Consider the following 57,671-nt stretch of genomic DNA (forward strand, 5'->3'; position numbering starts at 1 on the left):
CCGCAGCGCGCGCTCTCTTCGGGGGGTGGACTTCTTCCGAACTCTGGGGACCTGAGGCCTCGGCGTCGACTTCGTCTGTCCCGGCGTCGATCAGGGGCTTCTTCGCGAGCGCCTGAGGCTTCGGCAGAGGCGAAGGGGACTCGGAGAAGACGGTGAGGGTCATGGTCTGGTTGTGCAGATCGGCGTGACCGGTGGCGAAGGGAGAGATCTCGCCGTAGGAGTAGAAGCCGGTGATCTTGGTGTCCTTGGGGAGGACATCGAGGACGGCTTCGACCTCTTCCTCGGTGCGCTGACCGAGGACGAGGCGTCGTCCGACGCAGCTGATGGCGACGGCGAGGTGGGCGTCGGTCTTGGTGGAGGGAGCGGGCTTGGCGGCCTTGGCGGCGGTCTCTGCGCCACCGATGAGGCGCTCGAAGTTGGCCTTCATGAGCTGGACGAGGTGTCCCTTGGGGACGTCGCCAGCGAAGGTCATGGAGTTCTTGTCGTGGTCGACGGCGAGCAGGGTGCGGACCAGGACCTTGTCGTCCTTGGCCGAGGCGCGCATGGCGAGGGGGAAGAGCAGGCCGGAGGCAGGCAGATCGGCGGCCTTGTCGCCGAGGTACTCCTTGTAGAGGGCGAGGGCAGGCTTGCCGTCGAGCTCGTACAGGACGTTGGCGTCGCTCTTGGTGATGGTGCGCTCGGGGCCGAACTTGTCCCAGCCGCCCTTGGAGCCGTGGTTGATGACGATGTGGTCGCCGTGGAAGGCGACGGCGGTGACGATGCCGCTGCGGATCTTGTCGCCAGCGCAGACCCAGGTGCGCTTGAAGCGAGGGCCATCGCCGGACAGGCCGCCGGTGACGACGACGGAGTCGGGCAGGACGCTGTTGATGCCGCGGACCAGCTCGCTGCCGTTGACGCCGAGGCCCTCGCTGAGGACGAGCACGCCGCGCAGGTCGGGTCGCTGCAGCTTGCGGGCGAGCTGCTGGCCGGCGGAGAACGAGTCACCCATCTGCGCGACCTCGACGAGGGCGCTGGAGAGGGTGGTCTTCTCGAAGCGGACGATGGCGACCGAAAGGCTGTGGTCGCGGACGGCGGTGCCAGCGATCTCGCCGGCGCTGGAGCAGCCGATGAGGTGGGCCTTGGGGTAGGCACGCCGCAGCTCGTGTAGCGGGGTGGGGTCGTCGATCAGCTCCGAGGCGCCGAACGCGAGCACCAGCGTGCGCTCGCCATCCACGCCTGGGAAATCTCCCGACCAGCGTCGTGACTTGAGGTCGAACGTGAGCTGCTCGACCCGCATCGACCCGCTCCCCGACGGACTCGGCGCCTTCGTGACCGTGGGCATCGAGGCGGGGCTCACGCTGGGGCGAGTGGTCGTGGTGCGTTGCGTCGGCTGGCCACTGGACCCTGAAGCCAGGCTCGCGAGCTGGGCGAGTCCACTCCCCTGTTTGCCAGGCCGGGCGGTGCTCGGGGGGGCGGTCGAGGGGGGGGCGATGCTGGCATGTCTGGCCGTCGCGTTCGGGAGTTCCGAAAAGACGGTGAGGGTCATGGTCTGGTTGTGCAGATCGGCGTGACCGGTGGCGAAGGGAGAGATCTCGCCGTAGGAGTAGAAGCCGGCGAGTTCCGTCCCAGGGGGGAGACTATCGAGGACGGCCTCGACCTCTTCCTCGGTGCGCTGACCGAGGACGAGGCGTCGTCCGACGCAGCTGATGGCGACGGCGAGGTGGGCGTCGGACTTGGTGGAGGGAGCGGGCTTGGCAGCCTTGGCGGCGCTCTCGGCGCCGTCGATGAGGCGCTCGAAGTTGGCCTTCATGAGCTGGACGAGGTGTCCCTTGGGGACGTCGCCAGCGAAGGTCATGGAGTTCTTGTCGTGGTCGACGGCGAGCAGGGTGCGGACCAAGACCTTGTCGTCCTTGGCCGAGGCGCGCATGGCGAGGGGGAAGAGCAGGCCGGAGGCAGGCAGATCGGCAGCCTTGTCGCCGAGGTACTCCTTGTAGAGGGCGAGGGCAGGCTTGCCGTCGAGCTCGTACAGGACGTTGGCGTCGCTCTTGGTGATGGTGCGCTCGGGGCCGAACTTGTCCCAGCCGCCCTTGGAGCCGTGGTTGATGACGATGTGGTCGCCGTGGAAGGCGACGGCGGTGACGATGCCGCTGCGGATCTTGTCGCCAGCGCAGACCCAGGTGCGCTTGAAGCGAGGGCCATCGCCGGACAGGCCGCCGGTGACGACGACGGAGTCGGGCAGGACGCTGTTGATGCCGCGGACCAGCTCGCTGCCGTTGACGCCGAGGCCCTCGCTGAGGACGAGCACGCCGCGCAGGTCGGGTCGCTGCAGCTTGCGGGCGAGCTGCTGGCCGGCGGAGAACGAGTCGCTCATCTGCGCAACCTCGACGAGGGCGCTGGAGAGGGTGGTCTTCTCGAAGCGGACGATGGCGACCGAGAGGCTGTGGTCGCGGACGGCGGTGCCAGCGATCTCGCCGGCGCTGGAGCAGCCGATGAGGTGGGCCTTGGGGTAGGCGCGCCGCAGCTCGTGCAGCGGGGTAGGATCGTCGATCAGCTCCGAGGCGCCGAACGCGAGCACCATGGTGCGCTCGCTCTCCAGGGCTGGATCGAGCGCCTTGGACCACCGCTTCGATGTGAGGTCGTACGAGAACCGGCGCACCTGCATGCCGACACCCATCGCGGCAGCGCGCACGTTGGTGTCGGAGTTGAACTCGACCTCCTCGATTTCACCCATCGCTCCTGCCAGGGAGCCATGCCGTGTCGACCCGGGCTGGGGAGACGAAGCTGGCGCTCCGCGTGAGGCAAAGGGTTTCACCGTGTCCGAGGTGGGGGAGGGGACGCGCTTGTCCTGAGGCCCCCCTGCCGGCTTCGGCAGAGGCGAAGAGGACTCGGAGAAGACGGTGAGGGTCATGGTCTGGTTGTGCAGATCGCAGTGACCGGTGGCGAAGGGAGAGATCTCGCCATAGGAGTAGAAGCCGGTGATCTTGGTGTCCTTGGGGAGGACATCGAGGACGGCTTCGACCTCTTCCTCGGTGCGCTGACCGAGGACGAGGCGTCGTCCGACGCAGCTGATGGCGACGGCGAGGTGGGCGTCGGTCTTGGTGGAGGGAGCGGGCTTTGCGGCCTTGGCGGCGCTCTCTGCGCCACCGATGAGGCGTTCGAAGTTGGCCTTCATGAGCTGGACGAGGTGGCCCTTGGGGACGTCGCCAGCGAAGGTCATGGAGTTCTTGTCGTGGTCGACGGCGAGCAGGGTGCGGACCAGGACCTTGTCGTCCTTGGCCGAGGCGCGCATGGCGAGGGGGAAGAGCAGGCCGGAGGCAGGCAGGTCGGTGGCCTTGTCGCCGAGGTACTCCTTGTAGAGGGCGAGGGCAGGCTTGCCGTCGAGCTCGTACAGGACGTTGGCGTCGCTCTTGGTGATGGTGCGCTCGGGGCCGAACTTGTCCCAGCCGCCCTTGGAGCCGTGGTTGATGACGATGTGGTCGCCGTGGAAGGCGACGGCGGTGACGATGCCGCTGCGGATCTTGTCGCCAGCGCAGACCCAGGTGCGCTTGAAGCGAGGGCCATCGCCGGACAGGCCGCCGGTGACGACGACGGAGTCGGGCAGGACGCTGTTGATGCCGCGGACCAGCTCGCTGCCGTTGACGCCGAGGCCCTCGCTGAGGACGAGCACGCCGCGCAGGTCGGGTCGCTGCAGCTTGCGGGCGAGCTGCTGGCCGGCGGAGAACGAGTCGCTCATCTTCGCCACCTCGACATACGTCGAGGCCAGCGAGGTTTTCTCGAAGCGCGCCACCGCGACGGAGAGCGTATGATCTCGGACGCTCGTCCCGATGATCTCTCCTGCACTGGAGCAGCCAGCGAAGTGCGCCCGGGGGTAGGCACGCCGCAGCTCGCGTAGCGGGGTGGGGTCGTCCATCAGCTCCGAGGCGCCGAACGCGAGCACCAGCGTGCGCTCGCCATCCAGGACGGGCAGGGCTCGGACCGACCACTTCTTGGCTTCACGATCGTACGAGAAGGTCTCGAGGATCATCGAAAATCCCTTCGGTGTGTCTACTGCACGGCTGCGACGACCAGCGTCACGTCATCGTCGAGAGCCCGTCCACCACGATAGTCCTCGATCGCAGTGACGATCGCGTCCCTGATCCGCTCGGGTCCTGCCGCTGCGAGTTCCTGGAACAGGGCGCGCAGGCGCTTGTCGGTGAAGGGCTCCTGGGCCTCGTTTTCACACTCCGTGATGCCGTCCGTGAACCACAACAGCGCATCCCCAGGCTGGAGCTGGACGGTCTGGGCTTGATAGTCCGTATTGGCCGCAGCGCCGAGCGGGGACCCCTGCGCCGCAATCTGTCTCACCGAGCCCTTGCGAGCGATGTAGGGGAAGGGATGCCCCGCATTGGCGATGCTCATCGTGCGGCTGCTCGGCTCGAAGATGGACGCAGTACACGTCATCATGAATTTCTGCTTCGCCGCCTCGTAGATCGAGCAGTTCATGATCCGGAGCAGCTGGGTCACCGTGAGCCGCTCCGAAGAGAAGGTGCGCGCCAGGTCGCAGGCCGCCTTGGCTGCGCCGGTGATGATCGCCGACGAGATCCCATGGCCCGTCACGTCGCCGATGACCGTGAGGACACGATCCCCTGGTAGATCGTGGACCGCCCACCAGTCTCCGCCGCACTCTGCGGCGGGCTGGAAGTGCCCCGCGATCCGCAGGAACGAGCGATCGTGGACGTCCTCGCTCGGGACCAGCATCTGCTGGACGGCGCGGGCCACCTCGAGCTGCTTCTTGAGCGAGGCCTTCTCCGCCGTGTCGTAGAGCAGCTGCACCAGCCTGTCGGCGAGATGCAGGAAGTTGACCCGGATGTCGTTGATCACCTCGCTGGCGTCGCCACCACCCGAGGACATCGAGGCGCTCACGGCGAGGATCTCGCCGAGCTTGGCCGCGAACTGCCGCTTCGCCACCGTGATGGTCCCGGTCAGCTCGTGGGTGCTGGCCGGCTCTGGCCGGGTGCTGGCCACATCGTGGAAGACGTTCAAGGCGTCTCCCACGGCGCTGATCACACCCTTGAGCCGGTCACGCTCCGCGGCGAGCTGCTCGTGGAGCTGGCTCATCTCGGTGGTGCTCAGCTCGAGGGAGCGGGTGAGGAGACCCCGATCTTCCGCGACGTGGCGGTAGTGATCGCTGATCCGGGCGAGGGCCTTCTGCCACGTATCGCGATCGGGGGGCTCGTCGAGCTCCGTGATGCCGAGGCGCTTGAGCTGCCGGACGAGGAGCGGGTCGATCTCGCTCATGACTTCCCCCTCATTGGCCTACCTCTCGCTCTGCTCGACGGGTTCGGCCAGCGCCGCCTGCCGTTCGAAGAAGTGAACCGATGCCGGCAAGGAGCGAAACTCCCGCGGGTTCACATCGAGATCATAGAAGGAGGTGACCAGCGTCGAGCTGCGCGGCGTGACGTCGACGAGCAGAACGGCCCCGGCGCTGTAGATCTTCAGCATCCCCAGGCCCGCACCCCCGCGCGAGGTGTCCAGCACCTGGTCGTCGGGCCCTCCGCTCACCTCGCGTGCGCTCAGCCCTCGCGTGATGCCCTCGAAGACGTCGTGCCGTCGCAGCCGCCCGAAGGGGTCATGCGCCTGAAGGGCGATCCGTTCGCCATCGGTCCCCAGGCGGAGCGTCGGGATCTCGTTCTCCTCCAGCGTGAGGCTCTGCTTGCGATCGTGGGAGTAGCGGGGCCGACCACGCCGATCGATCGGCGCGCCGTACATCGCGTTCATCAGGAGCTCATGCGCCAGCTCCCCGAGCCGCTCGGCGATGCGCGTAGGGGCGCCAGCACGTTCGGCCCAGTGGGACACCTCGCTCACGGCCCGATCCCGCTCGTCGCTGGAGCGGGGTCTCCACTTCACGATCGTGGCGCCCCAGGACAGCATGTCGGAAAGGCGGGGAGGGGCGGCCAGCGGGTTGAGCAGACGCTTCACCGAGAGCGCGATCTCCCACGGCCTCGGCATCGACTCGAACGTGGGCCAACCCATGACGTTCGAAAGGCGGGCCTCGCCCAGGGCTGCACGCAGCACCGACGCGACATTGCCCGAGGTCCAGACCATCAAGTTCAACGTCGGGTAGCGCTCTGCCGCCCACTCGAGCGCGAGATCGAGATCCGCCGCGTCACACCCCAGGAGCAAAGGACGCTTGCTGAGCACCTTGTGGAGTTCAGCGGGATCGTCCACGACGGGGACTTCCATCAGTCCGCTGGCTGCGCACATGACCCGGGCGATCCGCTGGCCGACCACCCGGTTCCGTTCCAGCACCGCGATGCTTGCCTTCCGAGTTTCGCTCAACGTGGGAGTTCGATACGAAGCTCGAACGGCGGATCTGTCAAGAGGAGGAGTGGTGATGGGCTGTCGCGCTGGCGGTGAACCAGCGCGATCATGCGCTGCGCGACGCGCATTGCAGAGGAGCGCGTTGCGCGTGGGCTACATCAAGCCGGCGTCGTGTCGCAGCCGACGATGATGCGAATGCCGCCAGAGTTGTCGCCCTGCGCCGTCTGACAGGTGGTGGGGCAGAGCGTGATCGTCGCGGGGTTCTGGGGATTGTCGTAGTACCAGCCGCCGTTGGCTCCGCAGGCGCTCTCCGAGCTGACCTGACCGATGATCTGCTCGTTGCCACCTTCCGAGGTGTAGACGACGTTGATCTGGTTCGGATTGATCATCTGACCGTCGTTGCTCTGCGGCATCTGGAAATCGCACGCGAGCTGGCTGCCCTGGATGGCCTGAAGCGCGAGCAGCAGCTCCTGCTCGGCGTTGGCGCCAGCACCGATGAAGATCCCCTGGCCCGTGCCCCCGCGATCGGCGATGAGGTTCATCAGGTTCGGCGCCGAGCCCTGGAGGCCGACGGCGTAGGTATAGATCCCGGCGCTCGTGAAGGCCTCTTCCGCAATGCCCGCGATGGCGTTGCTGTTCTGGTTGCAACCGTTCGGCTCCCCATCGGTCACCAGGATGACGACTGCCTTCTCGGTCGGGTTGGCTGCGACGTAGTTCTTGGCCCAGAGCGTGGCACCGCTGAGCGCGGCGAAGATCGGCGTGTCGCCACCGTTCGGGGTCTCGCTGGTGATCGCCGAGATGAGCAGCTGCTCCTGAGCGTCGGTGGGGGCCGACTCGGAGGTCAGCGGCGCCGCGTCCACGGCAGGCTGAGCGCAAACATTCACGTTGCAGCTGCTGCCCGTGCAACCCGTGCCCGGGAAGAAGCGAAGCGCGACGCGCAGGCCTGAGGCCTCGGGGGACTGAATGAAGGCGCGGAGCGCTGCGGTGGAGCTGTTCCACTTGTTGTTCGACTGCATCGAGCCGGACCGATCGAACATGATGATCATGTTGAGCGGGACCAGCGTTGCAGCGTCGCTCGACGTCGCGCACTCGGTGAATCCCGTGCCGCTCGAGGCGCCCGAGCCGCTGGTCGGGTCGATGATGAAGCCGCCTGCGCCACCATCACCCGTCGCACTGCTGGTGCTGTTCCCTGCTCCCTGGCCCTCGCTGCCTCCGTCAGAGGTTGCGTCTCCGCCGGAAGAACCGCACGCCACGCCAATGGCTGCAGCGGTGCTGAAGAGGAGGCCAAGGGCGAGCTGGCGCGTCGTCAAGCTACTGGCAGTCGTGATGCGCTTCATGCTTCCCATCTTACGGCAAGCCTCGTGCCGTTGGGAAAAACACTCTATGGCATCAAAAATTCATCCGAGGTGCGATGAAGATGGATGGCGAACGATCCAGTCCGGATCCTGAAACGACCAGGTCGCGTCTGGGCCGCGCGTCCCTCCGGTCTCATCGCACCTCCACCCTCCTTGGATGACGCTCAGATTACGGGGATCCCCATCGCTCGCCGGATCCCATTGAACGATGCCGTGAACCGGTGGTCGGCTCCCCGGATGACGAGGGGAGGCTTTTCCTCGAAGGCGAGTCCACTGCCGGGTCTGCGGGCGGCGTAAACCGAAAAGAGCGCAGTTTTGCCTTCGCGCGGGATGGCGTCCATCCAGGTGACCATCTCGAGACCCGCTGCCTCGGCCCCCTGGTGCACCCGGTCCCGCTGGCGTGCCGCGGAGCAGCCCACGAAGACGCCCTCCGGGGCGAGCAAGCGCGCAGCAGCCTCGAAGTACACCTCGACGCCGCCCCGGTGCTCGAAGCGACAGGGGCCGCACTGCACGCGCGAGGACTCGATCCCGGTGCCTGGCGGGAGGTAAGGCGGTGTGCCGGTCACCAGGTCGGGCGCACCGATCCCTTCGAGGTTTGCAGGGTCCCGCATGTCACCGTGCCGCACTGTGCACCGGCTCTCGAGCCCGTTCCACGCCACGGAGCGCTTCGCCAGACCGGCGCTCAGCTCCTGAGCCTCCACGCCCACGCAGCGTGCGTCGGGGAATCGCCATGCCGTGCAGAGCAGCACCGTCCCGATGCCACAGCCGAGATCCACGGTGAGGCGCGGCGGTGCGTGCGCCGTCAGCTCCGCGGCGAACCATGCGGTGACCAGGTCGTCCGCTGACCAGCGGTGCCCGTCGACGCGCTGCAGGATCCGGAAATCGCCGGCCAGATAGCAGAGGTCTTCTCCCGATGCCGGCCACAGCTCGGGGCGGTCCGGTGGCGTGACGGGGCGCGGACCCGGTGCGACCCATCCGGGAGGCCTTCTGGCGGGGCGCACGATGCCAGCACAGGGCGGCGAGGTCGGGGGCTTCTCCTGCCCGGGAGTGAGCACTGCATCCATCGAGCGGAGCCTTATCACACGGGGCGTGCGGAAGCGTCTTCGGGCCCCACCCTCCTCGGGGTCGAGGTGATGGAGCCCATGGACGTGGGTCATCCTTCTTCCTCCGTATGGCCTCCGGCGGCTTGCAAAGGACGCGCGTCGGCCACAGGCCGCGTCACCGGCGGGGGCTCAAGGAGAGGTCGGGCCGGGCGGCCGAGCGCGCAAGCTCCGCGTCTGGCGTTCGATGGCCTCGGCGAGGCGGGTGGGGTTCACGGGCTTGACCAGGTGCTCGTCGAAGCCTGCCTCGTACGCTCGGCGTCGGTCCTCGTCTCGCCCGTACCCTGTGACGGCAATGAGCGCGATGTTCCTCCCCGCTGCCTCCGCGCGCAATCTCGAGGCGACCTCGTAACCATCCATCGCCGGGAGACCGATGTCGATCAGCGCGACATCCGGCTTCATCGTGAGGGCCATCTCGAGGCCCGTGACGCCATCGCTCGCCGCCTCGACGTGGTGCCCCCAGAGCTCGAGCAGGTTCTGGACGAGCTCCAGTGCGTCCGGGTTGTCTTCGACGACCAGCACCCGCAGGCGACCCGTCGGAGACCGCTCGGGCTGGGACGCTTCTGGGAGGGGGACGTCCTTCAGCGCTGGCAAGCGGACGATGAATTCCGAGCCTCGTCCCCGACCCTCGCTCTGCGCCTGGATGCTGCCCCCGTGGAGCTGGACCAAGCCACGGACCATGGTGAGGCCAATCCCGAGACCACCGGTCGAGCGGGCCAGCGAGACGTCCTCCTGGACGAACAGATCGAAGATCGACTCGAGCTGATCCGAGGCGATGCCCATGCCGGTGTCGCGCACATGGATCACCGCGAAGGCCTTGTTTTCCTGTTGCTCTCTGGCGATCGACAGCCAGATGCGTCCCCCGGTGTCCGTGTACTTGGCTGCGTTGTTGAGCAGGTTGACGAGGATCTGCTCGATGCGGAGCGTATCGCCTTCGAGCCACAGAGGCTCCTCAGGAACCGAGACCGAGAGCTGATGGCGTCGCGAGTCGATGAGCAGCTGACAGGTGGTCACGGCGCGCTCGATCAGCTCGTTCAGATCGAACGGTTCCTTCTTCAGCAGGATCTTGCCGCGGGTGATGCGCGACACGTCGAGCAGATCGTCGACGAGCCGCGCGAGGTGGCTGGTCTGCCGGCTGATGGTGGCCCGCAAGCGCACGTTTTGCTGATCCTGGGGGCCGATGCGGTTCTGGATGTGGACCGCCGTGCTGATCGCGTTGAGAGGGTTTCGCAGCTCGTGCGCCAGCATGGCCAGGAACTCGTCCTTCCGACGATCGGCTTCGGCCAGCGTGTCGGCGCGGTGGCGTCTCTCTTCCTCCAGCCGCTTCCGCTCGGTGATGTCGCTGAAGATCAGCGCGAGGCCCTGCGCCTCGGGTGTATAGGCGACGGGATCGGCGGTGATGCGGTACCAGTGCTCCCCGACGAGCGCCTCGGTGCTCTGACGCTGTCCTGCGCTGGTCGTCACGTCCGGCCACCCCCGGGGGGCCCCAGCGGGGAGCAGTGCTCCGAGGAGTTCTTCCGGGGTTTGGCCATCGAGTTGCGTCAACAGTGCGGCCGGCCTGGGGTCGAGCGAGCGCGTGGCGGAGAGCCGGGCGAGCATCGCGGCGAAGGCACTGTTGTGACGGCGAAGTCGCCCGTCCGCTCCGAACAGGCACACGCCATCACTGATGCCGTCGAACGTCGCCTCCCAGTCGTTGGCAGCGGTGCGCGCGGCTTCCTCTGCCTTCCGCGCCCGCAAGAGGGCCCGCACCATTGCGATCAGCTCGACCGCCTCGAAGGGCTGGGTCAGGTAGCTGTCGGCTCCCCCCTCGAGCCCCTGGACGCGTCGCTCGCTGGTCACGAAGGTCGCTGACGTCTGGAGGACCGGGATCGACGAGGTGGCCGAGTTGGCCTTCAAGAGACGACAGACCTCGTAGCCGCTGATGTCGGGCAGCTTGATGTCGAGCACGATCAGGTCCGGTCGTGTCGTCGCGAGCTGGAGCGCCTCTTCCCCGTTCTGCGCCTCGCGCACGGTGAAGCCTGCGCCCCCGAGGATCTTCCGGATGAGATACCGGGTGGTCTCGTCATCGTTGACGTTGAGAACGACGGGGCGTTTCGGTTCCGGCATCCTCACGGCTCCTTCGACGCTTTTGCGGCCGGTCCGATGCCCGCATTGGTCAAGGCGTCCCGGATGCGTGCGATGGCCAGCTCCCGCGAGAGGCTGTGCTTCGAGAGGATGGCCGTGGTCTCGGTCTGGAGCCGCTGCCGCTCGCTCTCTTCGAGGCTCTTCGAGGTCTGGACGATCACGGGGATGGACCTGGTTCGCGGGTCCTTCTTCAGCTCATCGAGCACGTCGAATGCGGTCATGTCACCCAGCACGAAGTCGAGAAAGATGACCTGAGGCTGCTCTCGTCGGGCGACCTCGACCCCTTGCTCTCCATTCACGGCCTCGATCACGACATATGGTGTGCCGGTGAGCATGCGGCGGACCAGGTAGCGTGCCACCTCGTCGTCGTCGATGACCAGCACCCGCTCGACCGGGCCGCTGCGCGCCAGAGCCTTGAGCCGTTTGAGGAGCCAGGCCTTCTCGAAGGGCTTCACGCAGAACTCGTCGGCGCCGAGCGCGCGCGCCTTCTCCTCTCGGCTGGTGACGGTGACGACCAGCGCCGGGATGTCTCGTGTCGCCTCGTTCGCCTTGAGCTCTGCGAGGAAGTTCCACGACGTCTCGCCCTCGAGCATGATGTCGAGCACGACGGCCGAAGGGCGGAGTCGCTCCATCGCCCTGCGCGCGTCGTCGATCGAGCGCGCTGGAACGACCTGGAAGCCAGACCCTTCCAGGTATTTCTCGTAGAGGAACAGCGTCTGCCGGTCGTCTTCCACCACGAGGACGGGGGCGCGCATCGGGTCGAGGACCTCGCTCCGCGCGACCATGTCGTTGAGCGCCTGGGCCTCGGGATGAACGCGAGGGATGATCAGCGAGAAGGTCGAACCTTTCCCGACCGCGCTCTCCAGCGAGACGCTGCCGCCGAGGGTCTCGCTGACCTTGAGGCACAGCGCCAGACCCAGGCCGGTCCCTTTGACCTTTCGCTGGAGAGGGGAATCGATCTGGACGAACTCCTCGAAGATGTGGTGCTGGTCCTCGGGGGCGATCCCGATCCCGGTGTCGGCGACGGAGAAGATGACGGTGTCGTTCGGCCCCCGCTGCGCTCGCAGCCTGACTTCACCACGCTCCGTGAACTTCAGCGCGTTCGACAGGAAATTCCGGAGCACCTGGCCCACCTTGCTCTCGTCGGTGTCGAGCTCCGGGACCTCGTCCGCGCCCTCGATCACGAGCTGCACGGGGTCGGGGGCAAGAGGGCGGAGCATGCCTCGAAGGGCACCGAAGAGCGTCGCCACATCGAACCGAGCGATCCGTAGCCCGACCTTGCCAGCCTCCATCTTCGAGAGATCGAGCAGATCGTTGACCAGCTCGGAGAGGGTCTCGGCGGCCCTGCGGATGAACCTGAGCTGTTTGTCCTGCTCCTCGTTGAGTTCCCCGTCGGTGCGATCGAGCAAGAGCCGAGAGAGCCCGAGGATCGAGTTCAGGGGCGTGCGGAACTCGTGGCTCACGTTGGCCACCATGCGCGCCTTGACCTCGGACGCTCGTCGGAGTGAGTCCTGTTTCTCGTCCAGCTCCGCGTGCAAGGCGACCATGCCGCGGTTCGAGTCGTCGAGCTCACGGCCCAGCCGGAGCAGCTCTTCGTGACGACGGAGCAGCTCGCGTTGCTGACGCTCCGTCTCGCGGTAGAGCCCTGCCAGCTCGCTCATCGTGGCGGCGACCTGGCCGAGCGCGTTGGCGTAGTCCTGAGGTACGAGGCTCGCCACGATCGCGATCTCGTCCCCCTCGCAGAGGGTCCGCACGGCCACCGTGGTCGGCATTCCCTCCACCATCAGCGCGAGTTCCCAGCTGGCCACGGCCTGGGCGCACGACTCGTTCAGCAGGGCGTCGATCTTCTCTTCGGAGCCAGGGGCCGCGAACGCACGAAAGTGCATCCCCGGGCGCGCTCCGATGAGCTGGGAGGCGCGTGGATCCGCAAAGGTGACCTGGCCTTTCAGGTCGCAGACGAGCTGAAGCTCGCGGCTGAGCGAGGCGAAGCGCTTCTCGCGAGGGGCCTGCGTCATGGCGACCCGAGCTGCTGGACCGCGGGCGAGCCCACCTCCGGCCACGACCAGGAGGGCGCACCGAGCCATGCACCCAGTGTCAGCAGAGCCGGAAACAAGGTTTCGGCAATGTACCGCGCTGCCCAGGGCGCGCCAAACAGCTTTGCGAGCATGCGAAGCCCTCTATCGTCTCTGCGATGCGCCACAGCGTAGCCTTCGAGTGTACGGGCTACCACGGGAGCGTGCTCGGGACGCTGAACGGACGTGAAACACAGCGATTCGTAGACGCGAAGATACGCGTCGAACGCGGTGCGTGCCGCGGGCAGCGTGTTCTTCGAGATCCGGGTATACATTGCGAAGTTGGAGAACCAGTCGGCACACCAGGGAGGCAGCGGACCACCCGGTGGCAAGCGGCTCCCATGGACGGCATGAACCTCGCGGAGGGGCGCGAGCTGGGCGTTGCGTTCTTCGCCTGCGGGGAGGGTGGGGGACAGGTCGGTGACGAGCATCAGCGCTGCACCATCGAGCGTCACCAGGTCGGCACCGAACACGGGCAAAGGGTGCTCGGGGAGCGGCACGCAGAGCGCGTTGCCGATGGCCATCTCGCTCCCTGTGATCTCGACGAACCGGGCGTGGCGGAGTGGTCCGCCCCGATAAGCTCGGGTGACCAAGGTGACCGGCTGCCCGCGCCACGACCCCGTGGCGCTCGTCGTCGCAGGATCGAGCGACAGCGTCTGGAGGCCGAGCGCGTCCACGAGCGCCTCTTCAGCGCGCCGCGTGAACGCGACCGGTTGCTCCCGGAGCGTCATGGGGACGGTGAGCGGAGCCGCTCCAGCGCGGTCTCGAGGAGTTCTTCGGCCCTGCGGCGGCTGTCGTCCGACAGTACCCTCAGGCCCTCGGAGATGCCTTGCAGCCTCGTGATCAGCCGGCCGCGCGGTGTGCCTCGCTCGTGGAGAAAGTCCGCCGCCCAGCTCAGGTGGTTCATGAACAGCTCGGGCTTGCCGAGCGCGAGAGCGTCCGCGAGGTACGAGAGGAGCATCGCCGCCGACGCCGCGCGGTCGTCGGCATGAGGGACTTCGGCGCTGCCCGCGCTCGCACCGGGCGCCATCACCCGTGCGGCGATGGCGGTGGCGTGCTCCTGCAGCTCGCGTGCGAGCCCTGGGGGGTAGGTGAGCGCCGATGTCGCGGCGCCCAGGTAGGCGACCGCCGGCTCCGCATCCTGCTCGACGCGCCGTATGGCGACGGCGAGCCGCTCGAAGTTCTCGGCCAGGTGGAGCGTGCACATGCCACGCGTCGTGAGCAGCGGCTGGAGCCAGCGCGCGTAGTTGCACAAGGTGTCCGGCGACCCGGCGCGCAGGGCTTCGACCAGATAGCGCACATGGAACTGACCGTCTTCCCGTGCGAACCGGCGCCCGCGTTCTCCGTAACGCGCCTCCCAGAAGGGGTCCTGGTACATCTCGGTGAGCGCGTCCTCGGCGAGCTCGGACGCGCGGCCTTCGATGCGGTCGGCCAGCGCTCTCATCGTCCCTCCAGTCCGCTCGGAGGCACGGCGCCTCGTCCGGTCCGCCTGAGGTCGACCCGCAGGAGAGTACACACTGCCTCGACGACACCGTTTGCATCCTTCGGGGCGGGTGGCACGCCGAGCTGCTCCTCGATGCCAGGCGTCCAGAGCACGGCCCGACCCCCGGCCAGGATCGGGACCCGGGGGCCGAGCACGAGCCGCAAGCGGCTCACGGCGCGTCGCAGCGCCTCCAGGTGAAACGACATCGAGGCCGACAGGGCGACGAGATCGGGTCGCATCTCCGCGGCCATGGACACGAGGTGATCGGTGGGGACGTTCGACCCCAGGAGCCGGACCTCGAACCCTTCGGCCTCCAGGAGATCGGCCATGATGCGGGCCCCCATCTCGTGCTGCTCCCCCTCGACGCAGGCGAGCAGGATGCGCTTGCCGTTCCGCGGCGAGCGTGGCAGGTGCCGGTATAGGTGAGAGAGGACGAGCTGGCTGACGGCCGTCGCGAGGTGCTCCTGCGCCACGGTCAGCAGGTTCTCTTGCCAGCGTCGGCCGATCTCGTACTGCGCCTCTTGAATCACCCCGAGGTGGATGTCGCGTACGGCCATGCCGCCCTTCAACGCCTCCTCCACCACCTGCACGGCCCGGCCGCGATTGCCAACGAGGATGGCATCGAGGTAGTCCGTCACGAGGTCCGGCTGTTTTGACGCAGTCATGTGGACGATCAGGCTCTGTCGACGGGAGCACGCGGGCAACTGGGCCGTGCCCTGCTTCTTCGTGAGGAAACCCTGCGGGCCGTCGGGAAGTCCCCTTCAGCCCACAGCATGGAGGATGCCCCCGTGGAAGGAGCTTACTTCAACCGGTGGATCCCGATCACATCGAGCGCCTGGATGCGTCCATTTCCTGGGACCACAGGGTCGCCAGCGCGTAGGTCTTCGCGTGCTCCGGCACGTCCTCGCAGAAGCTCTGCCGTCGTGCCGGATCGGTGATGCGCTGCGTCCGCTCGAGGAGCCGGTCCATCGCGAGCGTCACCGCGTCTCTGGCGGCGCCGTGATGGCCCGTGGCGCGGAGAGTCTCCGCGTACGTCAGCCGGATGAGCGCCTCGCCCTCTTCCGCGCCACCGAGCGAGACGAGCATCGACAGCGCCTCCCGGGCCAGCGCCAGCGCCTCCGTCGAACGACCCAGATCCAGCAGCACCCGCGCCCTGACCGCGAGCGCCATCGCCCGCAGCGTGGGGACGAAGGCGAGTGTCGCGACGGCCGCGTCCGCCTCGCCCTCGGCGGCCGCTTGATCGCCCAGCCTCGAGAGCACCTGCGCCAGGTAGGCGCGCGACCGGCCCTCTTGCCTCCGGTTGGCCTGCGTCAGGAACGCCTCGATCGACTCCAGCAGCACCGTCCTCGCGGAGGCCAGGTTCCCCAGGTGCAGCCAGCACAGGCCGAGGTTCTGCTTCGCGAAGGTCGCGACGTTGTGCAGGCTCATCCGCTCGGCCTCCTCGAGCGCCTCCCGCAGGCCCGCCTCGGCGCGCGCATACATCCCGAGCTGGATCTGACAGTGCGCCGCGTTCACCCGGTTGAGGCAGGCGTTGCGCAGGTCGCCCGTGTGCAGGAAGCAAGGGATGCTCTGCTCGGTGCAGTCGAGCGACTCCGCCGGGTCGCCGTAGCAGAGCGCGCGTGAAGCCCGGAGCGCGTAGATGCGCGCCGCCACCACGAAGTCCCGGCTGGCGAGCGGCGCGGCGACCTGCGCGATCTGCTCGATCAGATCTTCGGCTGGTCCGTGCTGTCCCGCGTGCAGGAGCGATGCCGCCACCCGCGCCAGCGCGCTCACGTTCGCGCCGCTCGGCTCGGGAGGGGGCCCCATCGCGCGCAGCTCCTCGGCCAGATCGGCCAGCCGGTCGCTCCTGCCCAGCCGCACCCGCATCGACGCCACCTCGGCCGCCGCTGCGTACCAGAGGGCGCTGCGCGAGGGGAAATGTTGCATCGCCGTCTCGGCGCACCGCTCGGCTTCTGCTGCCTCGCCCAGCCACTTGTGCGCCTCGGCCTGGATCAGCCGCAGCGCTGCCAGCATCTCCTCCTCCGCGCTGGCGGCGCCGCGCTCGGCCCGGCTGATGGCTCCCCGGAAATCGTTCGCCTCCAGCGCCTGCTCTGCGGCTCGCCGGAACCACACGACCGCACGCTCGGTGTCGCCCCCGCGCTCGTAGTGCTCGGCCAGCAGCGCCGCGTCGCGCTCGCCGGCGCCCTCCAGCCACTCCCCGGCCAGCCGGTGCCCCAGCGTCCGGTCGCCCTCCGTGAGCGTCGCGTACGCCGCCTCTCGCACCAGCGCGTGGCGGAAGTTGTACTCCTCTTGCCCCCGGAACTTGCCTTCGCCGCGCCGCGCCACCAGCTCCCGGTCGACGAGCACCGACAGCCAGTCTCCGAGGCGCGCCGATCCATCGGGGCCGCCGAGCAGCACCGACACCCCACCGCGCCAGAAGAGCTGCCCGAACACGCTCGCGGCCCGCAGCACCCGGCGCGCCTCCGGATCCAGCGCCTCGAGCCGCGCTTGCACCATCGCCAGCACCGTCTCTGGCAGCACCTCGGTGCGACCCGCGGCGGCGGCTCGGATCAGCTCTTCCAGGTAAAAGGCGTTCCCCCCGGCCCGCTCCACCAGCCGCGTCACCACCGAGGGCGGCACCTCGCCCCCGAGCACATCGCGCACCAGCTTCTCTGCGCCCCGGCGCCCGATCTCTCGCAGTCGGATTTCCTGGAGCCCGCGCTCCGCCCAGAGGCGCGGGAAGACCGTCTCCACCTCGGGCCGCGCCAGCGCCAGCACCATCAGCGGGAAGTCCCGCAGCCCTCGCAGCGCCGCATCGAGCAGCTTCACCGTGGGCAGGTCGCCCCACTGGAGATCCTCCAGCACGATCAGCACCGGCTGCGCCTGGCACTCGGAGAGCAAGAAGTCCTCCCAGGCCCGGCGCACCTGATCCCCCATCAGCACTGCGTCGCCGCGTGCCGACCTGAGCTCCACGCTCGCCTCGTCGGGGAAGCGTACCCCTGCGATCTCCCCGAGGAACACCGTCACCCGCGTCAGATCCTCCTCGCGCGTGTGCCTCGCCACGCGGGCCCGGAGCCGCTGCTGCGCGAGCTCCGGCGGCTCCCCGCCTTGCAACCCCGCCTCGCGCCGGAGCATCTGACCCAGCATCCGGTACGGCGAGCCCGCGCTCATGGGATCGCCGTAGCCCAACCACACCTGCACGGGCTCCGACCGCTCTCGCACCTGCCGGAGCAGCTCGTACCGCAGCCGGCTCTTGCCGACCCCGGCCGGCGCGCTCACGAGCACTGCGCGCGCCGTCGGCTCCTCGCAGCACTGCTCCAGCACCGCCCGCAGGATGCCCATCTCGTGGTCGCGCCCCACGAACGGCGTCGGGCGCCCCAGCAGCGTCCGCGCGGCCTCCACCTGATCGCGCTCCGCCTGGAGCAAGAGCCCCCCCGCGTCGCCCTCCACATCGAAGCGCGCGTCCAGAAGCCCCGCCATCACATCGTCGAGCCGGATGCTGTCCGCGTGCGCCCGGTCGAGCAGCCGCACGGCGCGCTCGATCGTCGCCCCCATCGGGACGCGCTCCACATGCGTCCCGCGGCCCGCGACCAGCGCCATGCGCGTGCCCGGCACCAGGCCGCGTACTTCGAGCGCACACCGGGCGGCCCGCGCGGCATGATCCGTGGCTACCCCAGGTCCCTCGACCGTGATCAGCGTCAACCCATCGGCCAGCGTCTGCCTTCGCCCGTGGAACCGTGACGCGATGCGTCCCAGCGCCTCGCCCGAAACCGCGTAGCTCTCCTCGGGTGCAGCCATCCCCATGGGCAGTGTCGAGGGCAAGGTCATCGGCATCGTCGGCTGCTGCGCGGGCTCCACCGCGTTCGGCAGGCGCGCCAGCAGCAGACAGAAGATGCGCCGCTCCCCCGTGGTCAGCGCCACCGACGAGCGGCTCACCACGGCGGGCGGCGTGCTGCCGATGTCGCCGAGTGCGCTCAGCTCGTCGGCCACCACCCCTCCTTCGACGGGCCTGCCGGCGCGGTCTTTCGACAGCATCCGCGCCACCAGGCCGTCGAGCCCCTCCGGGATGTCCTGGCGCACCTCCCTCAACCGCGGCGCCTCTTCCAGCACCACCTTGAGCAGCGCCGCGTGCATGTCCTCTCCAGCAAACGGAGGTCGCCCCGTCAGGCAGTGGAACAGCACGCACCCCAGCGCGAACACGTCCGCCCGGGCGTCGATCACCTTCTCGCCGCGGGCTTGTTCGGGGGACATGTAGAACGGCGTCCCCACCACCACCCCGGTCATCGTCAGCGGGTCCATCCCGGCGTGCCGGGCGATGCCGAAATCGAGCACCTTCACCCGATCGGTCGAGCGGTCGACCAGGTGGAGGTTGCTCGGCTTCAGATCCCGGTGCACCACCCCGCAGCGGTGGGCCTCGGCGAGGGCCTCCGCCACCCGCAGCCCCAGGGTCACGCTCTCGGCCACGGTCAACCCCCGCCGCCGGAGCCGCTCCCCGAGGCTTTCCCCCTCCAGCCACTCCAGCGCCAGGTAGGGCTCGCCGGCCATCGTCGTTCCGTGGGCGATGTACTTCACGATCCCGGGATGCCGGAGTTCGGCGAGCACCTGGGCCTCGCGGAAGAAGCGCTCCGAATGATCCAGGCCGCGCCCGGCCATCACCTTGAGTGCGGCCGCCTCGCCCGTATGCCGATCGACCGCACGGTACACGGCCCCCATCCCGCCGCTGCCAGCGAGGCGATCGATGAGGAAGCGGTCGGCCACCAGGTCCCCGGGCTTCATGGGGCCCAGCCAGTATCGTAAAGCACGGCGTTCGGGGCCAGCTTTCGCAACCTCGTAGGCTGGATCGCAGCCATCCCCGGACCCCTCCGAGGCGAGCATTTCAACTCTGAAATCCGCGCTTTACCTGGCACGGCGCGTCTTCCGCCCCGGGGGGGAAGGGCTTACGATCTGCATCGATGTTGGTCCCCGCTGCGGTGGTCTTCGACCTCGACGGTACCCTGATTGACAGCCGCGGAGACATTGTCGCGGCGGTAAATCACGCCCTGAGCGCCACGGGGAGGCGACCTCTCCCCGCCCAGCTCATCGTGCGATTCATCGGGGATGGTGCGCGCGCCCTGTGCGCCCGGACCGCGGGACTCCCGGAGGCCTCCGACGAGGTCGAGCCGCTCCTGTCCGAGTTCATCGCCTACTACCGCACCCACCCCGTGGAGTTCACCCGCTGGATGCCAGGCGCGCAGGAAGCGCTCGAGCAGATCGCCGACTGGGACGATCTCACCGTCGCCCTCTGCACGAACAAGCCGCGGCAGGTCACGGAGTCCGTCCTTTCGGCGCTCGGCGTGCGCTCGCGCTTTCGCGCGATCATCGCCGAGGGTGACGTCAGCGAGCGCAAACCGTCTCCGATGCCCCTGCAGTGGATCGCGCGGGTGCTCGGCATGGAAACGACGCGCCTCGTGATGGTTGGTGATGGCCCGCAGGACATCGAGAGCGCGCGCCGCGCCGGGGCCCGCTCCGTGGGGTTGCTCAACGGGTACGCCCCGAGGGAGCGACTCGCCGAGGCCAAGCCCGACGTCCTGATCCCCACGCTCTTCGAGCTACGCGACGTCCTCCGTCGCTGGCGTGACGTCACCGTCCGCCTGAGCAGCGTCGCGCGCTGAAGGCGTGCGAGCCCCGGCTGCCGGGACCGCGCGCGCCGTCCATCCTCGCCTGCGTCGCCAGCTTACGCCGCCAGCTCCGCGGCGATCTCGCGGCCCGCAGGGCTCTGGCTCAGGATGGCGCGGAGCCGCACACGCGCCCGGTGCAGCCGCGAACGCACGGCGCTCTCGCTCACCGCCAGCTTTCGCGCGATCTCCTGCAGGCCCAGATCTTCGTGGTAGTGGGCCATCACCACGTCCCGGTAGTCCTCGGGCAGCTCGCCCAGCGCCTCACGAACGTGCGCTTCTCGCTCGGCGAGCGACGCGGCGTCGTCTTCGCTGGTGATGCTCCGGACCGTCGGGAGCACGCCGAGTTCTTCGAAGTCGAGCCCCTCGACCACCCTCGCTCGCTGCCGTCGCTGCGAGCGCATCAGCATCAGCGCCTCGTTGGCCGTCACGCGAAAGAGCCACGTGGTGAAGCTCGAATCTCCCCGGAACGACCCGAGCGTACGCACCACCTGGAGCAACGTGGACTGCACCAGATCGAGCCTGTCCTCGTCCGAGACCGGGTAGCGCGCGAGCTGCCGCTCCACCTGCGGCCGGATCAGCCGCGTCAGCTCATCCAGGGCTTGCCGGTTGCCGGTCTGTGCACGACGGATCACGTCGGCGAGGACCCCGGCTGGCAGCGCCCGGAGCGGCGTCGGGTCGGTCCGACCCGACTTCGCGCCTACACTTGCTGCACACGTCGGAACGCCCCCACTCGTCATGTCATCCTCCATAGAGAACAAGGCGTCGCGTCTCCGGTGCGCGCGCCCGCCTGGTGCCGTGCCCCCTTCAGCAAACGGCTTGCCAACCGAACTCCGTTCTTACTGAGCAATAGTGGGCAGCGGTTGCGCATCTCAGGAGAGGGGCCGTGCGCGGGCTGCCTGATCCTTCCGGATCGCCTCGCCAAATGCGCCCAGGTCATGAGGAGGCTCGCGCGCTGCGTGCTCCTGCGCTAAAGCCGAAGCCCGGGAGCAGGCATGACCGCCATCGTCGTCGTGGGTGCGCAGTGGGGTGATGAAGGGAAGGGCAAGGTCGTCGACCTGTATACCGAGAGCGCCGATCTCGTCGTGCGCTACGCGGGAGGTCCCAACGCAGGCCATACGCTCGTCGTGGGCGACGAGAAGATCATCGTTCGGCTGATCCCGAGCGGTGTGCTCCGCCCTCGCGCGCGCTGTGTGATGGCCCAGGGCATGGTCATCGACCCAGGCGTGCTCGTCTCCGAGATCGACGCCCTCGAGGCCCGCGGCCACTCGACGCAGGACCGCCTCTTCGTCTCTGACAGGGCCCATCTTATCCTGCCGTTCCACCCGCTCATCGACAGCCTTCGCGAGTCCGCCGCCTCCGACGGCCAGCGCATCGGGACCACGAAGCGCGGCATCGGCCCTTGCTACGAAGACAAGGCGGCGCGCCGTGGCGTCCGTGCCGGCGACCTGCGCGATCTGAAGCGGCTCGCCTCTCTCGTGGAGCGCACCCTCGACACCTGGGCGCCCACCATCCGCGCCCTTGGGGGTGTCCCACCCACCCAAGGCGCCGTGCTCGCCGACCTCGAGCCCCTCGCGGCCCGCATCCTCCCCCTCATCACCGACACCTCGGCGCTCGTCGACGCCGCCATCCACAAGGGCGAACGGATCATCCTCGAAGGCGCGCAGGGCACCCTGCTCGACATCGACCACGGCACCTACCCGTTCGTCACCTCGTCCTCGGCCGTCGCTGGCGGCGCATGCGTCGGCGCCGGCATCGGCCCCACCCGCATCAAGCGCGTCGTCGGCCTTGCCAAGGCGTACTGCACCCGCGTCGGTGAGGGACCCTTCCCGACGGAGCTGCACGATGCCACCGGAGAGCGCATCCGCAAGATGGGTGGCGAGTTCGGATCGGTCACGGGCCGCCCGCGCCGCACCGGCTGGCTGGACCTCCCCGCCCTCCGCTACGCCGCCCGCGTCAACGGCCTCGACGGCATCGCCTTGACCAAGCTCGACGTGCTCACCGGCGTCTCTGATCTGACCGTCTGCGTCGCTTACGAGACCCCCGCTGGCCAGACCCTCGACTTCCCCATCGACGAACTCGCCACCGCGCGCCCAGTGTACAAACGCCTCACCCCCTGGACCGAGTCCATCGAGGGCGCGCGCTCCCTGCGCGACCTGCCCGCAGCGGCGCGTGACTACATCGACCTCATCGAGAAAGAAGCCGGCGTCCCCATCGATGTCGTCTCGGTCGGGCCGGAGCGCGACGCCACCATCGTGCTCCGCGCGCCCTTCGGCTGATCCGAAGGGAGCCCATGGCGCGCTTTCTGTTCGTCGTTCCCCCTTTCGTCGGTCACCTCAACCCAGCAGCCAGCGTCGCCGCGGCGCTCGAAACCGAAGGGCACGCGGTCGCATGGGTCGCTCACCCGCGCACCGCAGCGGCCGTGCTCCCGGAGGGCGCGCGCATCTTCCCGCTCGACGACGACCGGGCCGACACCTGCCTCCTCGTGGCCATGGACAAGGCGCTCGGCGCGACTGTCGCCGAGGACATCCGTATCTGCTGGGAGGAGATCTTCTTCCCGCTCGCCCGGGAGACGATCCCCGTCGTCGAGCAGGCCGTCCAGGCCTTCGCGCCCGACGTGCTCGTCGTGGACCAGCAGGCCCATGGCGGCGCCCTCGTCGCGCGAAAGCGCGGCCTCCCATGGGCCTCCCTCGCCACCATGCCCGCGGGCCTCACGCAGCCCTTCCTGGGTCTCCCCGAGCTGTCCGACTGGTACCCGACGCAGCTCGCCGCCCTCGACCGCGAGGCCGGCCTCTCGCCCGTCGCGGTGCCCGACCTCTCCCCCCACGGCGTCATCGTCTTCTCCTCCCAGGCCCTCGTGAACCAGCCAGCGCCGACCCACGTGCACTTCGTCGGCCCCGCGCTCACCCACCGCGCCGAGAGCGCTCCGTTTCCCTTCGAGGCCCTCCGCCCGGGCAAGCGCGTTCTCGTCACCCTCGGCACGCTCAACTTCGACGTCAGCGAGCCCTTCTACCGCCTCGTCACCGAGACCTTCGACGGCGACGACCTCCAGCTCGTCCTCGTGGCCCCCTCGGACCAGCTCCCCCGCGTCCCGTCCAACATGCTCACCCGACCCTTCGTGCCGCAGCTCCGCCTCCTCACCGAGATGCACGCGGTCGTCTGCCACGCGGGGCACAACACCACCTGCGAGGCCCTCGCCCTGGGCTTGCCCCTCGTCGTGGTCCCCCTCCGCTCCGATCAGCCCGTCGTGGCGCAGCAGGTCGTCGACGCTGGCGCCGGCATCCGGCTCGACTTCCACGACCTCGATCCCGGAGCCCTCCGGACCGCCGTCCACCGCGTGCTCTCCGAACCCTCCTTCCGCGAAGCCGCGCAGCGCATCCAGGCTTCCTTCCGAGAGGGAGGCGGCGCCCCGCGCGCCGCCCAGCTGCTCGTCGACCTCGCGCGTCCCCCGAACTCGGCCCGCTAGCCAGCCCGCGGTCGACTGCATCCGGACCCGCGCGCCCGCTGCAACGTGGCCTCCTGACGCGCCACCTCCAGCCGTCCACACCACGCCTCCACCGTGTCGCGACCGTCCAGCCACACCTGCGGCGTCGCAGCGAGTTCGCCCCGCAGCATCTCCACGAGCGACGGCTTCACCTCCGCGTCGAACTGCTCGATGAACGCGAGGTGCTGCTCCCAGATCGTCTCGAAGCGGCAGTCCTCCGGGATGAACCCGTCGGGCGAAGCGGCCTCTCGTTCACGTCGCTGCCGCGCGCGCTCCAGGCACACCGCGAGCGGCGCATCCACGAAGACGATCTGCTCGGCGACCCCCAGCCGCTCGACGAACGGCGCGTGGTGGCTATAGCCCTCGATGATCCACCGTGGCTTCTGCAGCAAGCCCGCGTGGACCTCGGCGAACTCCGCCTCGCCGACCATCTCCCAGCCAGGCTTCCACATGTAGAGATCCATGTGGAACACCGGCAGCCCGGTGAGGTGCCCCCACGCCTTCGACAGCGTGGACTTCCCGCTCGCCGGGTTGCCCACGATCACGACCCGCTCAAACGCCAGAGGATACCTCCTCGATCTGCGCCCCCGCGAGGGCGGCGCTCCCTGTCACCTCCGCGATGCACGCCCCGAGCTGCGCCGCGAGGGCCTCGACATGAGGTTCCGTCACCATCGACACGTGGTGCCCGGGCACCGCGCGCGCCACGAACCGCCCCGAGACCAGTTGCTCCCAGCCGCCCGTGGGGCTGCTGCAGAAGTCCGACTCCATCGCGTGGAAGAAGGCGAACGTGCCGCGGTACATCTCCTTCGGCTCGTAACGCATCCCCGTGCAGAGCCGGAACAGCCGCAGCATCTCGACCATGCGCACCCCGCCCGTGTCCGGAGGGAAGGCGCCGAACCGCTTCGCCTGCTCCATGAAATGGTCGAGGTGTCGCTCCTGCGGAAGCGCGGCGAAGTCCTGCGCCCGGACAGAGATCCCCTTGTCGAACCAGTGCCTGAAGCCGCTCGCGATGAACTCGTAAAAGCTCACCTCGTCCTCCAGGAAGGCCGTGTCCATCTGCGCGAAGGGCGCTGGCGCCAGCGCGTCCAGCGCTGCGACCAGCGCCACCTGCTCGCCCCGTCGTTGCAGCTCCAGCGCCATCTCGAAGGCGACGATGGCGCCGAAGCAGTGCCCAGCGAGCAGGTACGGCCCCTCCGCTCGCGCCGCCAGCACCTCGTCGAGGTAGTCCGACGCCATGGCCTCCACCGACTCGTGAGGCGGCAGCTCCCCGTACATCCCTCGCGCTTGCAGCCCATGAAACGGCTGCTCCGGCCCGAGGTGGTGCGCCAGCGCCTGGAAATTGAAGACATTGCCGTCGCCGCCAGGCACGAAGAACAGCGGCGGTCTCCGGCCTGCGGGCTGGAACGTCACCAGCGGCACCCAGCTCGGGCGCTCCGACCGCGCGCGCACGGCGATGCCGAGGGCCTCGATCGACACGCCCAGCAGCTCCGCTGGTGGTGACAGCGCCACCCCGAACTGCGCCAGAACCTCCGCGCGGAGCCGAGACGCCTCCTCGAGCCCCCCGCCGAGGTCGGCCAGGGGCGCCCTCACGTCCACCCGCTGGAGGCCCCTCCGTTCTCCCCAGAGCCGCGAAAGCCGCAGCTCGATGGCGTCTCGCGGCGCAATGAACGTCCTTCCCATGGTCTCTCTGCGTCTCACCGCGCTGGCGCAGGCGCTGCGCTACGGGTTGAACATGGGCCGCGCGCGCGCCTCTGCGCAACCGCAGCCCGGCGCGATCTCATGCCATGTCCTCGCCACCTCCGGGCTCGTCGTCCTCCTGCGACCCAGCACGGCGTCCACGACGCTGTAACCCAGCGCGCCGAAATCTTCGCGCTGGTGACCGGCCCCACGATACGCTCGGCATTCGTGCGTCCGTACGCCCACGACCACGAGCCGTGACCATGAGTCCCGAACACCCAGCCTTCGAGCTTTTAGAGAAGGAGCGGTATGCACACCTTCAAGATTGATGGCCTCGACGACGAGCTTCGCGTGGTGCGTTTCGACGGCCACGAAGGCCTCTCCCAGCTCTACGAGTTCGAGATCACCTTCGCCGCGGGCAATGACCTCGCCCTGAGCGATCTGGTGGGCAGACCGGCCCTGCTCACCTTCCGCGTCGGCGAGGAGCCTCGGCACGTGCATGGCCTGCTCGCCTCCGTCGAGCAGGGCGACGAAGGCAAGCGGCTCACCTCCTACCGCGCCGTCCTGGTCCCCGAGGTCTGGCGCCTCCGGCACCGGCGCGACAGCCGCATCTTCCAGGACCTCTCGGTCCCCGACATCCTCCAGAAGGTCCTCGACGGCGCGCGCCTCGGCAGCGGCTACCGCCTCTCTCTGAGCGGCTCGTACGCCCCACGCCTCTACTGCGTGCAGTACCGCGAATCGGACTGGGACTTCCTGAGCCGCCTCATGGAAGAAGAGGGCATCACCACCTGGTTCGAGCACAGCGACGGCGAGCACGTCCTGATGATCACGGACCACCCCGCCGCGCATCCCCCGATCCCCGGGCAATCCACCCTCGTCTTCCGACCTCCGCTCGGTGCCCTCGTCGCAGGCGAGCACGTCTCTCGCCTTCACATCGCCGAGCGCGTCCGACCCGGCAAGGTCACCCTGCGCGACTTCAACTTCAAGAAGCCGAACCTCCTCCTCGAAGGCGCCGAGCAAGCTTCTCTGGATGACGATCTGGAGATCTACGATTACCCCGGCGTGTACGAGGAGCCCGGTCCGGGCCGCGCCTACGCCAAGATCCGCCTCGAGGAGTTCCAGGTCGCGCGCCGCAGTGGCGACGGCGAGAGCGCCTGTCCTCGCTTCGCCCCGGGCCACCGCTTCACCCTCGCCGAGCACGCGCGCGACGACGTCAACACCGAGTACCTCCTCGTCCGTGTCGACCACCACGGCGCCGAGCCCAACTTCGAGCAGGCAGGCGGAGGGGCTCCCTACGGCAACCGCTTTCACCTCATCCCCGCAGAGATCCCCTTTCGCCCAGCGCGTGTCACCCCTCGCCCCACCGTGAGGGGTGTGCAGACCGCCATCGTCACCGGCCCTTCGGGCGAGGAGATCTACACCGACGAGCACGGCCGCATCAAAGTGCAGTTCCACTGGGATCGCACTGGCAAGAAAGACGAGAAGAGTTCCTGCTGGATCCGCGTCTCCCAGCCCTGGGCGGGCGGCGCCTGGGGAGCCGTCTTTCTCCCCCGCATCGGCCATGAGGTCGTCGTCGATTTCATCGAGGGCGATCCGGATCGGCCCCTCGTCGTCGGCAGCGTCTACCACGGCGCCAATGTGCCGCCTTACCCCCTGCCCGCCGAGAAGACCAAGAGCACGATCAAGTCGAACAGCTCGAAGGGGGGCGGCGGCTTCAACGAGCTGCGGTTCGAGGACAAGAAGGGGCAGGAGGAGATCTTCCTGCATGGCCAGAAGGACTGGAACATCCTCATCGAGAACGACAAGGCCGAGAGGGTCGTGCACGACGAGACGCTCCTCGTCGGTCATGACCGCGACAAGCGCGTCGACAACGACGAGAGCGAGTCCATCGGGGGCCACAAGTTCATCGAGGTCGCCAGGACCCATACCGAGTCCGTCGGCGAGGACGCGAGCATCACCATCGGCGGGAACCTGACCGAGGGCGTCGCCAAGAACCATGTCGAGGCGATCGCGGGGAGCCAGTCGGTGAACGTGGGCGACGGACAGGACACGACCGTCGGCCAGTCGATGTCACTCTCGGTGGGCCAGTCGATGTCCATCTCGGTCGGCGACAGCAAGAGCGAGAGCGTCGGCGCGTCCAGCTCCGAGACCGTCGCGAAGAGCAAATCGACCAGCGTCGACGAGAACTACGCGATCACCGTGTCCAAGGACATGACGGTCACCATCGGCAAGAACGCCAAGGACGAGGTGGGCGAGAAGAAGACGCTCATCGTCGGCAAGGAACTCGCCATCCAGGTCGGCGACGCGCAGATCGTGATCAAGAAGAACGGCGACATCACCGTGCAGGGCAAGAACATCACCGTGAAAGGCAAGGGCCCCATCCAGGTGCAGGGCAAGAAGATCGAGGTGAAGTCCGACGGCGATGTCGACGTCAAGGCCTCGGGCAAGGTGAAGGTGAAGGGGAGCAACGTCGGCTTGAACTGAGTCCCGGCGTGCGTCGAGCGGCGATGTGGACCGAGCTGCGACGCGAGCAGAGCTGCGATGTGAACCAGGCCGAGAAGGAGGGGGTCGGAGCGCCGTGCTGAGATCCATCGAGGAAGAAGTCTGCGAAGAGCACGCGCGCCAGGCGACGTTTCTGTGGCTGCTCCGCGACGCCGCGGTCCGCGACGTCGCCTACGACCTCACCGATCTCGCCGAGCTCGACGACCGCCTGGAAGCCCACCTCGACGGCCTCCGCCTCGCGGGGGAGCTCGGCTGGGAGGCCTGCGCGGCGCTCCTCGACGAGCCCGAAGGAGGCGAGATCTTCGCGGCCGCCCTCCTCGCCGTCGAGCGCTGGGATCTGCGCGGCGTCGCCCGCGTCCTCGACCTCGGCGCAGGCGCGCCCGATCTCGCCCGGGGCTTCGCTTCGGCGCTCGGCTGGACGCCGGTCGCCCGCGTCCAGCGCCTGCTCCCCGGCCTCCTCGCCGGCCGATGCCCCCCCGCCTTGCACTGGCTGGGCATCTCCGCCTGCGCGGCCCACCGGCTCGATCCAGGGCCGCCGCTCGGGTACGCACTCCTCTCCGATCAGCCCACCCTGCGCGCCCGCGCCCTTCGCCTCGCCGGCGAGCTGGGGCGCGTGAACCTCCTCCCCGAGATCCTCCAGGCCTTCACCGCCGAAAGCGAGGTCGTCCGCTTCTGGGCCGTCTGGTCGGCGGCGCTCCTCGGGGAGCCCTCCGCTGCGCAGCCCCTCTGGCGCTTCGCCACCCAGGGCGGTCGCCATGCCGAGCGCGCCGTCGACCTCGCCATGCGCCGCATGGATCCTGCCGTGGCCACCACCTGGCTCTACTCCCTCGCCAACACCTCGCCCGACATCCGCGTGGTCCTCTCCGCCGCGGGCGCCCTTGGCGATCCGGTCATGATCCCCTGGCTCCTCGAACGGACGGCCCATCCAGCGACCGCCCGCCTCGCTGGCGGCGCCATCACCCGGATCACCGGGGTGGATCTCACCGAAGAGAAGCTCGACCGGAAGCCCCCTGAAGGCGCCCAGTCCGGCCCCAGCGACGACCCCGACGACGAGGACGTCTCCCTCGATCCCGAAGAGAGCCTCCCGTGGCCCGACCCGGCCGCCCTCACCGGCTGGTGGCGCACCCGCGCAACCGATTTCAAGCGAGGCACCCGCTACCTGCTCGGCCACCCCATGGCCCCGGAGCACCTCGAGCGCGTCCTCCGCGACGGCGCCCAGCCAGCGCGCGCCGCGGCCGCCATGGAGCTGTCCTTGCGCGACCGTGGCCGCCCCCTCTTCGAAGTCCGCGCACCAGGCCTCGTGCAAGCGCGCGCCCTCGCCGCCGCCCGCTGAGCGCCTCTCCCACGTCTCATTCACACGGCAGGGGCACGCGCCCCCGCCGCCCCGCCGAGCAAAGCTCGTCGGGGCCCCACCACCCCGCGATCCACCCGGGAAATCTGGCATGTCGCGCCGCTTCGGGCCTGACGTCGTTGCATCGAGAAGCGGGCGAAGTCACCGGCCGTTTGCATCAGGCGGGCGCGCGTGGGTTCCTGACGCGTCAGATCGGCCGCGCCCGGACCCCCGACTGCTCCAGCCCTCTCAGCTTCGCGCACAGCTCCTCGACCGGCAGGCGCCCATCGAGCCGGATTTGCGGCTTGAACGCGAAGTCCTCCCCCAGCAGCTTCAGCAAGAGCAGCCGCCCCGACGCGTGGACGTGCTCGACGAACTGCGCGTGCCTCGACCTTCCCGCGCCATCCTGACGAGGGACGGCGACGAAATCACCCAGCTTCTCGGCCTCCCGCTTCTTCTCCGCGCGCTCCAGGCAGACGTCGAGCGGGGTGTCCAGAAAGACGATCTGCTCGGCCCTCTCCAGCCGTGGCGAGAGGAGCCCTGGATACCCGAGCCCCTCGATGAGCCACTGATCCTGGGCAAGGAGGGCGGCGTGCGTGCGCGCGAAGGCCTCCTCGCTGGCCAGCGTGCCTCCTGGATTCCAGAGCAGCGCGTCGAGGTGCACGATCGGCAGCCCGGTGATCTCTCCCCACGCCTCGGCGAGTGTCGACTTTCCGCTGCAGGGACTACCGACCAACGCAATCCGTCGGAAGATCATGTTCAGCGCTCCCTATCTCCAGGACGCATCGACGCGCACGTGCATCCACCCTGCCCCTTCGATGTCACGAGCAGGCGCTGCGTCAGGCGAATCGCCTCCCAGCACCGCCGCTCGCGCTCCGTGGTGGCGCGTTGAGCCAGGTCGTTCTGTCGTGCGCGTGAGCCCTCCTCATGCCTTGTGCCTCACGCCTCACGCCTTGCGTCCCGCGCCTCATGCTTCGGCCCTTCCCGCCCCAGGCAGTCGGCGTCGCGTGGTCTCGCCTGGAGCGCGATCCGCAGCGCCATGGTGGTTCATACCATCGACATCACCACGCTCCAGCTCGGAGCAGTCCATCGGCCATGATCGCGACACCCATCCGCCGAGGACTTCTCCACCACGTCGGCACCTGAACCTCGCAGCCCTGCGGTGGCTCGGTGAACTCGGCAGGTGTACGCTCTCGGCCGATGTCCACCTCCACCTGCGCAACGAGCGACCCCGCGACGGTCGTTCGGTGGCGACGACCGATTCCAGAGCTTTGAACCCCGGCGCCTACGCATCCTTCGCCCGCCGAGTTCTGCGAGAAGCCCCCGTGCTCACGTCTTCGACGCCTTCTCCGCCGCGCCCGCAGATCCTCGGTCGCCTTCTCCAGCGCTTCCCCCTGGGTCGGCTCAGCGTCTCCGTGCTCTTCGGCCTCGGGCTCATCTTCAGCACGACGCTCGGCTTTGCATGGCTCGCGCGCGAGGTGCTCCGGAACGAGTTTGCCGCTCTGGACGACGCGCTGCTCCTCTGGCTCCGTGACCACGAGAGTCCTCGGGCCGACGCCTGGATGGTTGTCTTCACCACGCTGGGCGGTCCGCTCGCGATCACCGTCCTGCTCGTCACCACGGGCCTCATCCTGATCGCCCGTCGGCGCTGGAGCGAGGTGGGGGGCGTCGCCCTCGCCGGTCTCGGCTGCGCTCTCTTGAACACCAGCCTCAAGCACGCTTTCGCGCGCGAGCGACCCGCGCTCTTCGAGAGCCCGTTTCATCTCACCAGCTACAGCTTCCCGAGTGGTCATGCCATGGGTTCGCTGGTGGGCTTCGGCATGGTGGCGTTCCTGCTCGTCCGCCGCGCCCGCACGGTGCAAGGACCCGTTTCGCCGTTGCTGTCGGCCGTGACCGTGCTGTCGACGGCTCTTCTCGTGCTGCTCATCGGCCTCTCCCGCATGTACTTCGGCGTCCATTTCCCCACGGACATCGTCGGTGGCTACCTGGCGGGGGCCCAGTGGTTGACGCTGTCCATCCTCACCGTCCACTCGTCCGAGTGGTGGTACGCGCGCCGGTCGTCGCGCTGATCTGGCGGAAAGCTCGGGGCGCAGACCTGACGAGAGCGGGTCGGCCATCAGCGGAGAGAAGGGGGGCGTTGATGGCGTACGAGCGCGGAGAGGGGGGACGTTGATGGCGTACGAGCGCGGAGAGGGGGGACGTTGATGGCGTACGAGCGCGGAGAAGGGGAGCGTTGATGGCGTACGGGCGTGGAGAGGGGGGACGTTGATGCGCGTCCGTTCGGAGAGGGGGGCGGTGATGGCGCGTCCGTCTGGAGACGGGGGATGTTGATGGCGTACGAGCGCGGAGAGGGGGTGCGGTGACGGCGCGTCCGTCTGGAGACGGGGGACGTTGATGCGCGTCCGTTCGGAGAGGGGGGCGGTGATGGCGCGTCCGTCTGGAGAAGGGGGGGGCTGATGGCATACGAGCGCGGAGAAGGGGGGCGGTGATGACGCGTCCGTTCGGAAAGGGGGGCGGTGATGGCGTACCAGCGCGGAGAGGGCGGATGCTGATGGCGCATCGGTGCGGAGGGGGGGGATGCTGAGCAAGCCTCCGTGCAGAGGTTGGGAGGCCGGATGCGCATCCACTTGGAGCAGGGCGGTGCAGCTGGAGCACTCGCGTGGAGAAGGACCGTGCTGATGGCACATCGGTGCGGAGAGGGGGGATGCTGAGCAAGCCTCCGTGCAGAGGTTGGGGGGGCCGGATGCGCATCCACTTGGAGCAGGGCGGTGCAGCTGGAGCACTCGCGTGGAGAAGGACCGTGCTGATGGCACAACCCTGACGGGAGGCTCTCGTGGTTCGGTTCGGGGAACGAGCCCCGGCCTTCGACGCGGTGGAGCGCCTTGTCCCCGCGGTGACCTCTGGTACCTAGGAAAGATGCCCCTCGCCTTGTCCTCCCTCTCGGTCCAGGGGCCCGCTGCTGCCGACACCGTGGTCTGGCGGCATCGGGGACAGCTCTCCCTGACCGTGGTCGTCAAGGCCACGTTCGCGCTCGTCTCCGAGGGGCGGATGACGCTCGTCGAGCCCGATCCCATCGTCTCATCCGAGCAACCATCGCCCTCGGGGCGTGGGCTGCACGCGGCGGGGGACCTCGCGCCCTACCTGGGGCATGCCGACGTCTGGCTCGTCGGGCATGCGGAGGTGCCGCCTCACTACGCCGAGTCGCGCCTCCACGTGGCGATGATGCTGATGCAGGAGGGGGTGGCGCGCATCAACAAGAAGCTCGACCTCGACGCCATGGCTGGCCCTGGACGCCAGGGCAAGCTGCCCATTCACGGACTCGATCCCATCTCGAGGGTGTGGCCGGCGCGCCGCAAGCTCCTGGAAGGGCTCGATCCCCGCGCCTTCGAGGGGCCCGTGGTCGAGCTTCCGGACAGGTTCGACTGGCGCTACTTCCACGCCGTCCCCGAGGATCAGCGGCTCGAGAGCGTGACCGGTCACGAGTGGCTCGTGCTCGGCGGCATGCTGCTCCGGCGGCCGCGCTTCCGGACACAGCTCCCGGAGGTCCAGGGGGTGGCGCGCCTCTTCCGGCGCGCGGCCTCGGGACCGCGGCAGGGAGAGCCCATCCCTCTGCGCGCCGACATGATCCAGATCGACGTCGACAGGTTACGGTGCGCCATCGTGTGGCGCGGGCACGTGCGGCTCCAGGGAGACGCGGAGCTTGCTGGGGTGCACGTCGTGGGGGCGGTGGCGATGCCCGGGGAGACCGTCGTCTGGGCAGATCCCTACGCCATCGCGCCGCAGAGAGGCGCCGCCCCGGTGCCGGTGGACCCGCAGAACCCTCTGGGGAGCACGGTGGCCCTCTCCGGAGAGGACGCGGCCGTGCTCCTGGAAAGCGTCGAGCGCACGAGGCCGCGCGAGGCGGTGGGGGCGGCCGGAACCCTCGCGGGGACGGGTGGGCCCGCCGTGGAGCCGCAGGTCGGTGAGACCGCGATGCTCACGGCGGCCGAAGCGGCGAGAGTGCTCGCGGAGGTCGCGTCGCTCCCGTTCAAGAAGCCGGCGTCGGGGGAATCCCAGAGCCGTCTCGCGGCAGTCGCGCCGCCAGCGCTGCCGCCTCGTCCGTACGGCGAGCCGCTCGGATCTTCGGGGTCGAGTGGGGCGTCCAGGCCTTTGGCGAGGGGGCGCGGAGCGGACGCGACGAAGCTCGCCGCAGTCGACGCCATGGTGCGCGAGTCCGCGGTGGCCATGCCGTTGCTGGGCGAGACGTCGACGGGGACGGTGACCGCTGAGCTGCTTCCTGGGGCTGCCGCCGTGGCGATGCCCTTCCTGAGGGAGTCGACGGGCACGGTTCCAGCGTCGCTCGTGCCGCAGGTGCCCATCTCGGTCACCCCCTTCAGACCTCCCCTCCCTGGCGCAAAGGTGATGTTCGGCCGCAACGCCGAAGGGGATGCGCCTCCTGGACCTCGGAGCCCACCCTCGATGGCCGACGCCGAGGCAGCCCTCGGCGGAACCCTGGCGCTGCGGAAGGAGCAACAAGCACAGCTCTCTCATGCAGCGGCCACCCCCTTCGAAGGCAAGCCGATGCCGGCGCCACCGCTGCGGCCATCGTCGCCCGGGATGCCGGCGGTAGCGCCACCGATGCGGCCGTCATCGCCCGGGATGCCGGCGGTGGCGCCGCCGATGCGGCCATCGTCGCCCGGGATGCCAGCGGTGTCGCCGCCGATGCGGCCGTCATCGCCCGGGATGCCAGCGGTGCCTCCGGGTGACCTCGATTTCGAGGATGCTGCCGGGACACGACCTGCACCGGTGGCGTCGTCGGGGGGCCAGTCGAGGGACTTCTTGGACGTCGTGGGAACCATGGCGGGACCTCCTGTCCTCTCGGCAGACGAGATTGCGCAGTGGCCTCCTGGACTGGGTGCAACATTTCTCGCGGCCATGGCTGAAGCAGGAGCGCTGTCGGCGCCGTGAGCGCAGGGGGCCGCTCCGCCGAGGGCGGTGCGCCCTGCGCTGCGTTTCAAGAAATGGCAGGGAATCCGAGCGGCATGGGATGTCGACCGACGCGCTCTATTTCGACAGGACGCCGAAGGCGACGAGCATGGCGACGACGATGCCCATGATGCTCTCGCCGGCGATGAGACCCGAGGCGACGGGTACGGTCGCGCCTTCGGCGAGGTCGGCGCGGCGGCGTCGGACCAGCTCGGCGATGAGGGCGCCGAGGAACATGGCGATGGCGTTGGCACCTGGCACGACGAGGGCGATGCCGAGGCCGGAGGCCGTGGGGATGAAGGCGCGGACCTTGGGCGAGGCGTAGCGCTCGGCGAGGGTGAGGATGGCGCCGAGGGCGAGGCCGACGACGATGCCGATCTTGGCGGTGGGCTCGAGACCGGAGAGGCCGGCGGTGAGCGCCTTGGAGACGCCGGCCCAGACCTGCACGGCAGGGGCAGGGAACTCGGCGGAGCCGAGGGCGTCGACGCTCGGGATGAGCAGGTTGAAGGCCGGGACGACGACGGCGGCGCCGGCGAGGACACCGAAGAGCTGGGCGAAGAGCTGCTGCCGCGGGTTCGCGCCGAGCAGGTAGCCGCTCTTGAGGTCGGTGAGCAGGTCGGCGGCGTGGAGGCCGACGCCGCCGGTGACGTTGGCGCCCATGATGTTGGCGGGCACGTTGCCAGGGACGAGGCCGCCGTAGACGAGCTGGGTCACCGGGCCGAGGGCCTTGGTCGGCGTCACGTCGGTCTCGCCGGTCACGCGCGCGGCGACGACGCCCATGATGAGCGCGAGCGGCAGCGCCACGATGCCAGCCCACCAGGGGATGCCGAAGAGGTAGGCCATGAGGAAGACCATGATCGGGCCGAGCGCGAGGAAGCCCGCGGGAAACCACCAGGAGGGGCACTCGATGTCGGCGAGGGGATCCTCGACCACGGGGCCGCGGTTGGGGCGCACGAGCGCGATCAGGCCGGAGAAGGAGCGGGCCACGCTGCGCCACTGGAAGGCAAAGGAGAGCAGGCCCGAGGAGAGGAGGATCGCGGCGCCCGGCCAGAGCGTCCACTGCACGATGGCCTTGTAGCTGGCGACGGCGATGACGCCCTGCTCGAGGAGGGCGGGGGCGATCATGCCGTAGGTGATGATGGCGCCGAGCAAGAGCGACCAGCCGGTGCGGAAGCCCATGAGGGCGCCGGCGCCGACGAGGATGAGGCTCCCGTCGATGCTCATGGTCCAGTCGGCGGCGGAGTGGCCGCGCCAGCCGAAGGGCAGGTGGATGGACTTCGGCAGGTTGAAGGGGATCCAGGCGGCCTTGGCGTCACGGAAGAAGGCGACGATGGCGCCGACGAGGGCCGTCCAGCCGAGCATGCGCGCCTTGTCGGACTTGCCGTGGGCGCCGTGCATGGAGCGGATGGTCTCGGCGGTGGCGGTGCCGGTGGGGAAGGGGAGGGCCTCGATGTTGATGAGCTGGCGCTTGATGGGGATGGCGGCGAAGACGCCGAGGGCGGCGATGACCGCGAACCAGGCGAACATCCAGCCCGAGTCGGGGCGGGTGCCGGTGAGCATGAGCAGGGCGGGAATCGCGGCCATGTTGCCGCCGCCGGTCATGTAGCCGGCCGCCGAGGCCACCGATCCCATGGCGTTGTTCTCGAGCATGGAGAACTCGCCCCGGGTGAGGTTCACCGAGCGGAGGGCACGGAACAGGGCGTAGGCGAGGATGCAGGCGGTGACGGTGACGCCGAGGCTCCAGCCGGTCTTGAGGACGACATAGAGGTTCGACAGGCACATGATGGCGCCGATGACCATGCCGGAGAGGACCGCGCGCACCGTGAGCTGTGGGACGCCGCGCTGGTAGACGGTCTCCAGCCAGCGGCGCTCCGGATCCGGGGACTCCGGAGTCCCCGAGGGCGCTGCCGTGGGCGCGTGCGGGTCGGCGGCTCCCGGCGAGGACGCTTCGGTGTCGTTCGGTGGCGTCGGCGGAGCCGCTTCGGGGGTTCCGTGCATCGCGCTACCATCGCACGAGGGGCACGTGCTCGGGGAGGCGTGATCAGGCGTCCCGAGCGGCGCTGGCGCGGTCCTTCGGGCGATGGGCCGAGATCGATGCGCGCCCGCGCCTCTCGGCTCGGCTCACTCGCGGACGTCCATCTCGACGATCGCGGCCGGGTGGCCTTTCCCGAGGTAGGCCCGCGCGCCCTCGTCGTCGTTCAGGAGGGCGAGGAAGAACGCCGAGGTGTAGGCCGCGGTGATGGCCCGGGCCTGCGTGATGTCGAGGTAGGTGAAGGGCTCGCCGTCGGTCTGGCGGACATCGGCGGAGCAGCCCGCGTCGAAGCTTTCGACGATGCCGCAGATGTCGGTGAAGGACCAGTGGCCGGCGTCCTTGATCTCGGCCTTCCACGCGGGCTTCTGGGCCGCCTGGAAATTCTGGCGGATGAAGTCGTTGCCGATCTCGGTGATGCTGTTGTCTTCGGTGGCGACCATGAAGAAAAGGGGCTTCTGGATGTCGCTCATGCTGACGCCCGGGAGCAGCGGGTTGTCGATGGGGACGGCGATGGCGACGCCGCCGCGAGGCCGTGGATCTTGGGCGAGCACGACGCCGGTGGTGATGCCGCCGAAGCTGTGACCGAAGACGCCGACGCGGTCGGGATCGAACCGGCCCTGGAGTTCGACGGGGAGTTCGGCGGGCGCGGCGTCGAGGAGGCGATCGAGCGTGTACCGGATGTCGGCGGCGCGCACGGCGAGGAAGTCGGCATCGAGGGGGGCGGCGTTGCCGGCGAGGTCGTCGAGGAGGGTGCCGCCCGCGTGATCCGGGGCGACGACGGCGATGCCGTGGCTGGCGAGGCGCTCGGCGACGGTGGCGATGGAGTAGCGGGTGCAGTTGTAACAGTGGGAGAAGGCGACGAGCGGGAAGCGGTCCCCGCTTGCGGGAAGTGCCCCGCTCGCGGCGTGGAAGATGCGGGTCGTGCCGGGATCGGGGGCCTTCGCGATGAGGGCCGCGAGCTGTTCCTGTTCGCCGCCGGTGGTCGCGAAATCCTCGAGCGGGTGGCCCGCTTCCGCGAGGGCGCGGCTGCTCTCGGCCGCGGGATACCAGAGCTCGACGCGGAGGATCCGGCTGCGGCTGGCGTCGTCGACGCCGAAGGTGTGGCGACCCACGGGGTGAGGGCCGGCGCTCTCGACGGCGTGCGGCGTCTCGGGGGTGGGCTCGGGATCGGTGGACGCGTCGTCCCCGCAGCCGACGAGGGCGGGGGTCGCGAGGAGACCGGCGAGGAGGACGAGGGAAGGGGCTCGGAGCGCCATCGGGACCGGGTATCAGGGCGCTCCACGGTCAGCAAGGGTGCGCCAGGGGGAGAAGGTGGTGTCTTTCGCCATGGAGGGCCAGGGCCCCGGATTTCCGCGGGATCGGCACGGCTGGCGGCTCTTCGCCATCCCCCTGGAGCGGCTTGCGAGGGGGGGACGTTCGTGGTGACCATCCGCGCGGCCCATGGCGAGGATAAGCTTCACGCAGAACCTGGAGCGGCACGTCGGCGCGTCCAGAGTGCCTGTGGGTGCAGCACCACAACGGCGTGTTCCGGTCGACGGACGCGGGGTTGCACTGGGAGGACATCCAGAACGCCGCGCCTTCGGTCTTCGGCTTCGCGGTCGCGGTGCACCCCGAGGACCCGGACACGGCGTGGCTGGTGCCGGCGGTGAAGGACGAGACGCGGGTGCCCGTGGACGCGAAGGTGGTGGTGGCGCGGACGCGCGACGGCGGGCGGAGCTGGGCGGTGTTGCGCGAGGGGCTGCCGCAGGAGCACGCCTACGACATCACGTACCGGCACGCGCTCGATGTGGACGCTTCGAATGACCGGCTGGCGTTCGGGAGCACGACGGGCTCGCTCTGGACGACGGAAAACCAGGGGGATGCGTGGCAGGCGATCTCTCACCACCTGCCGCCGATCCACTGCGTGCGCTTCGAGGCGTGAGAGCGGGGCTGGATCAGGTGCGTGCGGCGAGGGCGATCTTGCCGAGCTGGGCGACGTTGGGGGGGCCGCCGATGTCGTCGAAGTGATCGACCCAGCGCCACGCCTCGAATTCGTCGTTGGGCTGCACGGTGTCGGTATCCACGTCGGCCACGAACACGAAGTTGAGATGCATGCCCTTGCTCCCGGCGATGTGCTCCTCGTAGCCGATGAGGCCTGGCGGCGTGCCCTCGACGTCGCTGACGACGGGGAAGCGGCCTTCGAGCCCCGTCTCTTCGCGCAGCTCGCGCTTTGCTGCTTCGAGGGGGGTCTCGTCGGCGAGCAGCTCGCCTCCCGGCGGCAGCCAGATGCCCAGGCGGCGGTGGTGGATGAGCAGGACGCGGCCCTGGTAGCGGGGGTAGATGGCGACGGAGAAGGCGCGGCGTAGGGTCATGGGCATGGGTCGCGAAGATGGTCGATGGAGCGACCTGGGGCTTACCATGGGGGCATGCCGCGACGCAGGATGGAACCGAGGGCAGCTGGGGCCTTTCGTCGGGCGCTGCCAGGTGTGGCGAGCGGGCTCGCCTTGTGGATCGCGCTCTCGTGCGCCGCCGGGGAGGGGCAGCCACCACGTTTTCCGCGGCCTCCGGGCGACGCGGCGCAGGCTGCGGCGCCGCACCGGCAGGTGCTCCGGGCGATCTACGAGGAGCTGATCGAGATCGACACCACCGAGGCGCGGGGGAGCTGCACCGAGGCGGCGCAAGCGATGGCGTCGCGGCTGCTCGCCGCAGGGTTTCCGGCGAAGGACGTGCAGGTGCTGGTCCACCCGGACAACGCGCGGAAGGGCAACCTGGTGGCGCGGTTGCGTGGCACGGGGGCGAAGCGGCCGTTGCTGCTGCTCGCACACCTCGATGTCGTGGAGGCCTTGCGGCGAGACTGGTCGCCGGACCTCGACCCGTTCCAGCTCGTCGAGCGGGACGGCTTCTTCTACGGCCGGGGGACCTCGGACGACAAGGCGATGGCCGCGATCTTCGTGGCGAACCTCGTCCGCTACAAGCAGGAGGGGCTCGTGCCGGACCGCGATCTGATCGTGGCCCTCACCGCCGACGAGGAGGGCGGTGCGCACAACGGGGTGGCGTGGCTGCTTGCGAACCACCGGGGTCTGATCGACGCGGAGCTCGGCCTGAACGAGGGGGCAGGTGGGCGCTTTCGACAGGGGAAGCGGCTGTTCAACGGCGTCCAGGCGAGCGAGAAGGTGTTCCAGAGCTTCGCGCTGGAGACGATCAACAAAGGCGGACACAGCGCGCTGCCCGTCAAGGACAACGCCATCTACCGGCTCGCGTCGGCGCTCTCGCGGCTCTCGACATTCGATTTCCCGGTGAGCTTGAGCGAGGTGACGCGCACCTACTTCGCGCGGATGGCTCCGCTGGAGGAGGCGTCGACGTCGGCGGACATGAAGGCCGTACTGGCGACACCGCCAGAGCCTGGAGCGGTCGCGCGGCTCTCGGCGTCGGCCTACTACAACGCCTTGATGCGGACGACCTGCGTGGCGACGCAGCTCGAAGGCGGGCACGCGGAGAACGCGCTGCCGCAGACGGCACGCGCCGTGGTGAACTGCCGCATCTTGCCGCACGAGTCGGTCGCCGAGGTGGAGCGCACGCTGATCCGCGTGGTGGGCGACGACGAGGTCCGCATCACGAAGGTGATGGCGCCTCAGCCGAGCCCGCCGTCGCCGCTCACGCCGTCGGTGATGCAGCCCCTCGAAGCCATCACCCGGGCGCTGTGGCCAGGCGTGCCGGTGATCCCGATCATGGGCACGGGCGCGACCGATAGCCTCTACCTTCGGCGGGCAGGGATCCCGATGTACGGGGTCTCGGGGCTGTTCTCGGACATCGACGACGTGAGGGCGCACGGCAAGGACGAGCGCCTCGGCGTCAGCGCGCTCTACGAAGGCCAGGAGTTCCTGTACCGCTTCGTGAAGTCGCTCGCCGGTGGTGGTTGAGCCCACGCGCCGGAGCGCTCGAAGCCCAGCGGTGTGTGACGGCCCGCGTGCCCGTCACCCTGCACGAGGTGTGCTACACGCCGCGGATGACGCGCGCTGTCCTGGCGATCCTCTGGCTCCTCCCCTCACTCGCCCTCGTGAGCGTCGCCTGCGGAGGCAGCGAGCACGTGACGGAGGTCGCAAGCGTCTCGTCGACGACGAGCGCTCCTGGCGTGGCGTCTCGGAGCGCGCCCGCCGCTGTCGTGCAGGTGAAGGGCGGGGAGGCGGCGGGGGCGCTGCCCGCTTCGGCCGAAGGGCTGCCGGAGACGAAGCTTTCCGAGGATCTGGTGATCCGGCAGCTCGCGCCCGACGTGCACCTGATCACGCACACCTTCCCCTGGCCGGCCAATGCGCTGCTCGTCGAGATGGCGAACGGGGACCTGGTGCTCTGCGACCCGACGTACACGGTCGACGCCATGCGGCTCGTGCTCGCGTGGATGGATGAGCGCTACGGGAAACGTCGCATCGTCGCGCTCAACACGCACTTCCACATCGACCGCGTGGGCGGGAATGCCGCCCTCCTGGAACGCGGGATCCCGGTGTACGGATCGGATCTCACGGCGCGCCTCGTCACCACGCGCAGCGAGGCCCACCGCGCCTGGGTGCGCGCGAGCGTGGACGATGGCGCCATCGCTGCGGTGTTCGAGACGCAGCCCATGGTGCCACCCGACCGTGTCTTCCCGATCGCGGAGGGGCTTTCGCTGACGTTCGGCGAAGAGAAGGTGGTGGTGCATCACCCGGGTCCAGGGCACGCACCGGACAACGTGGTCGTGTTCTTTCCAGCCCACCGCCTGCTCTTCGGCGGTTGTCTGGTCGCTGCGGGGGAGCGCATCGGCAACACCACGGACGGGGACCTCGCGCGCTGGGGAGATGCCATCCGAGACCTCCAGCGGTTCAAGGCCTTCTCGATCGTCCCCGGGCACGGTAGCCGGCTGGATCCAGGCCTCCTCGACCACACCCTCGCGCTCCTCGCCAGCGCGAGCCCCTGAGCGCGGACGGCGCAGTGCGCGGCAGAGGGCGCTTCCGTCGGGTCTGATGCCGTCGTCGGAGGTTCGCGGCAGAGCAAACACGGCCATGCTGCCCACCACGAACCGGCGCAATCCCGGCTGTGCCCCTGGCATCGATCCGTACGTATGGAACGCGCGGACCGGTGGCTCTCGCTGGTGCTGCGGGCGGTCTTGATCGGACTGTTCCTGTGGACGATCAAGGGGCTGCTCTCCAGCGTGGTGGTCGGCGCGATCTTCGCCGTGCTCTTGCATCCGTCCCACAGGCGATTGCAGCAGCGGCTGGGGCCGTACCACGCGCTCGGCCCGACCCTGCTCACCGCGGGCGCGGTGCTGGTGTTCATCCTCCCGCAGGCATTGATCGTCTCCCAGCTCGTCTCGAACGTTCACGACCTGCTCTCGCGTGACTGGTCGGGCGTGCTGGACCGGGCTCAGTTCTTCTTCGCGGAGCGCATGGCCTCGCTCTCGGGGACGTTCGGCGTGGAGGTGGTGGGGGCTCGGGGTTACCTCGACGAGGCGTTCGGCAGGCTCGGACGCGGCATCGCAGGGATGGCGGGTGGGGTCGCGACCTCGCTCCCGCAGCTTCTCGTCGACCTCTTCCTGTTCATCGTCTCGTTCTATTTCTTCCTCCGTGACGGCGACGCGCTCTCGCGCTGGGTGCAGCGGATGTCGCCGTTCTCGCCGGAGGAGACGCGCCTTCTCGCGGTGTCGGTGCGGGACACGGTGAACGGCGCCGTGCTGGGGCTCCTCGCGACCGCGCTGGTGCAGGGGGCACTGACGACGCTCGCGCTGTCGGCGTTCGAGGTGCCCGGGGCACTTCTCTTCGGTGTCATCGCCACCTTGCTCTCGCTCTTGCCGCTGGTGGGGACGGCGCCGGTGACGCTCGGAGCCGCGTTCTATCTCTGCCTCGTCGGACGCAACAGTGCGGCGCTCGGGATGCTCGTCGCCGCCGCGGTGATCGGGATCTCCGACAACGTGGTGCGCCCGTGGGTGCAGAGCGCTCAGGGAGGGATGCACCCCTTGCTGGCGCTGCTCAGCATCCTCGGAGGGCTCGATCTCTTCGGGCTCTCGGGCCTGTTCGTGGGACCCATCGTCGCCGCCGTCGCACTCTGGGCCGTCGACACCTACGCCGCGCTGCGGCTCCGGGTGGCGAGGCCAGGGAGGTGGGCTCCCCCGCCCTTTCAATGAGGGACAAAGCGCCACGAATGCGGTGTGGGGACGGGGCAAAAAGCCACGTTGTGATCAGCGAAAAACGGCTGGATTCAGCGATTGAAGTACGCACTGCACAATTCACCGTGCGTCATGGCTATCAGCTTGATCTTCGGCGAGCTGTATGGCTCCACTGTAAAGATGAAACCTCCCCTCCCAGCCACGCTGCTGGCCCTCGCGATGTTCCTTCTGGCGCCTCGGGCGCGTGCTGATCACGAGGTCTGGCTGTGGCTGGAGACGCGCTCTCCGCTCCTGCGTACGGAGACGCCGAGGTTTCCCCGGATCGATCTCCGCACGGTCACCGACATGCGCATGAGTGGCCGCGCGGATGGCCTCCAGCAGGCATTCTTCCGTGCGGGGCCGCTGTTCTTTCTGACCGACTTCCTCTTCGTCGGCGTGCACGGGACGGTCTATGCGGACCGGCTCGCCAGTGGTGTGTTCGACCAGGAGTCGCGGTTCGAGCTGGAGCCCAACCTGTTCGGACGGTTCGGTGATTTCACGTGGAACGATCGGAACCGGTTCGAGGTGCGCTTCCGTGACAGCGGTACGCGCACGCGCTACCGCAACCAGTTCCGGTTGAATTACGCGCCGAAGAACGCGACCTGGATCCCGTTCTTCTGGAACGAGTTCCTCGTGGATCTCGCCGGGGAGGGACTGAACCAGAACCGCGCGCAGATCGGGCTCGGCCGCATGTTCTCGCCGTCTACCCGCGTCGATCTGGGGCTGATGATCCGCAGCCGCGAGGACGCGACGGGGTGGGTCCACGACCGGGTGATCAACCTCTACCTGCTGCTCGACATCCCGCCGCTGAGCCGCCCCTGAGGCGCGGCTGCTCCTCGTGGCGCCCGCGCACCACGGATCCCGCGCCCGCGCTCATCCGCGCCCGCGTTCACCAGCGCACGATGGGCCAGCCGCGTCGCTGTGCGATCCGGCGGAGGCGCGGGTCGGGGTTGACCGCCACCGGCTCGGCGACGAGCGACAGGAGCGGCAAGTCGCTGATGCTGTCGCTGTAGAAGGTGGCCTCTTCGAGGCGAAAGCCATGGGCTTCGGCGAGCGCGCGCGCCCGCTCGACCTTGCCTTCGCCGTAGCAGAGAGGGCGCACGGGGCGTCCGGTGAAGTGACCCGCTGGGTCGACCTCGAGCACGGTGGCGACGACGTGCGGGATGTTCAGGCGGTGGGCGAGGGGCCAGGTGGTGTACGAGGTCGCCGCGGTGACGATGGCGCACACGTCGCCGGCTTCCTGGTGGCGGCGCACGGCCTGTCGGCCTTCGTCACTGATGTGCTGCTCGACGTGGCTCGCAAACCAGGCGTTGCAGCGGGCGGTGAGGGCGGCCTCGGAGGTGCCGCGCAGGCTCTGGAGGATGCGGTCGACGACGCGCTCGGCGTCGAGCAGGCCGAGGGTGTACTGGGCGACCCAGTACAGCGTCTTCACGAGGTCGAGGAGCGAGGCTTCGCCGATTTCGCGCTGGTAGCGGACATAGAGGCTCACGGTCTCCCTGCGGATGAGGGTGCGATCCATGTCGAAGAGGGCCGCGCGCTTTCGCGGGAGGGGGCTTTTCGGTGCGGGTGCCGTCTCGGTCATGACGCCTCGGTGTCTCAAGGGGAGAGGCCGTAGCCGCGGGCCAGGGCCACAGAGAAGAGGTTGCACGCGGCGTGGAACAGCGCGGGGGCGCCCACGCCGCCCGTGCGGGCGCGCAACCAGCCGAAGGCGAGCGCCGGAAAGAACACGGCGAGTCGCGCGGGGTGGCGGATGGTGAGCACGTGGCCGATGGCGAAGATGGCCGCGGCGAGGAGCAGGCCCGGCCCGACGACGGCGCCGAGGACGCGCAGGCGAGGTGGGAAGGCGCGGTCGAGGGCGGTCTGGAGGTAGCCGCGGAAGAAGGCCTCTTCGGGGATGGCGACGACGAGGAGCTGCGCGGTGATCTCGTCGAAGGGGTCGGGGGCAGGGCGGAAGGTGAAGGGGCGCGCGGGGCTCCACCAGAGGCGGTAGCCAAACCAGAAGGCGGGGAAGAAGATGGCGCAGAAGAGCAAGGCCCAGCCGGTCGCACGCGCGCCGTCGGTGAGGAGGCGTCGGGCGGAGAGAGGAGCGGGCTCGAGCAAGCCGCCGAGGGACAGGCCGTGGGTGCGGATGGTGGTCTCGTCGTGGCGCAGGACGAGCCACCAGGTGGCCGCGAGGAACGCTACCCCCACGGCGGTGCCCGCGTAGTCCCGCGGGGCACCGTAGGAGACGGCCGTGACGAGGGCCGTGGTCAGCGCCGCAGCGACGAGGGGGCGCGTTGCCGACGTGGGCCCGGCGGCGTGCGCTGGGCCGTGGGGGGCGCTGCCTGGGGTGCCCAGAGGAGGCGATGACGCTGGCGCGGACGGGCCACGGGGCGGTGGAAAAGCGGCGGGAGGGGGAGCGGAAGGAGGCGGAGGCTGCACGGGGTCGACGAGCGGAGCGGTGAAGGCGCAGGGTAGCGCTCTCGCGGTCGGGAGACGATGTCCGTCAGCTCAGGGCTTGTCCAGGTGGGAGGGCGTTCGGGGCAGAGGTGTGGTCACTGGGGCTGCGAGAGGGCGCAGAAGCCGCCGACGCAGTTCGAGGTCGCGTTGCAGCAGTCGCCGGCCGTCGTGCAGGCTTCGCCGATCTGCGAGCAGGCGCCCGGGTTCGGGCTGCACACGTAGTTGCCGCCATCATCCGGCTGGCAGAAGCCGGTGCAGCACTCGAAACCCTGCGAGCAACCGGTGCCTTCCTGCGAGCAGGGAGCGAGGGCCCAGTAACCGCTCATGTTGATGGTGGTGAGGTCCTGGCCGGGGAGCCAGAACGCCGGGTGGCTCGGGTCCTGGCCAGGCTGGGGGTTGGCGTCGATGGCCGCGACCCAGAGCTGCTTGCGGTTCTCGTAGGTGGGGTTGGCGCTGGAGGCCATCTTGTTGCCGTAGTCGCGGGGGCTGACGAACACGACCCAGGTGTAGCCGCCCACGGAGATGGGGTTCACGGTGGGCTGGTAGTTGAGCTTCCGGTTCTTCGCGTCGAGCACGCCCACGCCGTTGGCGGCGTCGAGCGCGAGCTCGCCGAGCGCGCCGTTCACGTCGGTCATGTAGAGGTCGTTGAGCCCGACCTGGTTCGCGCCGTACTTGGCGCGGGTGTAGTCGCCCTTCTGGTAGATCACGCGCTGCGAGTCGGGAGTGAAGCTCGGGAAGGCGATCGCCTCGTTGCCGCCGGCCATGAGCTGCCGGCGGTTGCCGAGCGTGAGCGTGGCCTGGTCGAAGTCGAAGACATCGAGGTCGGCGCGCCAGAATTCGACCGGGTAGGCGCCGACGACATTGCTGGAGAAGGCGAGGAGCTTGCTGTCGTGCGAGAAGGCCGGGTCGGCGGCGTTGCCGACCAGCGTGTCGAGCGCGCTCGGGATCTCGGCGCCGCTCTGCACGTCGACGAGGCGCAGGATCATGCTCACGTCGTTGCGGACGAGCTGGCGACCATCCGGCGTGAGCGCGAGGTAGATGGCGCTGGAGTTGTACGACGACATCTGGACGACGTTCGGGGAGCTGGCCGTGAGGTCGATGGCACCCCAGGGGCTCGGCGTCTGCCCCTTGCGCTCGAAGAGGGAGGCGAGGGTGCTGCCGTCCTTGCTGACGGTGTGACATGCGACGCAGCGCTTGTTTTCGCTGCCTCCGCTCCACGGGGGGACGGTGCCGTCGTAGTCGGGCGGCGCGGGGGTGCCGAGCTGATCGAGGGGGCCGGAGTCGAAGACGAGGGAGGGCTGGAGCGCGCCAGGCGTGATCTTCATGAGCTGCCCGGTGTTGACGGCCCAGTAGTAGATGGTGCCCCGCAGGCTGCCCTGCGCCACCTTCCAGGTCGACGTCATGGGCGCGTGCGCCTGGCCAGCCGACAGGCGCGTCACCGAGACCTGGACGTCCTCGCCCACGTTGCTCTCCGTGAGCTGCGACCACTGCGCCGAGCTCAGCACGAACGCGCTCGGTGGCTCTGCGATGGTGTAGATGGTGGCTTCGACGTGGTTCTCACGGAGGTGGACGCGGTAGCGGTCCCCGGCCGCGCCGCCGTTCCACATGATCTCCGGCGGAAGGAGCCCGCGCGCGAACACGGTCTTGTCGTACGGGTAGAGCAGCGTCCCCGAGGGCGTCGCGTCGGGTGTGTCGAAGGCTTGCTGATCGGCAGGGGACAGGTTGGCGGGGTTCTCCAGGATGCGAAGCCGGACGGTGACCTCGGCCGTGGCTGTGAGGTCGTTCGACGCCCGTGCGGTGATGACGCCGACGCCACCGAGGGTGCCGCTCGCCGCGAAGGTGCCCTGCTGGTTCATCAGTCCGAGCACCGGCCGATCGATGCTCCAGGCTGCGGAAAGTTCCTGCACCGTCCCGTCCTCGAAGGTCCCCATGGCGCGGAAGGGGCTGGGGGCCGCGACGCCGTTCACCACCTCCACGGTGGCTGCGGGCGGGTCGACGGTGATCGAGACGAGAGGCCCGTGGTCTTCGAGGATCGTGTCGTCCCCGCCAGCGCCGCCGGAGCCGGCGCCACCGCCGGTGCCCTGGCTGGTGTTCTGGTTGCCAGCGTTCCCGCCGGAGCCACAAGCGTAGACACCCATGGCGAGAAGACAGGTCCACGAGAGCGCGAGCGCGCTGCCGATGCGCATGAAAGACACCTCCGCAGCCTGCCAGGCTACCACGGTCTTTCCCGCGGAGATGCGTTCAGGCGGACAGCGGTGCGGCTGGATCGATCAGGGCTTGTACTCCTGCACCGTGCGGATGGTGGCCTCGGCAGTGTCGCCTGCGGTCGCCGCCTTCAGGCCAGCGCCGCTGGCCTCGGCCAGGATGACGGTGATGTTGTCGTCTCCTCCAGCATCCTTGGCGTGCTCCACGAGGTCGAGGCAGGCCTGGTCGATGGGCGTGGGGGCCTGCGCGAGTGCGAGGATCTGTCGGTCGCTGAGCATGCTGGAGAGGCCGTCGGTGCAGAGCAGCAGCCGGTCGCCGCGCCGCAGGTCCAGCCGGCTCAGCGCGACGATGACGTCGGTGTCCTGGCCCATGGCCTGGAGGACGATGTTGCGTCGCGGCGAGCGCTCTGCCTCTTCTTGCGTCATCAGCCCAGCGTCCACGAGGAGCTGCACGTAGCTCTGGTCGCGCGTCACCTGACACAGGAGACCGCGCCGGATGAGGTAGGCGCGCGAGTCACCGATCTCGGCGATGGTCGCCGTAGTGCCCCGCAGGTAGACGGCCGTGAGCGTCGCACCCATGCCCTCGCGGCCCGGGCGTGCGGCGGCCCGCCTCACTTGCCGGCTCGCCAGCTCGATGGTCCGGCGGAGCCGATCCGCGTCGCTTTCTTTCGGGCGCACGCGCCCGCGCATGCCTTCGAGCAGCTTTTCCAGCGACAGTGCGCTCGCGACTTCGCCTGCGTTCGCGCCTCCCATGCCGTCCGAGACCGCGAGCAGCACGCCGCGGTCCCCGAGTCGCCAGGAGACCGGGGTGTCTTCGCTCCACTGTTCGCCGGTTCCGAGGTGCGCCATGAAGAACGCATCCTCGTTCGAGGTGCGCACGAGCCCCCGGTCCGTCAGGCCGGCCATGGTGAGCTTCACCTCCGCGCGTCCGCGGGTCATCGCGGCTGACATGCCGGTACCCGCGCGCGCGCGCAAGCTCGGCCTTGCATCGAGTGTGTCATCCATCGAGCCAGGCCTCCGTGAGGGCGGTCCCGGCGCTGTCGGCTGTGATGCCGCGGACCAGGGCCCAGCGGGCGAGCGAGGCGCCGAGTGCCTGCGCCGTCGCCCAGCGCGCAGCGGGAGAGAGTTCGAGCCCGCGGGCCAGGATCGCCCAGAGCTCCGGCTCCGTGGCCAGGGCCGCGGGACGCCCCAGGCGCTCCGGCTCCGCGTCGCGGCGGCCAGTGTCGGCCGGCACACCCCCGAGGGCTTGATGGAGCACGAAGCAGAAACCCCAGATGTCCACCCGCGGATCCGCGTCGGCCCCGCCGCGCGCCTGCTCGGGCGCCATCATGCGCGGTGTGCCGTAGAGCGGGGGGTAGAACGCGAGCTTGCTCGCCCAGGGACTGGGGGCCAGGGCGGCGATGCCGAAGTCGATGAGTTTCGGTGTGAGACGACCCCGCCCCTCCGCGAGGAGGATGTTTCCAGGCTTCACGTCGCGGTGCACGATGCCGAGGCGGTGCGCCTCGTCGAGGGCGCCGAGCACCGGCAAGAGCAGCTTGACCGCTGCGGTCGGGCCGAGCGGGCCTCCCTCGCGCAGGGCGGCGCCGAGCGAGCCCCCGCGAATGTGTTCCATGACCAGGAACGGAATCTCCTCTTCGGCCACCCCGAAATCGAGCACCCGCGCCGCGGCGGGATGAACGACGCGTGCCGCGACCCTTGCTTCGCGCAGCAGCCGCTCGCGGGCGTTCGGGATGCGCGCGGCCGGATGGATCACCTTCACCGCCACCTCGACATCCAGGCCCAGGCTCCGGGCACGCCACACGATGCCCATCCCTCCTTCGCCGAGCCGCTCGAGCATCTGATACCGGCCGGCGAGCAGGTGTCCTGGCGCGAGCTGCGTCGGAGGCTCCGAGATGCGCGTGGCGATCGCGGCGAAGAGATCCGGCTCGGTCGAGGCGTCCGCGAGTGCCTCGCTGACGGGGATGTGGCGAGCTTCGAGGCGCGTCCCGCGTCGCTCGTGCAGGTGGACGTAGCGCGTCGAGTGAGGCGCGCCCCGACGCGTGCTCGAGGGGGGGACGTTCCGGCGTGTGCTCGGTGGTGGCGAGCTCAGCGTGATCTCGGTGGCCGAGACACGCTGAGGGCGTGGCGATTGAGGTTTTGCCCCCCCGGAGGCCGGGGAGGTGCTCGGCGGAGGCCTGAGCGGGTCGGAGGGTGCAATCATGCTGGCTTGCTACGGCAAAGGTCGGACCAGCACGATTCCGCAGCAAAGCGGCAGAACTGAGCCTTTCAGGCGCTGCTCGGGGCAGCCCGGGTGTGACCTCGACTCCTCAGGCGAGGCATGCAGTCCTCATGCGCGTCAACCTTTGCGCACCTCTGCGACGCGACTGCACCCTCTGCTCACACGGTGACTTCCGGCGGGTCGCTCCCGACGTCCCCCCTCCAGAGGCATCGTTCAAGGGCCGCCCAGCACCTCGATGACCGCCGCGCCTTTGCCAGATGCCTTCGTCGCGGCGACGACCCGACTGGCAGGCAACCCGAAGCGGCCGATCGTCGCCTCGACCACGTGCTTCGTGCGCGCAGCATCCACGGCAGGGCCCCGCAGCACGCCGACGCGCACCACGGTCCGATCGAACGCCGACGCCAGCGTCCCTGCTGTCGTGATCAGGGCGTCTTCGTCCAGCTTTTCCTGTCGGTGTACGAGCAACGGCCGCGCCTTCTCCCATCCCTCGGGCAGCCTGACCACGGGCTCGGCCGCAGCGCTCCGCGACCCAGGCTCGGCCAGGGCGAGGGCGGCGACGACACGGTTGTTCACGGGGGCGGGGACCTGGGCGGGGGTCGTCAAGGCACCCACGCCGCGCCACAAGGCCCAGGACCGCTGGAACAGCGTCTCCAGCGTCAGCGGGTTCCGCCCGGACAGGCCGGCCATCTCCGCGTTGTCGGTGAATGTCGCGGCGCCGAGCTCGCCGAGGTGCTCGACGAAGGCCAGCGGGTCCGACGAGCCAGCGGCGCTCGCCACGCGGCGCGCTCCGGTGGGAGGATCGGCGGCCAGCTTGTTCATGCCCGTGAGCCAGCCGTGGGCCAGCGCGACCAGGGCTTCCGGGTGGCCTTCGATGAAGCCGCGTGGCGCGACGGCCACGTGGGGGATGAGCCGCGGGGTGTCGGCGCTGCTCAGCAGAGGACGAAAGCCGCTCGGGAGAGCGCCTCGCGCCGCGGCGGCGAGCGACACGCCGTCCGGCGCTTCGCCTGCCGAAGGCGTCACGAGCCGGACCTCTCCTGGCTGGACCCCGGAGGCCTCCAGCGCGAACAGCGCGAGGAACGTCGCCGGATCACCGGCCGTCCCGGCGAGCTTCACCTCGCCCTTGTCGGGCAGCGCGTCCTTCCGGGAAGCGACGACCTCACGACCTCGCGAGAACCCGACCACGAAGAACACTTCCGGGCTGAGGGCACGCAGCCGCTCGTACGAGGCGACCAGCGACGGGAGGGGGACGAGCACCACGTCCGCACCCGCCTCGTCGGCGCCGCCACGAGCGAGCGCTTTCTCGATGCTCACCATGTCGCTCACCGCAGCGAGCTGGACAGGGAGCCGCGCCGCAGCGAAGCCGCTCTTCTCACCCGCCGTCAGGCCGTCATTTTCGAGCAGTGCGGGCGCGAGCAGGTGCCATCCCAGCGACGCAACCCGGAGCGGTCGATCCATCAAGGGCTTCCGGCTCTCAGCGTTCCCAGCGTCAGTCCCACCGTCCGTCGCTTCGCGGGCTCCGCCGCCAGCGTCCGGAGCGCCGCCGCCATCCTCGGGCGTCGCGCTCGGGGCACCTGTCGTGCTCGCCGCCGGGTCGACGCCAATCGGCTTGGCGACCAGTGGCCCGCTCGGGGCCATGTGTTGCGTACGGGGGCGCAGCAGCAGCAACGCACCGAACGCGAGGAACAGAGAGATCAACAGGCCGAGGACGATCTTGGAGCGCAACGACTCACCACTGGGTAGGAGCAGAGCTCTGGTCGCCGAGCCGCCTTCGCTGCGGATAGCTCGGCTGGATGAGCCGCTTGAGTTCGTTGACCGGGATGGCCAGGTTCAGGTTCTGTGCGGCCGAGAAGGGGCTGCCGAGCGTGGCCGTGCTGATGCCGATCACCTCGCCGCGCAGGTTGAAGATCGGCCCCCCGGAGTTGCCGGGCGAGATGGGGACCGACATCTGGATCCACGTGCGGCCTTCATAGATGCGCCGGGACGAGATCAGGCCATCGGTGAGGGTGTGCTCGAGACCCAGCGGGTTTCCGATGGAAACGGCCCGCTCGCCCACCACCACCTTCTCCGAGTCGCCGAGCGTGAGCGGCACCGGGGCCTCGGGCGTGCCCGCGTCGTTGGAGGGCTTCGTCACGTCGACCCGCAGCAGCGCGAGATCGGACTCGGGCGCTTCGACGAGCAGATCCATGCGCTCGTACACGGCGCCGTCCTTCAGCTTGAGCCGTAGCCGCTGGGCGCCCTTCACCACGTGGTGATTGGTGGCCAGTGTCCCCTCGGTGTCGATGAAGAACCCCGTCCCGCTGCCAGAGCGGACCCCTTCGTCACCCAGGACGAAGATCGTGACCACCGACGACGAGAACTTCTGGAACAGCTCGGAGGGGCTTCTTTCGCCCAGCGTGCCCGTGTCGGTGGCGCCTGCGTCCAATGTTGCCGCGTCGGTGGCGCCTGCGTCCGGGGTCGCCGCGTCGACGTCACCGGGCGGGCCGGCGTCCTTCGTCGTGCTGCTCTCCAGGGCCGGCATGCCTTCGCTTGGCGTACCGATCGCGGCGGGCTCGGCGCTCGCCGATGAGGAAGGCGTCACCTCGGAGGCGGGCTCCGGCTCTGGCCAGGTCACGTCCGCGCTGGCGAGCGCATAGGCCACGCGAGCCAGCTCGCTCCAGCCCGAGCGCACCAGCCTGTCGCCTTCCGCCACCAGCCAGGGGCGGGTCGCCTTGTTGCCGGCAGCGGTGAACACGAAGGCGAAGCCGAGCAGCCCGACGGCGAAGACGTCGGTCACGATCCCGCGGGCCCGCTTCGGGTCATCCTTGGGAAGGAGACGGTCGGCGATGGCGAGCGGGACGATGACGGTCCCCACCAGCGCCGCGCCCAGGCGCGCGTAGATGCTGGTCGTCATTGCGCCGACCGTGGCCATGATGGAGATCGAACTCGCGACCAGACCGAGCGGGATTGCGGCGAGCTTGGTCAGACCGCAGGCGAGGCGGAGCCTGGGAGACAGTTCCTGTCGCGACATGGACCTCGGGGGGATGGGAGCCTGAGAGGGTCCGCTCGTCAAGGTCGGGAGCCTGGCCTCGTCCCTGGCGGGACGCGCGCCTTCTCGTGGCGCTTCACAGCGGCAGCCAGAAGTTCGGCCCGAACAAGCGCCGCCCCGCCTCGATGGTCGCGAAGGCGCGCTTGATGTCCCGGCGTGACTGATGCTCGGCGAGCTGCACGGCGTAGGGGACCCAGAGCGGGCGGCACACGAGCAGCGCCATGAGGTGCATCTCGGCTTCCTCTTGCTCCGCGAGCTCGGCATTCACCCGCGCCAGGATGGTGTGCACGGCGATGGGGGAGCCCACCTCGGCAATCCTGTCCGCCGTCTCGCGCACCTTGAGCACCGTCGCCTCGGTGGGCTGCTTCTTGAACTCCTGGAAGGCGCTCTCCAGCTCCTGCTCGTTGGCGACCTGCTCCCGCAAGTGCTCCTCGACCAGCTTGCGCCAGTGCTCCACGAACGGCAGCTCGCGCAGCACCGCCGAGCGGTCCACATGGACGAGCACCAGATCGGCCTCCTTCCAGTCGCCCGCCTCGCGCGACAGCTCCAGCGCAGAGACCACGCGCGCCTCCTCGTGCTGTCCTGGTTCCTTCGTCAGCAGCCAGCGCTCCCAGTAGAGCGCTCCCCGGAAGCCTGTCCGCGAATGGACCTCATACCCCTCGGTGCGGGCCGCCTGGGCTTTCCGGATGAGCATCCCCTTGTGCTGCTGCACCTCGGGAACTTCAAGCCTCTCGGGCCAGGGATCGAGCCGACGAAAATCCACACTCATGACGACCTTGGGGCGGCCAGAGAGCCTGACCATTCCAGGGGACACGCTACCACGTGAACGGCGGCACTGGCGTGCAGGGGAGGAACGCGGACGATGATCTTCCGGCCGGGTCGGCCGGCTCACTGGCCGCGCATGCTGCCCAGGACGCCAGCGTGACCCGAAGCACGAGGACTTCGGGTGTCAGCATCCGGAGCGCGCTGCGCTAGCGCGTCCGGCCCCGGATCACGCTGAACGCTCCGCCCACGATCAGGGCCAGCAGCACGATCACGATGACGCCCGACCAGACCCCGGCCTTGAAGATGCCCTTGACGGCGTTGCAGCCGGTGAGCGCGCTGCTGGCCAGGATGATGCTCGCAGGTATGCCGACATTCTTCATGCTCATGGCTCCCTCCCTGGCCGTTCGATGGAACCAGGGCCCCTTCACGCCATGACCCTTGCGAACGTCGTACCCGATCCGACCTGAGCAATTCCGGCTCGATCGACAGAGCTCATGCATCGGATGAGAGGTGCGGCGCCACGCCCAACGTTCAGGTTCCGGATGAGGTGTCTCCCGTGCGCCACGCACTTCGGGTGCGACGATGACGCGGCGCGCAGGGAGCGCACTCGCTCTGCGAGACCTCATGGCTTACTTGAAGGGACGCATGCACCCCAGAGGCTCACCCAGAGCACGAAGGGCCGAGAGGACGAGAGGGAAGATCCTCTGCGATCCCGTGGGAATCCGGAGCGCCGCCGCGAGCGCGAGAAGCTCATGTTCCGCATGAACCCCGTCGCCGCGCGAACGCGGTTGCGCGGCGACGAGGTTCATCGACTTCATGAACGTTCTCGCGTCGCGTGAACCCTCAAGAAACAGGTGAGGGGTTCGCGTCGAGGAGGCACTCGGTGCGCGTGCTCGATGCGCACGTTCACCCTGCTCGAACCCTCGAGGAGTGCATGAAGATGGCTCGTCGCTCTCCTCACGCGGGAGAGCGCACCCTGCCCTGCCGTCCGGCCGTACATCGCACGGCCAGACGATCGGGCCAAGAAGTCGTGCTCGCGCTGGTCCGCGCGAGCAGCTCACCCCTCGCTCGTCGCTCCTGGCGTACTTGCTGGTGCGCGACGCAGGTAGCGGACCGCGCGCCGCTCGACCCCGGTGAGAGGCCATCGGTAACGCAGATCCTCGGCGACTTCCCACCCGGTGAGTGCAGGCGGCTCTTCTCGAGCGAGCAGCACCCAGACTTCGGGCGCGGCTGCTCCGGCGGTGAGGGCTGCGCCCATGTCGAGCCACCTGCCCGGGGCCAGCGTCGCTCGGGAGATCGCCACATCGAACGCGGGGGCGCGCCGCGCGACCTCCTCGCCCCGCCCTCGCTCCACGAAGGGAGCCCGCCCTGCGCCTGGCTTCAGTGCTCCGCTCTGGAGCAGCGCCCCGATGGTATTGCGCAGAAACGACACCCGCTTCTGCAGCGGCTCGACCAGCGTGAGCGCCAGGTCCTGCCTCAGCAGCGCCACCGCCAGGCCCGGCGCTCCCGCTCCCGTCCCGACATCCACCACCCGCTTCCCTTGTGGCAGATGGGCTGCGAGCACCACGGCGTCTGCCAGCATCAGATCCACCAGCTCGTCCTCATTGCGAGCCGCGGTGAGATCGATCCGAGCATTCCACGCAGCCACCAGCCCGATCCAGGTGCTCACCCCTTCGGCGCCGCGGCCCCCCTCGGCGCCTTCCCCCGCCGCGCCCCCCCCGGGTTCGATGAGCTCCGTTCCCCCCGCTACCCCATCGGTCTTGAGCGAAGCGGGGCTCTCCCCGTCCCCTCGCAGACCCACACCAGCCGAAAGAACACGCGCAATGCGCTGCTCCAGCGCAGGAGAAACCGTCGATGTCATCAAGAGCGCAGTGGAGCACAACACGTGAGCGCGCGCTCCAGCTCCTGACGTCTCGCGCTCTACCCCCTGACCGCCTCTGCCTCCCGACGGCCTCTGCCTCCTGACCCTCCTCCCGACGGCCTCTGCGCTTCGCCGCTCGGCGGCCCCCTGCGCTTCACCGCCCGAAGCCCCGCTCGCTCCCTGACTGCCACCCCTGCCGCCCTTCGTCGCTCCCGCGCACCGCCTCCCCGTCTTCTGACCCGCTCCCTGTCCTCGGGCACCCTGGCGACCCCCCCTGTGAGGGGAGCAATGTCTGTTGGCTCTCCCCGAGATGCACTTTTCGTAACCTCAAAACACTCACCCACCACGAAACCGTGACGTTCCGGGCGGTCGTCTTGTAGCCTCAGCGCTCGGCGTGCGCCGGGGGTGGGACAAGCGAACCGACGCCGCGTCTGGGCGGGAGGCGCCCGCTGGGTGAGCGCCTGAGTGCGCATGAATTTTCTGGGAGGCCCCGCGGACCGAGCGGCGGCCGGCGATGGGATGGAGGAAGGATGAACGCAGGTGGATATGGTGGTGGTCAACCTCCCGGCGGATACCCGCCAGGGGGTGGTGGATACGGACCTCCGCCAGGTGGGGGCTATCCACAGCAGGGCGGCTATGGCCCGCCTGGTGGTGGTTTCCCCCAGCAAGATGCTCATGGGCAGCCACCGCAGCAGGGCGCTTACGCTCACCCGCCCGCGCAAGGTGGTCATGGGCTGCCGCAAGGCGGGTATGGCGCACCTCCACAACCGCAAGGCGGGTATGGTGCACCTCCACAACCGCAAGGTGGTTATGGGGCGCCGCCGCAGCAGGGTGGCTATGGCGCACCTCCACAACCGCAAGGTGGTTATGGGGCGCCTCCGCAGCAGGGTGGCTATGGCGCGCCACCACAGCCACAGGGCGGCTACGGAGCGCCCCCGCCCGCGGGGTGGGGACAGCCGCAGCAGCCTCCTGGCCATGGATTCGACCCTGCCCAGGGCGGCGGTTATGGCGCTCCGCCGGGCGCGTTCGTCCAGCAGGGGTACGGTCCTCCCGCCGATGTGAACGCGGGCAGTGAAGTCCGCATGGCCTTCGAGGGACAAGGTGGCGAGTTCTTCGGCAAGGTGATCGGGGGCTACCTGCTCACGCTGATCACCTTCGGGATCTATGCCCCCTGGTTCATCTGCAGCCTCACCAACTACATCTACGAGAAGTCGAACATCCAGACCTCGCGTGGACCGCTCCGCGTCTCGTTCCGGGGTGAAGGTGGGTCGCTCTTCGGTGTGCTCATCGTCAGCTACCTGCTCACGGCGATCACGTTCGGCATCTACGCGCCGTGGGCCATCTGCAAGGTGGCCCGTTACTTCAACGACAACACCTTCGCGCAGACCGCCGACGGGCGCACGTATCAGCTCCGCTTCACGGGCGAGGGAGGAGACCTCTTCGGCACGTGGATCGTGAACGTGCTCCTCATGGGGGTCACGTTCTACATCTACACGCCGTGGGCCCTCTGCAAGATCCGCAAGTGGTTCTACGAGCGGATGCAGATCGTCGAGAACGGCCAGCCGGTCGGGAAGCTCGACTTCGTCGGTGAGGGAGGGACGCTCTTCGGCACCTTCATCGGTGGCGTGCTGCTCACGATGATCACCTTCGGCATCTACGGCTCGTGGTTCAAGGTGACGATGCAGAAGTTCTGGAACCAGAACACGCGCATCTCGCTCTACAACCGCACCTACGCGCTCGACTTCGTGGGACAGGGAGCCGACCTGTTCGTGATCAACCTCGTCACGAGCTTGCTCGTCTTCGTCACCCTGGGCATCTATTACTTCTGGGGCCAGGTGAAGAAGTGGAAGTGGGAGTACCAGAACACCCTGGTGCGTGCCCTGAACTGAGCGGCTTCAGCCACCCGGTATGAGCGGCGGGCCCGGTGGTGGCCCGCCGTCGCGCGGCTCGATGGTGTCGATGAAGTGAACGATCGCCACGCCGAGCGCCATCACCACCATCCCGAACAGCACCAGCCCCGCGTTTCGCGACAGCAGCCACAGCAAGCCCACGAGCAGGATCGCTCCCGTCGTCGAGGCGACGGCGATCCCGAGCGCGCGACGTGGGAAGCGCGACTGCGCGCGGCTGCGCAGGATCGTGTTCTCGATGCGCAGGTCGACGACCATGGCGCGCGCCTCGACCAGGGCAGCTTCGGCGTGGCTACAGGGATCGGCAGAGCGGTACACCGGGCCCCCACGATCGTCTCTCGTCCCGTCTCTTTTCGTCCCGCCGTTGGCGGCCCACCGCGATGAACCACCATTCTCCGGGTCACTAGCGGGCGTGCCGCCGAGCGCCGCGTTCTCGCGCTGGAGTGACACGATCAGCATATCGGCTTCGCGCAGCTCACGCCGCAGGCGGAGCAGCTCGTCCTCGTGCCAGGGTCCAGGCTGGTCGTTCATGCACTCCCGCTGCCGATCGACCGTAGCATCTCGTCGAGCGCGCGCCGCTCCTCGGCGTCGGTGACCGCCTGGAGCGCCCGGTTGATCTCCCCCACGGCGGCCGCGGAGAGCAAGGCGACCAGTTGCGGATCTCGCGGTGAACGACCACGTGCCCAGCGCAGCGTGTCGTGGTGCGGGTTGATGAGCACCCACCGCGACTTCGGGTCGTAGCGCACTGGCCTGCCCGAGCGCACCTCGTCGACATAGGCGACGGGATCGCCGGTCAGGCGGAGCCACGCGAGCACCTCGTGCACTGCCGTGGCGAGTGCGCTCTCGCCCTGGGCCTCGGGTGTCGAAGGCCCTCGGTCCAGCACCTCACGGATGCTGTGCCACAGCTCGACGAACCAGGTGCTGGCATGGGGCGGTGCTTGCACGATCTCGGGCGGCTGCGGCTGCGCCGACAGCTGCACGCTCGAGGAAGTCTCCTGGAGGGACGAGATGTTCGAGGTCTCCAGAGACGCCGCGACGGCACGTTCGCGTGCGCCCATCGTCGAT

43 protein-coding genes and 1 pseudogene (2 of these 44 running past the window's edge) are annotated in these 57,671 nt (G+C 69.2%); 14 read left to right on the forward strand and 30 right to left on the reverse strand.

Translation table 11 applies throughout. From position 1 onward, the window contains the following. The 11 genes from CMC5_RS47235 to CMC5_RS05050 form a co-directional block, all read right to left on the reverse strand. Window positions 1–4,003, reverse strand: partial view of an FIST N-terminal domain-containing protein gene (locus CMC5_RS47235; protein ID WP_245678299.1) — the 5' portion only. Its footprint begins 2,246 nt before the window's first position; only the first 4,003 of its 6,249 coding nucleotides appear in the window; the start codon lies at window positions 4,001–4,003; its stop codon lies beyond the left edge, outside the window. A gap of 20 nt (window positions 4,004–4,023) precedes the next feature. Further along, complete coding sequence (locus CMC5_RS05005; protein WP_050429346.1) at window positions 4,024–5,256, reverse strand: PP2C family protein-serine/threonine phosphatase; 1,233 nt, start codon at window positions 5,254–5,256, stop codon at window positions 4,024–4,026. An 18-nt stretch (window positions 5,257–5,274) separates the two neighbouring features. Further along, window positions 5,275–6,267, reverse strand: coding sequence for a hypothetical protein (locus tag CMC5_RS05010; protein ID WP_245678300.1), 993 nt, complete (start codon window positions 6,265–6,267; stop codon window positions 5,275–5,277). 170 nt (window positions 6,268–6,437) lie between these two features. Next, window positions 6,438–7,616, reverse strand: coding sequence for a vWA domain-containing protein (locus CMC5_RS05015; protein ID WP_169796459.1), 1,179 nt, complete (start codon window positions 7,614–7,616; stop codon window positions 6,438–6,440). 182 nt (window positions 7,617–7,798) lie between these two features. Next, a complete protein-coding gene (locus tag CMC5_RS05020; protein ID WP_050429348.1) occupies window positions 7,799–8,698 on the reverse strand; it encodes a tRNA1(Val) (adenine(37)-N6)-methyltransferase in 900 nt (299 codons plus the stop codon). A 168-nt stretch (window positions 8,699–8,866) separates the two neighbouring features. Beyond that, window positions 8,867–10,840: a hybrid sensor histidine kinase/response regulator gene (locus tag CMC5_RS05025; RefSeq protein ID WP_050429349.1), complete on the reverse strand. Its 1,974-nt coding sequence runs from the start codon at window positions 10,838–10,840 to the stop codon at window positions 8,867–8,869. A gap of 2 nt (window positions 10,841–10,842) precedes the next feature. After that, window positions 10,843–12,873, reverse strand: coding sequence for a hybrid sensor histidine kinase/response regulator (locus tag CMC5_RS05030; RefSeq protein WP_050435719.1), 2,031 nt, complete (start codon window positions 12,871–12,873; stop codon window positions 10,843–10,845). Then, a complete protein-coding gene (locus CMC5_RS45645; RefSeq protein WP_050429350.1) occupies window positions 12,870–13,661 on the reverse strand; it encodes a hypothetical protein in 792 nt (263 codons plus the stop codon). The genes CMC5_RS05030 and CMC5_RS45645 overlap by 4 nt, the downstream gene beginning before the upstream one ends. Continuing rightward, window positions 13,658–14,374 carry a hypothetical protein gene (locus CMC5_RS45650; RefSeq protein ID WP_050429351.1) on the reverse strand — a complete coding sequence of 239 codons (717 nt, stop codon included), beginning with the start codon at window positions 14,372–14,374 and terminating at the stop codon, window positions 13,658–13,660. The genes CMC5_RS45645 and CMC5_RS45650 overlap by 4 nt, the downstream gene beginning before the upstream one ends. Then, window positions 14,371–15,078, reverse strand: coding sequence for a cobalamin B12-binding domain-containing protein (locus CMC5_RS05045; RefSeq protein ID WP_050429352.1), 708 nt, complete (start codon window positions 15,076–15,078; stop codon window positions 14,371–14,373). Before CMC5_RS05045 ends, CMC5_RS45650 begins: the two co-directional genes overlap by 4 nt. Window positions 15,079–15,235: 157 nt before the next feature. Beyond that, the gene (locus CMC5_RS05050; protein WP_050429353.1) at window positions 15,236–19,168 is read right to left on the reverse strand and encodes a protein kinase domain-containing protein; all 3,933 of its coding nucleotides are present in this window, start codon (window positions 19,166–19,168) and stop codon (window positions 15,236–15,238) included. A gap of 176 nt (window positions 19,169–19,344) precedes the next feature. Here CMC5_RS05050 and CMC5_RS05055 point away from each other — a divergent pair, with 176 nt between their 5' ends. Then, the gene (locus CMC5_RS05055; RefSeq protein ID WP_050429354.1) at window positions 19,345–20,043 is read left to right on the forward strand and encodes an HAD family hydrolase; all 699 of its coding nucleotides are present in this window, start codon (window positions 19,345–19,347) and stop codon (window positions 20,041–20,043) included. 62 nt (window positions 20,044–20,105) lie between these two features. On the opposite strand, the gene CMC5_RS05060 is transcribed toward CMC5_RS05055, so the two are convergent. After that, window positions 20,106–20,786: an RNA polymerase sigma factor gene (locus CMC5_RS05060; protein WP_245678301.1), complete on the reverse strand. Its 681-nt coding sequence runs from the start codon at window positions 20,784–20,786 to the stop codon at window positions 20,106–20,108. Between the two features lie 255 nt (window positions 20,787–21,041). Here CMC5_RS05060 and CMC5_RS05065 point away from each other — a divergent pair, with 255 nt between their 5' ends. Both CMC5_RS05065 and CMC5_RS05070 read left to right on the forward strand, forming a co-directional pair. Beyond that, window positions 21,042–22,325 (forward strand): adenylosuccinate synthase, encoded by a 1,284-nt coding sequence (locus CMC5_RS05065; protein WP_050429355.1) that lies wholly within the window; start codon window positions 21,042–21,044, stop codon window positions 22,323–22,325. A gap of 14 nt (window positions 22,326–22,339) precedes the next feature. Further along, window positions 22,340–23,512 (forward strand): glycosyltransferase, encoded by a 1,173-nt coding sequence (locus CMC5_RS05070; protein ID WP_050429356.1) that lies wholly within the window; start codon window positions 22,340–22,342, stop codon window positions 23,510–23,512. On the opposite strand, the gene CMC5_RS05075 is transcribed toward CMC5_RS05070, so the two are convergent. Beyond that, window positions 23,509–24,075: a P-loop NTPase family protein gene (locus CMC5_RS05075; protein ID WP_050429357.1), complete on the reverse strand. Its 567-nt coding sequence runs from the start codon at window positions 24,073–24,075 to the stop codon at window positions 23,509–23,511. The genes CMC5_RS05070 and CMC5_RS05075 overlap by 4 nt on opposite strands. Before the next feature lie 7 nt (window positions 24,076–24,082). Continuing rightward, the gene (locus tag CMC5_RS05080; RefSeq protein ID WP_050429358.1) at window positions 24,083–25,210 is read right to left on the reverse strand and encodes a thioesterase domain-containing protein; all 1,128 of its coding nucleotides are present in this window, start codon (window positions 25,208–25,210) and stop codon (window positions 24,083–24,085) included. Between CMC5_RS05080 and CMC5_RS44000 the strand changes: the two genes are divergently transcribed. The 3 genes from CMC5_RS44000 (at window position 25,209) to CMC5_RS05090 (ending at window position 29,042) form a co-directional block, all read left to right on the forward strand. Continuing rightward, window positions 25,209–25,379, forward strand: a complete 171-nt coding sequence (locus tag CMC5_RS44000) for a hypothetical protein (protein WP_156338221.1) — start codon at window positions 25,209–25,211, stop codon at window positions 25,377–25,379. The genes CMC5_RS05080 and CMC5_RS44000 overlap by 2 nt on opposite strands. A 137-nt stretch (window positions 25,380–25,516) precedes the next feature. After that, window positions 25,517–27,691, forward strand: coding sequence for a type VI secretion system Vgr family protein (locus CMC5_RS05085; RefSeq protein ID WP_050429359.1), 2,175 nt, complete (start codon window positions 25,517–25,519; stop codon window positions 27,689–27,691). A gap of 94 nt (window positions 27,692–27,785) precedes the next feature. Then, window positions 27,786–29,042 (forward strand): TIGR02270 family protein, encoded by a 1,257-nt coding sequence (locus tag CMC5_RS05090; protein WP_050429360.1) that lies wholly within the window; start codon window positions 27,786–27,788, stop codon window positions 29,040–29,042. Between the two features lie 205 nt (window positions 29,043–29,247). Here the strand turns inward: CMC5_RS05090 and CMC5_RS05095 are convergent, their stop codons facing one another. Beyond that, complete coding sequence (locus tag CMC5_RS05095) at window positions 29,248–29,796, reverse strand: P-loop NTPase family protein (RefSeq protein WP_050429361.1); 549 nt, start codon at window positions 29,794–29,796, stop codon at window positions 29,248–29,250. A 568-nt stretch (window positions 29,797–30,364) separates the two neighbouring features. Between CMC5_RS05095 and CMC5_RS45655 the strand changes: the two genes are divergently transcribed. Next, on the forward strand, window positions 30,365–31,108 hold the full coding sequence (locus CMC5_RS45655) for a phosphatase PAP2 family protein (RefSeq protein WP_050429362.1): 744 nt from the start codon (window positions 30,365–30,367) through the stop codon (window positions 31,106–31,108). An 847-nt stretch (window positions 31,109–31,955) separates the two neighbouring features. Then, a complete protein-coding gene (locus CMC5_RS05105) occupies window positions 31,956–33,986 on the forward strand; it encodes a DUF2169 domain-containing protein (protein WP_050429363.1) in 2,031 nt (676 codons plus the stop codon). Window positions 33,987–34,082: 96 nt separating this feature from the next. Here CMC5_RS05105 and CMC5_RS05110 read toward each other — a convergent pair whose 3' ends face one another. Further along, on the reverse strand, window positions 34,083–36,002 hold the full coding sequence (locus CMC5_RS05110) for an OPT family oligopeptide transporter (RefSeq protein WP_050429364.1): 1,920 nt from the start codon (window positions 36,000–36,002) through the stop codon (window positions 34,083–34,085). 123 nt (window positions 36,003–36,125) lie between these two features. Then, window positions 36,126–37,292, reverse strand: coding sequence for an alpha/beta hydrolase family protein (locus tag CMC5_RS05115; protein WP_050429365.1), 1,167 nt, complete (start codon window positions 37,290–37,292; stop codon window positions 36,126–36,128). Window positions 37,293–37,519: 227 nt separating this feature from the next. On the opposite strand from CMC5_RS05115, the pseudogene CMC5_RS05120 reads away from it, so the two are divergent. Next, window positions 37,520–37,957, forward strand: a pseudogene (locus tag CMC5_RS05120) (WD40/YVTN/BNR-like repeat-containing protein); the annotation flags it as partial. A gap of 13 nt (window positions 37,958–37,970) precedes the next feature. Here the strand turns inward: CMC5_RS05120 and CMC5_RS05125 are convergent. Continuing rightward, window positions 37,971–38,393 (reverse strand): NUDIX domain-containing protein, encoded by a 423-nt coding sequence (locus tag CMC5_RS05125; protein ID WP_245678302.1) that lies wholly within the window; start codon window positions 38,391–38,393, stop codon window positions 37,971–37,973. A gap of 48 nt (window positions 38,394–38,441) precedes the next feature. On the opposite strand from CMC5_RS05125, the gene CMC5_RS05130 reads away from it, so the two are divergent. From CMC5_RS05130 to CMC5_RS05145, 4 genes are all read left to right on the forward strand, one after another. Next, a complete protein-coding gene (locus CMC5_RS05130) occupies window positions 38,442–39,935 on the forward strand; it encodes a M20/M25/M40 family metallo-hydrolase (protein WP_063796211.1) in 1,494 nt (497 codons plus the stop codon). Then, window positions 39,932–40,963 (forward strand): MBL fold metallo-hydrolase, encoded by a 1,032-nt coding sequence (locus CMC5_RS05135; RefSeq protein WP_156338223.1) that lies wholly within the window; start codon window positions 39,932–39,934, stop codon window positions 40,961–40,963. Before CMC5_RS05130 ends, CMC5_RS05135 begins: the two co-directional genes overlap by 4 nt. 144 nt (window positions 40,964–41,107) lie before the next feature. Next, a complete protein-coding gene (locus CMC5_RS05140; RefSeq protein WP_050429368.1) occupies window positions 41,108–42,166 on the forward strand; it encodes an AI-2E family transporter in 1,059 nt (352 codons plus the stop codon). 114 nt (window positions 42,167–42,280) lie between these two features. Then, window positions 42,281–43,009 carry a DUF2490 domain-containing protein gene (locus tag CMC5_RS05145; protein WP_082362252.1) on the forward strand — a complete coding sequence of 243 codons (729 nt, stop codon included), beginning with the start codon at window positions 42,281–42,283 and terminating at the stop codon, window positions 43,007–43,009. Between the two features lie 67 nt (window positions 43,010–43,076). Here the strand turns inward: CMC5_RS05145 and CMC5_RS05150 are convergent, their stop codons facing one another. From CMC5_RS05150 to CMC5_RS05200, 10 genes are all read right to left on the reverse strand, one after another. Continuing rightward, window positions 43,077–43,769 (reverse strand): HAD family hydrolase, encoded by a 693-nt coding sequence (locus CMC5_RS05150; protein ID WP_050429370.1) that lies wholly within the window; start codon window positions 43,767–43,769, stop codon window positions 43,077–43,079. A gap of 14 nt (window positions 43,770–43,783) precedes the next feature. Next, a complete protein-coding gene (gene mrtC, locus CMC5_RS05155; protein ID WP_082362253.1) occupies window positions 43,784–44,608 on the reverse strand; it encodes a myxosortase MrtC in 825 nt (274 codons plus the stop codon). Window positions 44,609–44,721: 113 nt separating this feature from the next. Further along, complete coding sequence (locus CMC5_RS05160; RefSeq protein WP_050429372.1) at window positions 44,722–46,812, reverse strand: TolB-like translocation protein; 2,091 nt, start codon at window positions 46,810–46,812, stop codon at window positions 44,722–44,724. A gap of 84 nt (window positions 46,813–46,896) precedes the next feature. Continuing rightward, entirely contained in the window at window positions 46,897–47,835 is a 939-nt protein-coding gene (locus CMC5_RS05165) for a PP2C family protein-serine/threonine phosphatase (RefSeq protein WP_082362254.1), read from the reverse strand. After that, on the reverse strand, window positions 47,828–49,030 hold the full coding sequence (locus CMC5_RS05170) for a serine/threonine-protein kinase (RefSeq protein WP_050429374.1): 1,203 nt from the start codon (window positions 49,028–49,030) through the stop codon (window positions 47,828–47,830). The genes CMC5_RS05165 and CMC5_RS05170 overlap by 8 nt, the downstream gene beginning before the upstream one ends. A 231-nt stretch (window positions 49,031–49,261) precedes the next feature. Then, window positions 49,262–50,770, reverse strand: a complete 1,509-nt coding sequence (locus tag CMC5_RS05175) for a type 2 periplasmic-binding domain-containing protein (protein WP_050429375.1) — start codon at window positions 50,768–50,770, stop codon at window positions 49,262–49,264. A gap of 4 nt (window positions 50,771–50,774) precedes the next feature. Further along, the gene (locus CMC5_RS05180; protein WP_050429376.1) at window positions 50,775–52,055 is read right to left on the reverse strand and encodes a S1C family serine protease; all 1,281 of its coding nucleotides are present in this window, start codon (window positions 52,053–52,055) and stop codon (window positions 50,775–50,777) included. Between the two features lie 94 nt (window positions 52,056–52,149). Then, a complete protein-coding gene (locus CMC5_RS45660; RefSeq protein ID WP_169796461.1) occupies window positions 52,150–52,842 on the reverse strand; it encodes a hypothetical protein in 693 nt (230 codons plus the stop codon). A 202-nt stretch (window positions 52,843–53,044) separates the two neighbouring features. Beyond that, window positions 53,045–53,224, reverse strand: coding sequence for a hypothetical protein (locus CMC5_RS05190; protein WP_050429378.1), 180 nt, complete (start codon window positions 53,222–53,224; stop codon window positions 53,045–53,047). Window positions 53,225–53,895: 671 nt separating this feature from the next. Continuing rightward, window positions 53,896–54,699, reverse strand: coding sequence for a 16S rRNA (guanine(527)-N(7))-methyltransferase RsmG (locus CMC5_RS05200; RefSeq protein ID WP_082362256.1), 804 nt, complete (start codon window positions 54,697–54,699; stop codon window positions 53,896–53,898). Between the two features lie 530 nt (window positions 54,700–55,229). On the opposite strand from CMC5_RS05200, the gene CMC5_RS49095 reads away from it, so the two are divergent. After that, a complete protein-coding gene (locus tag CMC5_RS49095) occupies window positions 55,230–56,588 on the forward strand; it encodes a DUF898 family protein (RefSeq protein ID WP_082362257.1) in 1,359 nt (452 codons plus the stop codon). 6 nt (window positions 56,589–56,594) lie between these two features. Here the strand turns inward: CMC5_RS49095 and CMC5_RS05215 are convergent, their stop codons facing one another. Both CMC5_RS05215 and CMC5_RS05220 read right to left on the reverse strand, forming a co-directional pair. Beyond that, a complete protein-coding gene (locus CMC5_RS05215; protein WP_050429383.1) occupies window positions 56,595–57,137 on the reverse strand; it encodes a hypothetical protein in 543 nt (180 codons plus the stop codon). After that, on the reverse strand, window positions 57,134–57,671 hold the 3' portion of the coding sequence (locus CMC5_RS05220) for a hypothetical protein (protein WP_050429384.1). 5,405 nt of this gene lie beyond the right edge of the window; only the last 538 of its 5,943 coding nucleotides appear in the window; its start codon lies beyond the right edge, outside the window; it ends in the stop codon at window positions 57,134–57,136. Before CMC5_RS05220 ends, CMC5_RS05215 begins: the two co-directional genes overlap by 4 nt.

The sequence above is a fragment of the Chondromyces crocatus genome, assembly GCF_001189295.1.
GTDB lineage: Bacteria > Myxococcota_A > Polyangia > Polyangiales > Polyangiaceae > Chondromyces > Chondromyces crocatus.

Excerpts from the sequence above, each read along its gene's own strand:
- CMC5_RS05215 (WP_050429383.1), bottom strand. The coding sequence starts at position 57,137 with ATGAACGACCAGCCTGGACCCTGGCACGAGGACGAGCTGCTCCGCCTG.
- CMC5_RS05150 (WP_050429370.1), bottom strand. The coding sequence starts at position 43,769 with ATGACCGAGACGGCACCCGCACCGAAAAGCCCCCTCCCGCGAAAGCGC.
- CMC5_RS05060 (WP_245678301.1), bottom strand. The coding sequence starts at position 20,786 with ATGACGAGTGGGGGCGTTCCGACGTGTGCAGCAAGTGTAGGCGCGAAG.
- CMC5_RS05200 (WP_082362256.1), bottom strand. The coding sequence starts at position 54,699 with ATGACATCGACGGTTTCTCCTGCGCTGGAGCAGCGCATTGCGCGTGTT.
- CMC5_RS05050 (WP_050429353.1), bottom strand. The coding sequence starts at position 19,168 with ATGAAGCCCGGGGACCTGGTGGCCGACCGCTTCCTCATCGATCGCCTC.
- CMC5_RS49095 (WP_082362257.1), top strand. The coding sequence starts at position 55,230 with ATGAACGCAGGTGGATATGGTGGTGGTCAACCTCCCGGCGGATACCCG.
- CMC5_RS05085 (WP_050429359.1), top strand. The coding sequence starts at position 25,517 with ATGCACACCTTCAAGATTGATGGCCTCGACGACGAGCTTCGCGTGGTG.
- CMC5_RS45650 (WP_050429351.1), bottom strand. The coding sequence starts at position 14,374 with ATGAGAGCGCTGGCCGACCGCATCGAAGGCCGCGCGTCCGAGCTCGCC.
- CMC5_RS05190 (WP_050429378.1), bottom strand. The coding sequence starts at position 53,224 with ATGAGCATGAAGAATGTCGGCATACCTGCGAGCATCATCCTGGCCAGC.
- CMC5_RS05160 (WP_050429372.1), bottom strand. The coding sequence starts at position 46,812 with ATGCGCATCGGCAGCGCGCTCGCGCTCTCGTGGACCTGTCTTCTCGCC.
- CMC5_RS05045 (WP_050429352.1), bottom strand. The coding sequence starts at position 15,078 with ATGACTGCGTCAAAACAGCCGGACCTCGTGACGGACTACCTCGATGCC.
- CMC5_RS45645 (WP_050429350.1), bottom strand. The coding sequence starts at position 13,661 with ATGACGCTCCGGGAGCAACCGGTCGCGTTCACGCGGCGCGCTGAAGAG.
- CMC5_RS05110 (WP_050429364.1), bottom strand. The coding sequence starts at position 36,002 with ATGCACGGAACCCCCGAAGCGGCTCCGCCGACGCCACCGAACGACACC.
- CMC5_RS05030 (WP_050435719.1), bottom strand. The coding sequence starts at position 12,873 with ATGACGCAGGCCCCTCGCGAGAAGCGCTTCGCCTCGCTCAGCCGCGAG.
- CMC5_RS05025 (WP_050429349.1), bottom strand. The coding sequence starts at position 10,840 with ATGCCGGAACCGAAACGCCCCGTCGTTCTCAACGTCAACGATGACGAG.
- CMC5_RS05005 (WP_050429346.1), bottom strand. The coding sequence starts at position 5,256 with ATGAGCGAGATCGACCCGCTCCTCGTCCGGCAGCTCAAGCGCCTCGGC.
- CMC5_RS05125 (WP_245678302.1), bottom strand. The coding sequence starts at position 38,393 with ATGCCCATGACCCTACGCCGCGCCTTCTCCGTCGCCATCTACCCCCGC.
- CMC5_RS05170 (WP_050429374.1), bottom strand. The coding sequence starts at position 49,030 with ATGATTGCACCCTCCGACCCGCTCAGGCCTCCGCCGAGCACCTCCCCG.
- CMC5_RS05055 (WP_050429354.1), top strand. The coding sequence starts at position 19,345 with ATGTTGGTCCCCGCTGCGGTGGTCTTCGACCTCGACGGTACCCTGATT.
- CMC5_RS44000 (WP_156338221.1), top strand. The coding sequence starts at position 25,209 with ATGGTCTCTCTGCGTCTCACCGCGCTGGCGCAGGCGCTGCGCTACGGG.
- CMC5_RS05080 (WP_050429358.1), bottom strand. The coding sequence starts at position 25,210 with ATGGGAAGGACGTTCATTGCGCCGCGAGACGCCATCGAGCTGCGGCTT.
- CMC5_RS05020 (WP_050429348.1), bottom strand. The coding sequence starts at position 8,698 with ATGGATGCAGTGCTCACTCCCGGGCAGGAGAAGCCCCCGACCTCGCCG.
- CMC5_RS05070 (WP_050429356.1), top strand. The coding sequence starts at position 22,340 with ATGGCGCGCTTTCTGTTCGTCGTTCCCCCTTTCGTCGGTCACCTCAAC.
- CMC5_RS05140 (WP_050429368.1), top strand. The coding sequence starts at position 41,108 with ATGGAACGCGCGGACCGGTGGCTCTCGCTGGTGCTGCGGGCGGTCTTG.
- CMC5_RS05095 (WP_050429361.1), bottom strand. The coding sequence starts at position 29,796 with ATGATCTTCCGACGGATTGCGTTGGTCGGTAGTCCCTGCAGCGGAAAG.
- CMC5_RS05015 (WP_169796459.1), bottom strand. The coding sequence starts at position 7,616 with ATGAAGCGCATCACGACTGCCAGTAGCTTGACGACGCGCCAGCTCGCC.
- CMC5_RS05145 (WP_082362252.1), top strand. The coding sequence starts at position 42,281 with ATGGCTATCAGCTTGATCTTCGGCGAGCTGTATGGCTCCACTGTAAAG.
- CMC5_RS05115 (WP_050429365.1), bottom strand. The coding sequence starts at position 37,292 with ATGGCGCTCCGAGCCCCTTCCCTCGTCCTCCTCGCCGGTCTCCTCGCG.
- CMC5_RS05130 (WP_063796211.1), top strand. The coding sequence starts at position 38,442 with ATGCCGCGACGCAGGATGGAACCGAGGGCAGCTGGGGCCTTTCGTCGG.
- CMC5_RS05165 (WP_082362254.1), bottom strand. The coding sequence starts at position 47,835 with ATGGATGACACACTCGATGCAAGGCCGAGCTTGCGCGCGCGCGCGGGT.
- CMC5_RS05065 (WP_050429355.1), top strand. The coding sequence starts at position 21,042 with ATGACCGCCATCGTCGTCGTGGGTGCGCAGTGGGGTGATGAAGGGAAG.
- CMC5_RS45660 (WP_169796461.1), bottom strand. The coding sequence starts at position 52,842 with ATGAGTGTGGATTTTCGTCGGCTCGATCCCTGGCCCGAGAGGCTTGAA.
- CMC5_RS05180 (WP_050429376.1), bottom strand. The coding sequence starts at position 52,055 with ATGTCGCGACAGGAACTGTCTCCCAGGCTCCGCCTCGCCTGCGGTCTG.
- CMC5_RS05105 (WP_050429363.1), top strand. The coding sequence starts at position 31,956 with ATGCCCCTCGCCTTGTCCTCCCTCTCGGTCCAGGGGCCCGCTGCTGCC.